The organism is Bradyrhizobium nanningense, from assembly GCF_004114535.1.
Lineage (GTDB): Bacteria > Pseudomonadota > Alphaproteobacteria > Rhizobiales > Xanthobacteraceae > Bradyrhizobium > Bradyrhizobium nanningense.
This window is the reverse complement of sequence record NZ_LBJC01000019.1, coordinates 107,052-162,108: the sequence shown is the minus strand read 5'-3', so window position 1 is coordinate 162,108 and position 55,057 is coordinate 107,052. Positions and strand designations below refer to the sequence as shown.

The window sequence follows — 55,057 nt, the reverse complement described above, 5'->3', positions numbered from 1 at the left end:
GCGGAGGCCTCGAAGGACGACGGCGTGACCCAAGGTTGCACCTCGGCCGTGCATCCTTCGAGGCTCGCAAGAGCTCGCACCTCAGGATGACGGGAAAGAACACCTACCCCTCTCCCGCGAGCCTAAATGTCCCCTCCATCATCTGCACGCATTGTCCGCCGACATGGGCGGAGACGATCTTGCCGTCCTGCTTGCGCACGCGCGTGAAGAGGATGCTCGGCCGGCCCATGTCAAAGCCCTGGCCGACGGTCAGCTTCAACTCGCCATCGCGCGCGGCATCAAGATCGGCGAACAGCGCGGCCGCGGCGACCGTGGCGCTGCCCGTGGCGGGATCCTCGACGAGACCGCTCGCGCCACGCATGAACATGCGCGCCTGCCGATCGCAGGGCGCTTCCGTCGCAGGCACATCGCGCGTATAGAACCACACCGAGCGGGCGCCGTCGCGCGGCAAGACCTCGCCGTAGGCTGCCGCATTCGGCCGCGCGCGCTTCAGCGCCCCGCGCGAATGCAGCTCCATCACCAGAAACGCGTTTCCGACGGTGACAATCTGCGGCTCGTGATTGTCCGTCTTGATGTCGTCTGCAACGAGCGAGATGCAGCTCGCGGCTTCGGCAGCCGACAGCCGTGAGAGCCGCTCCAGCGGCTGCGGCGCGGTGAGCTCGGTTCTGATCACCCGGCCCTGCTCTCTCACGATGTCGACCGGCACGAGCCCGGCCTTCTCCTCGAACAGCAGACGCAGCTTCGGCTCCTTCGCCATCGAGGCGAGCACAAAGGCAGTGCCGACATTGGGGTGGCCCGCAAAGGCAATCTCCTGCACCGGCGTGAAGATGCGCACCTCCGCATCATTGGCCTTGTCGCGCGGTGGCAGCACGAAGGTGGTCTCGGAATAGTTGAACTCGGTGGCGATCGCCTGCATCTGCGCCGTCGTGAGCCCTCCGGCGTCGAGCACCACGGCAAGCTGGTTGCCGCCGAAGGCGCGGTCGGTGAACACGTCGACGGTGATGTAGCGGCGCTGCATCGTCACTTCCCCATGCAAGTCGCGGCCGCAACCGGCCGCATCGCCTTCAGTCTACAGGCCGGCGACATCGCTCGTCATGCCCCAAAATTCGGAGCAATCGGAGCAATTGCAAAAGGGAGAGTCAGAAGCGGAAGAGCCGATACGGCGATGCCAGCACTTGCGCGCGCTCAGCTTGATCGACGATCAGCGTATCGAGAAACTGGCGGTTCTTCGCGTAGCTCTGCGTCGCCTCGAACTGCGTGTGCGGCCAGTCGCTGCCCCACAACAGGCGATCGAGGCCGTACGCGTCGCGCAGCAGCGGATAGGCCTGCTTCGCAAACTCCTCGCCGGCCGTACCGTTGCGATAAGGCGCCGATATCTTGACCCAGACGTTTCTCGTCGCCCCTAGCTTCAGCAGGGACTGGAAACCGGGATCGGCAACACCGAGCTTTGGATCGGGCAGCGCGTAGTGATCGAGCACGACGGTGACACCGCGATCGAGCAGCTGCGGCGCGAGCGTGGCAAGATCGGACGCGTTGCGCTGGACCTCGACCTGCCAGGCCATGTCTTTCACGCGTCCCAGAAGCGCCTTCCATTCGCCGGCAGCGAGATCGGGCAAGGGCTGACCCACGAGATTGAGGCGAATGCCTGTCACGCCGGCGCGATCGAGTGCGCGCAGATCGTCCGCGGCTACCCCCGGATCGACCACGGCGATGCCGCGCAGGCGGCCGCTCGCCTGTTTCAGGCACGCGACCAGATAGGAATTGTCGGTGCCGAGAAAGCTCGGCTGCACCAGTACGCCATTGGTCATGCCGTTGCGATCGAGCTGCTCTAGATAGAGCGCCGACGGCGCGTCGTAGTCGGGCGCGTAGCGTCGGCCCGGCGCGAGTTCGAGGCCGCGGTGGAAGACGTGAGCGTGAGTATCGATCGTCGGCAAGGCCGCCTCACTCCTGGCTGTGGTCGCGCCCGCCATCACCAGCGATGCGAGACCCACGGCAAATTGGCGGCGCGTCAGACCGTTCCGAGCGGATATCATGGTGATGACTCCCCATCCTGCGTCAGGCGCGCGTCGCGGCGGCTTGTTCGAACACCTTGCCGCGCGTTTCCGGCAGCAGCAGCACCGCGATCAGGACCAGCGAATAGGCAAAGGCCGCGTCGATGCCAATCGCGGGCCCGAGCCCGATACGGTCACTGAGAAAGCCGACAAGGAAGGGAAACGCGGCGGAGACGATGCGACCGAAATTGTAGCAGAAGCCGACGCCGGTGCCGCGCACGCCGGCAGGATAAAGCTCGCTGAACAGCGCCGCCATGCTGGCAGGGATGCCGGCGGAGAAGAAGCCGAGGGGGAAGCCGAGCACCAGCATCTGCCCGTTCGTCAGCGGCGCGAAGATATAGATCAGCACGGTGACGATGCAGGCGCTGGCGAACAACGCGACGTTGGCTCTCCGCCCGATGCGATCGCTGATGATGCCGCTGGTGACGCAGCCACAGAAGAACGCGATGATGATGACGGCGAGATAGCCGCTGGAGCCGAGCACCGACAAATGCCGCACCTCCCGCAAATAGGTCGGCAGGAAGGTCGTGAGCGCGGCATAACCGCCGTGAGCGCCGATGCCGAACAGACCGCCGATCAGGGTCGAGCGCAGCACGTCCCGATGGAAGATGCCGGAGAGCGTAGCAAAGAACGGCGTCTTCTCGGCGGCTAGCGCACGCGGTGGCTCCTTCAATCCGCGGCGGATGAAGATGATGAGGAGCGCGGGCAACAGCCCGAGCGCGAACAAGAGCCGCCAGCCGATGTCGGCCGGCGCATAGGTGAAGACCAGCGCCGAGAGCAGCACCGCGGCGCCCCAGCCGACGGCCCAGGCACTCTGCACCGAGCCCAGTGCCTTGCCGCGATGTTCGGGCCGGATGATCTCGGCCATCAGCACCGCACCGCAGGCCCATTCGGCACCGAAACCGAGGCCCTGGATCGCCTTCAGGACCAGGAGCTGGGTGTAGGTCATCGCGAACGCGCAGGCGAAGGTCGCGAGCGCAAAGGTGCCGACGGTGATCTGGAGTGCCTTGACGCGGCCGAAGCGATCGCCGAGCGCACCGCCGAACCAGCCGCCGAACGCGCCGAAGAACAGCGTGATCGAGCCAAGCAGGCCGGCATCGGCCTTGCTGATGCCGAAGGCCGCGATCAGCGCGGGGATGGCAAGGCCGAACATCTGAACGTCGAGCGCATCCAGCGCCCAGCCACCAAAACTTGCCCAGAACGTGCGCCGCTCCAGCGGCGAGCTCTCGCTGTACCAGTTCGACATGTTTCCTACCCCTGTACTCGTTATTGCTTGATGTCGTTGAAAGGCCGCGTCACCGGATTTCGGCGTGGTAGCGGAAGCGGTCGGCCGGTCCGCGCGATCTGCGCCATTCGATCGGCCGGCGCTCGAGATCGAGCGCGAGGCGTTCGATCACGATCAGCGGCGCGTGGGCCTCGAGCCTGAGCAGGCGCGCCTGCATCTCGTTGGCGGTCTCAACGGTGAGGATTTCCTCGGCCGTGACCACCACCTCGCCGCAACGCTCCTCGTAGAGCGGATACAGGAGATCGCCGAATTCGGCGGTGTCGAGCGTAAGGATCGGCGCGAAGCGCGATTGCTGGAGCCAGATCTCTTCGGCGAGCAGCGGCACATCGTCGATCAGGCGCAGGCGCGACAGGCTGATCACGGGCTCGCCCACGGGAATGCGCAACGCGGACGCGACGGCCGAATTGGCCGGCACGCTCTTGCGCCTGATGATGCGACTCTTGGGCACGCGCCGCTCGCCAGTTTCGGACTGGAAGCGGAAGAAACGGAACAGCGAGGAGTTGAAGCGCGCACGGCGCACGAAAGTACCGCGGCCCTGCTGCCGTTCCAGCACGGCATCCGCGACGAGCTGATCAATCGCCTTGCGCACCGTGCCAATGGCGACGCCGTAATGGGCGCTAAGCTCGGCTTCCGACGGGATCGGTTCACCCGGCCGCCATTCGCTGCGATTGATCCGCGCGGCGAGATCGTCGCGCAGGCGCTGGTAGCGCGGCAGGCGGTCGTCGAGAGGCGATGAATTCATATAGTCATATAGATGATTAGATGAAGAATGAGTCAAGCGCTACGTTGATACCGCCGGGCCCAATCCATCGACATCACGAACCGGGCTGGCGGATGTCGCCAGCCCGGCCTGGTCGCCTGCCGTCGTCAGTGCATCGTCATCGTGTTCGGCTGGCACGGCGGCTGCGTGTACGGCGCAGAGGCATACGCGCCTTCCGCCGGAGCCCTGACGCAGGAGTCGGTCGCCGCCTGAGTAAACGCAGCGCGCGGCGGGGCAGCGTGGCGCACCGTTGCGGCCTGGGTCTGGGCGGCAGCTGCGGCGATCAGTGCGGCCGCAACAAGGGTCAGTCGGGTCATTGGTTTTCTCCGGTGACAAGTGAAAGCCGAGACATTTCGGCTTCCACAGTGCAGGACCCGAAAGCTACCGGGGATATTTCATCACGCGTCTTCAAGCCAGCGCGACCCGCTTCAAGGAAGCGCGACTCACATGTGAAGGCGCGCTACCCCAGCTGAAACACCGGAACCTTCTGCTCGTAGCCGCGCACCTCGACCTCGCCGAGCGCGACCGCATCGCCGCCGTCGTCACCCAAAGCCTCGCGCACGGTCGCCGAAATCAGCAGCTGCGAGCCGAACTCCTTGTTCAACGCCTCCAGCCGCGAGGCCAGGTTCACGGTGTCGCCGATAACCGTATATTCCTTGCGCCGGGGCGAGCCGATATTGCCGGCGACGACCTCGCCGAAATGAATGCCGATACCGATGCGCAGCGGCCAGCTCGTCTGCGCGTTGATGCGGTCCATCGCGCTCAGCATCTCGCGGCCTGCGGCAACGGCACGCTGCGCCGCGTCGGAGGCCTCCAGCGGCGCGCCGAACAGGGCGAGAAAGCCATCGCCGAGGAACTTGTTCACAATGCCGCCGTGACGGTCGAGAATGTCCACCAGCACCGCAAAGGCGCCGTCGAGGCGGTCGACCACCTCCTGCGGGGTGCGCGACTGCGCACCGGCGGTGAAGCCGCGGAAATCGACGAACATCACCGCGACGCGGCGGACGTCACCGCCTCCGCTGGTGCCCGCCGCCATCAACTGCTCCACAACTTGCGGAGAGACGTGCTGACCGAACAGGTTCGTCACCCGGTCGCGCGCGGTCGCCGCCGCAATGCTCGCGGCAAACTGGCGGCGCAGCTGAGCGCCGACGGCACCCGCCAGCACGCCACAGATCAGGATGACGACGCTGCGCACGGCGTGGAAATAGATCAGCGGGTCGCCAGCCTCGTCGGCCGCGTTGTAGTGCAGCGCGACGGACAGAAGCCCGGCTGCGGCCACGAAACCCGTGAAGGCAGAGAGCCAGAAGTCGAGCCGCAGGGTCGAAAGGATGACGAAGATGAAGTACATCAGCGGCACCGCGAAGCCGAGGGCCTGGCTTGCGCCCATGGTCCGGGTCTGCAGGACCAGGATCACCGTGGGCAGCGAGGTCTCGATCAGCGTGCCGATATAGCGCCGGATCACCGGCAGGTCGCGATCGAGCCGGAGGTTCTTCCTGATCTGGGTGTGAACCCAGACCTCGAAGAGAATAAAGCCGCCGAGAAGGCCGTAGACTTCGACAAGCCCCTCCGTTCCGCGCCACACCCGGTTCACCACACTGGGGTCGACCAAATAGAGTGCGGTGAGCAGCAACATCATGACGCAGCCCGTCGCGATCAGCGCCCGCACCCGGAGCAGCTCGGTGCGCAGCACCTCCCGCGTCAGCTCGCGCTCGAAATCCTCCGATAGCACGGCATGCTGCCGTGTCCTCCTGCTCGCAAACCTGACCATGCCGCCCCTCGATTCCGGCGGCATTGTGCCTCAATCCAGCGTGCGGCGGAAGCGCGTCACGGCGATGGTCATGGCGAGCAGCATCAGGGCCGCCAGCGCCAACGTGTCGAAGCGCACATTCTGCATGGTCGCGCCCTTCAGCATGATGGCGCGGACGATGCGCAGATAATGGGTCAGCGGCAGGCATTCACCGACATATTGCGCCCAGGCCGGCATCCCTGCGAACGGGAACATGAAGCCGGACAGCAGGATGCTCGGCAGAAAGAACATGAACGACATCTGTATCGCCTGCAGCTGGTTCTGCGCAATGGTGGAGAACGTGTAACCAATCGCGAGATTTGCGGCGATAAAGAGGGTCGAGAGTGTCGCCAACAGGAGCAGATTGCCGAGCACGGGCACGCCGAACAGGAACACTCCGATATTGACGATCAGGAAGGCTTGAATGAAGCCCACCAGGATGTAGGGAATGATCTTGCCGAGCATGACCTCGACCGGCTTGATCGGCATCGACAACAGGCTTTCCATGGTGCCGCGTTCAATCTCGCGCGTCACCGATAGTGCCGTGAAGATCAACATGGTCATGGTAAGGATGGTGCCGACCAGTCCCGGCACGATGTTGAGGCGTGACTCCGCAGCCGGATTATAGCGGGCATGAGCCCGGATCTCGAACGGCAGCGCCGGCGCATCGCCGATATAGAGATCGTGCTGGAGAGCGGTCTGCACGAGCATCCCGAGCGAGCCGAGTGCGGAGCTTGCGGCGACCGGATCGGTGGCGTCGGCTGCGACCAGCAGCGCCGGCTTGTCGCCACGCCGCACCGCCCGTTCGAAGCCGCGCGGGATCTCGACGCCGAACAGCACCTTGCCGGACTTGAGCAGGTTGTCGAAATCGTCCACGTCGTGCACTTCGTAGACGAAGCGGAAATAGGCGGTATTCTCCAACGCTTTCAGGACCGAGCGGGCGAGATCAGATTCCTCCTGAATTAGCACCGCGCTCGGCAGATGGTGCGGCGTGGTGTTGATGGCATAGCCGAACAGCAGAAGCTGCATCACCGGGATCGCCACGATCATCGCGAACGAGACGCGGTCCCGCCGAAGCTGAATGAACTCCTTCGCCATCATGGCATAGGTGCGGCGCCAGAAGCCGAAGCGGTCGCGGATTTCCCGCTCGGGGCCGGTTGCTTGGATGGTGCTCATTGGAAATTGTCCCTGGAGCGGTTCATCAATTCGATGAATACATCTTCCAGCGATGGATGCGATTTCTGCCAGTGCAGGCCACTCGTCTCACGCCACGGCGCGATGCTGGCTTCGAGCGCCGCAACGTCGCGGCCAGAGACGTGCAGCGAGGTGCCGAACGGGGCCACCATGTCCACTCCGGGCTTGCCGTCGAGCTCGGCCGCGAGCCCGCCCAACTCGCCGGTGACGGTGTAGGTCGTCAGCGCGGACTTCGCGATCACCTCGTCCACGGTCCCGCGCGCCAGCAGGTGACCGTAGGCGATATAAGCGATCTCGTGGCACCGCTCGGCCTCGTCCATGTAATGGGTCGAGACCAGCACGGTGAGGCCCTCGGCGGCGAGTGCGTGGATCTCGTTCCAGAAATCGCGCCGCGCCTTGGGGTCGACGCCGGCGGTGGGCTCGTCGAGCAGCAACAGTTGTGGGTTGGGCAGCGTGCAGGCTCCGAGAGCCAGCCGCTGTTTCCAGCCGCCGGAGAGCTCGCCCGCAAGCTGCCCCTCGCGCCCTGAGAGCCCGAGCCGCTTGACCATGTCGCGCGCGGCGCCGCGCGCATCGGCCAAACCATAGAGCCGCGCGACGAATTCGAGGTTCTCGCGCACGGAGAGATCCTGATACAGGCTGAAGCGCTGGGTCATATAGCCGACCTGGCGCTTGATCTTCTCGGCATCGCGGCGGATGTCGTAGCCGAGGCAGGTGCCCTCGCCGCTATCCGGCGTGAGCAGCCCGCAGAGGATGCGGATGGTCGTGGTCTTGCCCGAGCCGTTGGGGCCGAGGAAGCCGTAAATCGAACCGCGCCTCACCTGCATCGACAGATCGTGCACGACCTCGCGGCCGCCGAACGATTTGCTCAGGCCCTTGACGTCGATCGCGATGCCGTTGCCGCCGTTCATCGCTTGTCCGCCACTGGAGTCTTGGGATTGAGATAGACGTTGATCGGCTGTCCGACCCGCAGCGCGTCGGGACGCGAGGGCCGCGCCTGGATCAAATAGACCAGCTTGTTGCGCTCATCGAGGCTGTAGATGACGGGCGGGGTGTATTCGGCCGAGGTCGCGATGAAATAGATCTTCGCGGTGAGATCGGCCGCGCAATTGTCGCAGGAGACGCGCACCGTATCGCCGATCGCAAGCTTCGGCAGCGCCGTTTCCGGCACGAAGAAGCGCACCTTCATGTTGCCGGGCGGCATGATCGACAGCACCGGCCGCTGCGCCGCCACCATCTCCCCCTCGCGGAAATAGATCTGCTGGATAGTGCCTGCCACGGGCGCAAAGCCCTTGCGCCGCGCCATCCGCGTTTCCGACGTCGCCACCCGCGCTTCCGCGACACGCAACGCAGAGACGGCGGAATCGAGATTGGCCTGCGTGCCCGAGCCGGTCTTGCTCAGTGAGGCCGCGCGATCATAGGTCTGCTGCGCGTTCGCCAGCGTCGCCTTTTGCTGGTTCAGATCGGCAAGCTGAAGGTCGTCGTCGACGGAATAGAGGGCCTCGCCGACCTTGACTTCATCGCCCTCGCGGACATTGAGCTTCGTCACCCGCCCCGCTTCGTCCGGACTGACGAAGATCATGTCGGCCTCGATCCAGCCCTGAAAGCCCGGATCGCGCTTCTCGTTGCACCCGGCAAGCGAGGTTGCGAGCAGGATAGCCAGTGCAATACCGAGAATTGCTTGCGACGACCTCATGTCGTCCTCCGTTCGCCAAAAATCAAATCGAGATGGACCCGCAGCATGTCCTGCGCGTCGAGCGGCGCGTGCCGCGCAAATAAGCTCTGCCAGATCACCGCGATCATCGCCGGCGCGACCAGTATCTGCGGATAGCGCGCGAGGTCCTTCTGGCGGATCTCGCCGCGGGCGATGCCGAGCTCGATCAGCCCGCGCATGGCGGCGATGCCGCGCGAGACGACCTCGCGGTAGTAGAAGTCGGCGACGGCCGGAAAGCGCGGCCCCTCAGCCACGATCAGCCGCACCAGGTCGCCGCGCCTGGTGCCGATGACCTCTTTGAGGAAGTTGCCGGCAAAGGCCTCGATGAGGTCGCGCACTGAGCCCGTCGGCGGCGGCAGCGCAGTCAGCCGCGCCACGACCGGCACGATCACGATGCGCACCAGCTCCTCGAACATCGATTCCTTGTCCTTGAAGTGCAGATAGATCGTGCCCTTGGCGACACCGGCGCGCTTGGCGATATCGTCGAGCCGCGTTGCGGCAAAGCCGCGGCCGATGAATTCCTCCATCGCCGCCTCCACGATCGCCGCGCGCCGCTCCAGCGCGCGCGTGGCGCGGTTCGAGGCGGGCATCTCTCCGCGGGCCGCGGACACATGGTCCCCGCTTCCTGCAGGCGGCCTGGAGAGTTTGGTGGACTTCCTCGGCATGAGGACATTTATGACTGACTAGTCAGTCATGGTCAAGTGATGAGTCAAGCTGGATTCAGCCACCAAATTAGTATTGACTAATGCATTAGCATCGACTAATTAGACGAGATGATTGAAGCCGCCCCAAACCCCGTCACCACCGTGATGCGCGCTCTGGCCGACCCGACGCGCCGGGCGGTGTTCGAGCGCGTGTTCGAGAGCAAGGAGATCAGCGTCGCCGAGCTGACGCGGGGCAGCGGCGTGACCCAGGGCGCGATCTCACAGCACCTGAAGTCCCTCAAGCAGGCCGGCCTTGTCGCCGAGCGCGCCGAGGGCCGCAACGTCTACTACCGCGCCGCGCCGCAAGGGCTCGAGCCCCTGGTCACCTGGATGGACCATTACGGCGTGTTCTGGCGCGAGCGTTTCCAGAACCTGCGTGACCTGTTGAAGGAGATCGATCCGTGAGTGCAGTTGCTTCCAAAGTCCAAACTCAAGACATCGTCATCGACGAGGTCTTCCCTCACGCCATCGCGACGATCTGGAAGGCGCTGACCAGCGCCCAATTGATTGCGCGCTGGCTGATGCCGCCGACCGGTTTCGAGGCCGTCGAGGGCAACACCTTCACGTTCAAGACCAATCCGGCCGGCGCCTGGGATGGCACGATCCATTGTCGCGTTCTGGAAGTCGTGCCGAACCAGCGTTTTGCTTATGCCTGGAAGGGCGGTGACGAGAGCAATACCGGTTACGGTTCAGCGCTTGATACGGTCGTCACCTGGTTCCTCACGCCGGTCGAGGCAGGCACGCGCGTGCGCGTGGTGCATTCGGGCTTCGTGACACCAAAGAACGATACTGCTTATCGCAACATGAGCGACGGCTGGGTCAAGGTGCTGCAGCGGCTCGATGCCATCTCGGGCGAAGAGAAGTAAGGACGCATCGCGATGGACAAGCCCCATACCGGCGGCTGCGCCTGCGGCGCGATCCGCTATTCGATTCTGGGTGAGCCGCTGTTCAGCAATCATTGTCAGTGCCGGGACTGTCAGCGGGAGAGCGGCAGCGGCCACGGCTCGTACGCGACGTTCGCGCGGGCCGGCGTTACGGTCACCGGCGAGGCGAAGCATTGGGACATGGTCGGTGACAGCGGCAACGTGAAGACGCGCGGATTCTGCACGCGATGCGGCGTGGCCGTGTATATGACCTTCGCGGCCATGCCCGACATCTTCACCATCCGCGCCGCAAGCCTCGACGAGCCCGCGCGCTACCAGCCGCAAGTTGTTACCTACGCCGCGCGCGGGCACGGCTGGGATCATCTCGATCCCAGCCTGCCAAAGTTCGCGGGCATGCCGCCTGGATGAGGCTTTAGCCGAAATCCAGCACCATGCGGCCGTCGATCTTGCCGGCCTTCATCCGGTCGAAGACGTCGTTGATCTGCGCAAGCGGCACCTTCGTCACTTCGGCCTTCACCTTGCCATCCGTGGCGAACGCGACGGCTTCGTCGAGGTCGCGCCGCGTGCCGACGATCGAGCCGCGCACCGTGATGCGCTTGAGGACGACGTCGAAGATCGGCGTCGGGAATTCACCCGGAGGCAGGCCGACGAGGCTGACGGTGCCCTTCCGGCGCACCATCTTCAGCGCCTGCGCAAAGGCGGCGGTCGAGACCGCCGTCACCAGCACGCCGTGAGCCCCGCCGCCGGTTGCCTTCAGCACCTTGTCCACCGCGCCATCCGCGAGCGCGTTGACCGCGAGATCCGCGCCCGTTTCACGCGCCAACGCGAGCTTGTCCTCGGCGATGTCGATGGCGGCGACCTTGAGTCCCATCGCCTTGGCGTACTGGATCGCGACATGACCAAGCCCGCCGACGCCTGAGATCACCACCCACTCGCCGGGCCTGGCTTCCGTCTCCTTCAATCCCTTGTAAGTGGTGACACCGGCGCACAGGATCGGCGCGATGGCGGCAAAATCGACCGTCGCCGGCAGCTTTGCGGCGAAGGCGGCCGAGGCGATGACATATTCGGCGAAGCCGCCGTTGACGCTGTAGCCGGTGTTGTGCTGGTGCTCGCACAGGGTCTCCCAGCCGGTCTCGCAATATTCGCAGGACATGCAGGCGTCATGCAGCCAGGCGACGCCGACGGCATCTCCGACTTTCAGATTTTTCACGCCGGACCCGAGCGCAGCAACAATGCCGGCAGCCTCGTGGCCGGGAATGAAGGGCGGCACCGGCTTCACCGGCCAGTCGCCGGACGCCGCATGCAGATCGGTGTGACAGACGCCGCAAGCCTTCACCTTGACCAGAACCTCGCCGGGACCGGGCTGCGGCACCGGCACGTCCTCGATCACCAGTGGCTTGCCGAATTGCTTGACGATTGCGGCTTTCATGGTCGGCATCTGTCTGCTCCTTTGCACTTTGTGAAGCAGAATAGCGGCGCCGCCCGGTGCACCTTTGACGGGGGTCAAACAGCACAAAGTTTGCGCAACACCAGCTCCATCATGACACCACGATGACGCCGCGTGGAATGTCGAGGTGTCAGCTATGGAACTTCAGGCCGTCGAGGATCTTGTCGATCACCTTGCGCTCGGCGCGCATGGCAATCCCGACGAGATTGAGATCCGCACGCGCCACTGCCCTCACCGCCTCGCGGTTGGCGGCATCGTGCGTGGTGCTGAACATGTCCTCGGTATAGACCGCCGGCTTGACGTTGCGCGCGAGCGCACGGTCCAGCGCGCGCGACAACGCCGGACCGTCGGCGCCATAGATCAGGATCGGCTGGCCGATCAGCGCATGATATTTCGTGCCTGAGGCGTCTTCATAGGCTTCGCCGATGCATTCGGGAAAGGCCGCGGCGATGCCGCTCGTGAGAAAGGACGCGACGTTGAGCTTCTGCCAGGCCTGAAGATCGGTGCGGATCACGACTGCGATCTTGGTATCGAACTGCATGCAATTCCTCGACTGTCATTCCTGGGCGCGCCACTTGGCGCGAGCTCTGATGCGCAATTGCGCATCGAGAATCCATACTCACGATGGTGGTTATGGATTCCGGGCTCGATGCTACGCATCGCCCCGGAATGACAGCAAGATAGATGGACGGAATCAACCCTTGGCGTCGCAGGCCCAGGCGCGGATCACGCATTCCTTGCCGCCGTATTTGTAGCATTCACGCGTGGCGGCGTTGAGCGAGGCGGAGATCTTCGGCTTGACGGCGTAGCCATAAGCACCGCAGGGGTTCGCCATATCGACCGACATTGCCGCGCAGGCGCGCTTCATCGTCACGGTCGTGCAATCGCCCTTGCACTGCTTCTGAGCCGCGGCGCGCGCCTCGTGCTCATGGCCATAATCATAGGCCTGGCCATACGCGCCGCATTTGCCGACCGCGAACGCGCCGGCGGCATGGGCTTCGGTGATGTAGCGGGCGCCGGTGACAGCAACTGACAAGACAAAGCAAAACATCGCGCAGCGGCGCGCGACGACGTTCGAAGCCATGGAAAAACCCCTCCCCCCAAGGCAGGTGGAGGAACTCTAAGCGGCGGTCGTTTCCACTTGGTGAACGGGTGGTTGAAAAGCCGTACGGGCGAAACGACCGTATACACCTTTTAGTTGTATTCTTTAATCGCTTTATTTAAAGTAGTTGAACTGTAGACTCCCGCAGAGGGCCGGAGGAAACGACCATGCGTCAAATCAACGGAATGCTCCTGGCAATGATTGCGTCGGCGTCCCTGATCGGACCCTTGCCGGCACATGCGCAATCGGTGAACTGGACCTGGACCAACCAGTACGGCTCGATCCTGGCCATCACCAGCTTCAACCAGAATACGGGCGCGATGACGGGGACCTACACCAACAACGCAGCAAACAGCTGCGATGAGGGCAAGCCGCTGCCTGTGACGGGCTGGCTGGCTTATGGCAACACGGGCACTGCGATCAGCTTCTCGGTGAATTTCCTCGGCTGTGGTTCGACCACGGTCTGGACCGGACAGCTCAACGCCTCAACCGGCTTTCAGGGACTGTGGTATCTATCCCTCGGCGAAGCCGTCGCATGGAACGGCATCAGTGCCGGCGCAGACACATTCACGTTCAGCAGCGGCGACAAGGCGCAGCTGACGAAGCAAGGCGTCGAGCTGAAAGCCGGCGGGGTCGAGAAGCTGTCGAATACCAAGAAGTAGGCGAGCGGCGGGGAGTAGCTTCGTGGAATGGGTTAGCCGAAGGCGTAACCCACCTCGCCCGCGGCATGGTGGGTTACGCCTTTCACTTGCGCTCGTTGCGCCACCTACGATGTGATCGGCTAACCCGCCCCACGGCACTACCCCCGCCGGGCCGCTTCAAGCGCCTGCGGCGTGTCGATGTCGAGGAAGGCGCTGTCGCCGTCGACGGGCACTTCGGCCACCGCCTCGGTGTGCTTGGCGATCAGGTGCCGCGCGCCGACGTCGCCGTCGAGCGTCATCAATTCCTTGAAGAATCGGCGCGACCACAGCACGGGATTGCCGCGTTGCCCCTCGCTGACGGGCACGACGATGAGATTGCCGCGGTCGGGCGCAAAACTGTCGATGAGACGGTCGATCAGGCCGGCATCGATCAGCGGCATGTCGCCGAGACACACCACGGCGCCATCACAGCTCTCCGGCACGGCCGCGATGCCTGATTTGACCGAGCTGGCGATGCCGCTTGCGAAGTCCGGATTGCGCACGAATTTCACCTTCAGGCCTTGCAGTGCCTGCTCGACCAGTTCGGCCTGATGCCCGGTGACGACGATCACCTCGGACGCCTTGGAGGCCAGCGCCTGCTCGGTCGCGAGGCGCACCAGCTTCTTGCCATCGAGTTCGGCGAGCAGCTTGTTCGGTCCGCCCATCCGGGTCGAACGGCCTGCCGCGAGCACGATGGCCGCGACCTGGCTGTTGCCCTCGGTCTCGGGTTTTGCGCGCGGCTGCGGGCGCGTGACGATCTCCATCAGGAGGCCGCCGACGCCCATGCCCATCAGCTCAGTGCGCGTCACCTTGATGCCGGCGAGAAGCCGCATCAAGACCCAGTCGAACCCGTTCTCGACCGGCGAGCGCGCGCAGCCCGGTGCGCCCAGCACCGGCACGCCGCTGGCGCGCGCGATCAGCAACAGATTGCCGGGATCGACCGGCATGCCGAAATGCTCGATCTCGCCGCCGATCCCGGTGACGGCCGCGGGGATCACGTCGCGGCGATCGGCGATCGCGGACGCCCCGAACACGATGACGAGTTCGGCCCCGAGCGCGAGCAATTCCTTGATCGCGGCCGACAGCTCGCGTTCATCGTGCTGGACACGCCGCTCGGCGATGATGCTGGCGCCCGCGGGCGCGAGCCGCTCGGCGGTGACGCGCAGGGTCTTGTCGATCACCTTGGAGGACAGCCCCGGCAGCAGGGTCGAGACCACGCCGACGCGCTGGATCACGTAAGGCGCGATCTTCAGCACGTCCTTGCCCGCCGCCTTCACGGCGGCATCGCGCAAGCTCCCTTCGATGCCGAACGGAATGATCTTGACGGTGCCGACCATCTCGCCCTCGACCACCGGCTTGTAGGCGGAGAGCGTCGCAAAGGTGATGGCCTCGTCGACATTGTTGATGCGGTCGACCGCGGCGCGGTCGATCACCAGCACGCCCGGACGCGCGGCGAACAGGTTGGCGCGGCCGGTGAAGGCGCGCTCGACATGGATGCCCTCGCCGCCGACGGCAAGCGCGATGCTCGCGGCCGCGACGTCCTCGGAGACGTCACCCGCCTCCATGCGCACCACGACGATGTCCTTGATGCCGGCGCGCGTCAGCTGCTCGACCTCGGCGGGGCCGATCGTCGTGCCTTTCTTCAGCACCAACGGTCCCTGCCGCAGGGTGTGGACGGTCACCCCGCCGATCGCATCCTTGGGGCTCGCCGGTCCGAATTTCATGCGGCTTCTTCTTTTTCTTTGGGAGGCAGGCGGAGCACCGCCGTGATCTCCGCCATGATCGCGACCGCGATCTCGGACGGAGAGACCGCGCCGATCGCGAGCCCGATCGGCGCGTGAATGCGCGCGATGTCGCTCTCCTTCGCACCCTGCGCCCGCAGCCGGTCGCCGCGCTTGGCGTGCGTTTTCCGTGAGCCGAGCGCGCCGATATAGAAGCAGCCGCGTTCGAAAGCGTGCAGCAGCGCGGGGTCGTCGATCTTGGGATCGTGCGTCACCGCGACGAACGCAGTGTAAGCATCGACATTGAGCGGCGGCAGCGCGGTATCAGGCCATTCGGCCACCAGCGGAATATCGGGGAAGCGCTCGGGGCTGGCAAACGCCGTGCGCGGATCGACCACGGTGACGTCGTAGCCGAGCGAGCGCGCCAGCGGCGCGAGGGCCTGGCTGATATGGACCGCGCCGACGATGACGAGCTTTGCGGTCGGGGCGTAGACGTTGAGGAACAGCTTCTTGCCGCCGGCTTCGACACTGGCGCTCTTGCCCATGCGAAGCTGTTTCTCCAGCTCCGCACGCAGCGGATCTCTGGCAAAATCCTTCGCCTTCACCAGGCGCTGCTCGCCGCTCTCGGTGTCCGTCACCAGGATCGCCGGCCGGCGGGCGGCCCGCTCGGCATTGAGTTCGTGCAGGATCTCGAGCTTCACGGCTAGCCGACCTTCTCGACGAAGACGCGGATGGTGCCGCCGCAGGACAGCCCGACATTCCAGGCGGCTTCGTCCGCGACGCCGAACTCCAGCATCCTGGGCTTGCCGCTCTGGATCACATCCATGGCCTCGGTGACCACGGCCCCCTCGACGCAGCCGCCGGAGACCGAGCCCAGGAAGGTGCCCTCGTCATTGATGACGAGGCTCGAGCCCGCCGGGCGCGGCGCCGAGCCCCAGGTCTCCACCACGGTAGCCAGCGCGACGCCATGGCCGGCCTTCTGCCAGTCCTCCGCCGCCTTCAGGATATCCTCGTCGCGATCGAGCATGGGTAGCCTCTCAAGCTGCGGAGCGGATCAGGCTGCGGTGATGCGGCGGCAGCGGCCGGGAGAGCGTCGTGATCAGCTCCTGGATCGAACTCAAATTATGCACGGGGCGGAATTCGTCAACGTGCGGGAGCATCATTTTGATGCCCTGCGCCTTGGCCTCGAAGCCGCCGAACCGCAAGAGCGGGTTGAGCCAGATCAGCCGGCGGCAGGAGCGGTGCAGCCGGTCCATCTCGAAGGCAAGCCTGGAATCGGCCTCCCGCTCCAGCCCGTCGGAGATCAAGAGCACGATGGCACCCTGGCTCAGAACGCGGCGCGCCCACAATTTGTTGAAGTTGTGCAGCGAGGCCGAGATCCGCGTACCGCCGGCCCAGTCCTCGACCGAGGCCGAGCAGCTCGCCAGCGCCTCGTCAGGATCGCGCTGGCGCAGCGCGCGGGTGACGTTGGTGAGACGGGTGCCGAACAGGAACACCGAGACGCGCTTGCGCGCATCTCCGATGGCATGGAGGAAATGCAGGAACAGGCGGGTGTACTCGCTCATCGAGCCCGAGATATCGAGCAGCGCCACGATCGGCGCCGGCTTCTCGATCCGCCCGAGGCGATGGATGTCGATGATGTCGCCCCCGGTGCGTAAGGATGCGCGCAGCGTGCGGCGCAGGTCGAGGCGAAGCCCGCGCGAATCGGGCAGGTAGCGGCGCGTCAAAAGCTCGGCCTGCGGCAACCTCATCCGCTCGACGGCACGCAGCGCCTCGGTGATCTCGGCTGCACTCATCTGCGCAAAATCCTTCTTCTGGAGGATTTCCCTGTCGGAAACCGACAGGCGCAGATCCTGCTCCTGGTGCTGCGGCGTCTCTGTCATGCGCGGCTGCGACATCGCCTCCTGGACGCGGCGGGAGCCTGCCTGCGGCTTCTTCTTGGCCTCGTCCGGCAGCGGTACCGAATCCAGCATGTGCTTCCACTCCTCGGAGGCGCGGAAGAACAAATTGAAGGCTTGCTTGAAAATCAGCGCATGCTCATGGCGCTTGACGAAGATCGCCTCCAGCGTGGTGAAGACGTCGGCGCGGTTGCCGATGTCGATCGCCTGGAGCGCGCTCATGGCATCGATGACCGCGCCCGGCCCGACCGGCATGCCCGCAGCGCGCAGCGCGCGGGCGAAGCCGACGATGTTGTCGGCGAACTGCTCGGTCTTGTCGGGCGCCAGGTGGTTGATGGCCATGGTGTGTGTCGCCCTGCCGTCATTCCGGGGCACGCGAAGCGTGAACTCGGAATCTCGAGGTTCCGGGTTCGATGCTGCGCATCGCCCCGGAACGACCCAACTAATTCTCGCTCGTCGCGTCCTTCAGCACCTTCTGCAAGGTGTCGCCCTGCATCCGGGTGATGTCGTCTTGATATTTGAGTAACGCGCCCAGCGTGTCGCCGACCACTTGCGGGGTCAGCGAGCGGGCATCGAGCTCGGACAAAGCGGTGGCCCAGTCGATGGTCTCGGCGACGCCTGGCGACTTGTAGAAGTCCTGGTCCCGTAGCGCCTGCACGAAGCGCACGACTTGCTGCGACAGCTTTGCGGAGATGCCGGGCACGCGCGACTTGACGATCGCAAGCTCGCGCTCGGCGGCGGGATAATCGACCCAGTGATAGAGGCAGCGCCGCTTCAGCGCGTCGTGAATCTCGCGGGTGCGGTTGGAGGTGATGATGACGATCGGCGGGTTTGGCGCCTTCACGGTGCCGAATTCGGGGATGGTCACCTGGAAGTCGCTGAGGATTTCGAGCAAGTACGCCTCGAATGCCTCGTCGGCCCGGTCGAGCTCGTCGATCAACAGCACCGGTGGCCCCGCGACGTCGGGCTCCAGTGCCTGGAGCAGCGGCCGCTTGATCATGTAGCGGTCGGCGAAGATGTCAGAGGAGAGCTGATCGCGATCGGTGTCGCCGGCGGCTTCCGCCATCCGGATCGCGATCATCTGCGCGGCGCTATTCCACTCGTAGACCGCCGAGGAGACGTCGAGGCCTTCGTAGCACTGCAGGCGGATCAGCTTCCGTCCCAGCGCCGCCGACAGCACCTTTGCGATCTCGGTCTTGCCGACGCCGGCTTCGCCTTCCAGGAACAGCGGCCGGCCCATCCGCAGCGACAGGTACGTCACCGTCGCCAGCGAGCGCTCGGCGAGATAGCCGCGCGAGGTCAAGAGTTCGAGCATCGCATCGACCGATGCCGGCATGGCACCGGAAGTATTGGCCACTGAAGTCATGAAAGGCCAGTCTCTGTTACGCCCTCACAGGGCAAGCATCGGGCCCGTCGGTGGCCCGCTCATTCCTTGGCGTTGGCCGCATCGACGGCGCGCCGTGTCAGCACGCCGATGAGATGCGCGCGGTATTCGGCACTGCCGTGGATGTCGCTGTTGAGGCCTTCCGCCGGCACGTTGATGCCATCAAGCGCCTTCGCCGAGAAGCGCTTCTTCAGCGCTTCCTCGAACGCGGTAACCCGGAACACGCCTTCGGAGCCGGCGCCGGTCACGGCCACCCGCACGTCCGACGGACGCCGCGCCACGAACACGCCGACCAGCGCATAACGGGAGGCCTGGTTGCGGAACTTGATGTAGGCCGCCTTCTTCGGCAGCGGGAACATCACCTTGGTGATGATCTCGTCGGCTTCGAGCGCCGTCGTGAACAGTCCCTGGAAATACTCTTCGGCCTTGAGGCGGCGCTTGTTGGTGACGATGGTCGCGCCCAGCGCCAGCACGGCAGCCGGATAGTCCGCGGTCGGATCGTTGTTGGCGAGCGAGCCGCCGATCGTACCCTTGTGACGCACGGCCGGATCGCCGATCTGGCTCGCGAGATTGGCCAACGCCGGGATCGCCTCGCCGACGATCGCAGAGCTGGCGACCTCGGCGTGCTTGGCGGTGGCGCCGATCACCAGCGAACGGCCCTTCATCTCGATCGTGTCGAGCCCCTCGATATGGGAGAGGTCGACCAGATGCGGGGGGCTCGCCAGACGCTGCTTCATGACGGGAATCAGCGTGTGGCCGCCGGCGATCACCTTGGCGTCTTCGTTCTTCACCAGGAGGTTGGCGGCCTGCCGAACGGTCCCGGGGCGATGATATTTGAATTCGTACATCTGAATGTCCTGATCGCGGGATGCGCGTTACGCGAGGTCGGATTTCGCCATCGCCTTGGCGCCGGCGGAGATCGAGGCGACGATGTTCTGGTAGCCGGTGCAGCGGCAGAGATTGCCTTCTAGTTCTTCCCGGATCGTATGGTCGTCGAGCTCGTGGCCCTTGCGGTGCACGATGTCGATCGCAGTCATGATCATGCCCGGCGTGCAGAAACCGCACTGCAGGCCATGGTGCTCGCGGAAGGCCTCCTGCATCGGATGCAGCGGCGCGCCGTCCGCGGCCAGTCCCTCGATCGTCTTCACTTCGTGGCCATCGGCCATCACCGCAAGCGTGGTGCAGGACTTCACGGCCTTGCCGTCGAGATGCACGACACAGGCGCCGCACTGCGAGGTATCACAGCCGACATGGGTGCCGGTCAGGCGCAGATTCTCGCGCAGGAACTGCACCAGCAGGGTGCGAGGATCGACGTTGGCCGTAACAGGATTGCCGTTCACGATGAGGGAGATTTTTGCCATAAGCACTCTCTATCAGCGCCCCGACGGGTCCCATCGAAGCGGTTCTTATAATTATTCCAACCCATCATATGGGCCATTATGCGCCGGGGCAACATCGCCTGGGACGCAAGGCGCCATGCCGAAGGCGATGACCTTCAGCTCTGTACAGCCTTGGCGAAGTTCGCGAAAAACTCGTCGGCGAGCTTCTTGGCGGCGCCATTGATGAGGCGCTGGCCGAGCTGCGCCAACTTGCCGCCGATCTGCGCCTCGACGTCGTAGGAGAGCAGCGTGCCGCCGTCCTTCTCCGCCAGCTTGACCGCCGCGCCGCCCTTGGCGAAGCCGGCGACCCCGCCCTCGCCCTCACCAGAAATCTTGTAGCCGTTCGGCGGATCGAGATCGCTGAGTGTGACCTTGCCCTTGAAGCGCGCCGACACCGGGCCGACCTTCATTTTCGCCGTTGCGCGAAAGCCGCCGTCGTCGGTCTTCTCCAGCTCTTCGCAGCCGGGAATGCAGGCCTTCAGCACCTCCGGATCGTTGAGCTTGGCCCACACGGCCTCACGCGGCGCCGCAAGCTGGACTTCGCCGTTCATTGTCATGGCCATGGGTGCCTCCCGGATCGCGTAACTATTGTGCTGATCAAGTAACGCAGGGACGCGGCAAAGGAAAGGCCGGAGCCCGGTCATGTGCAATGCATATTCGCAACTGCAAAAAGAAGTGTGCGGGCGGTTGGGGATTGGCACGGCCGGGCCATGATGATTAGGTCGCGCGCACAATGAGCACATCCCTCTCCCCCCTGCTCGCACCGATGCTGTCGAGCGCCGCCATGCGCGCGGTCTGCGACGACCGGTCGACCCTGCAGAACATGCTTGATTTCGAGGCAGCCCTGGCACGCGCCGAGGCCGCCGCGGATGTGATTCCGGCATCCGCCGTGGGCCCGATCGAGGCCGCGTGCAAGGCCGATTCCTTTGACATGGCCGCACTGGCGGAGGCCGCGACGCGATCGGGCAATCTCGCGATTCCCCTGGTCAAGACGCTGACCGCCGATGTCCGCAAGGCCGACAAGGAGGCCGCGCGCTACGTGCATTGGGGCGCCACCAGCCAGGATGTCATCGACACCGCAACCATGCTCACGCTTCGCGCCGGCATCGAAGCGCTGGACGCCGACCTCGGCCGCGCCATCAAGGGCTTTGCCGCACTGGCGCGCAGCCATCGCAATACTGCGATGGTGGCACGGACCTGGCTTCAGCACGCGCTGCCGATGCCCTTCGGCCTGAAGGCCGCCGAATATGCCTCGAGCCTTGCCCGCGCCCGCTGCCGGCTGCGGCGGCTCCGCCGCGAGGGCCTCGCGCTGCAATTCGGCGGCGCCGTCGGCACGCTCGCGGCCCTCGGCGACAAGGGGCTTGCCGTGGCGCAACGTCTCGCCCGGGAGCTCGATCTGCCGCTGCCCGAAGCGCCCTGGCACACCCATCGCGACCGGATCGCGGAGGCCGCTTCCTACCTCGCTATTCTCGCGGGAAGCTGCGGCAAGATCGCTCGCGACGTCTCGCTGTTGATGCAGACCGACGTCGCCGAAGCGTTCGAACCGGCCGGCGAAGGCCGCGGTGGCTCCTCGACCATGCCGCATAAGCGCAACCCGGTCGCTGCCGCAAGCGCGCTGGGCGCCGCCACCATGGCTCCGCAGCTTGCGGCGACGATCTTCGCGGCCCAGGTGCAGGACCACGAGCGCAGCGCCGGCCCGTGGCATGCCGAATGGCCGACGCTGCCGCAATTGATGCTGGTCACTTCGGGCACGCTCGCCGCCATCGTCGACATCGCGGAGGGCCTCGACGTCGACACCGCGCGCATGCGCAGCAATCTCGATGCGACGCACGGGCTGATCATGGCGGAGGCGGTCACCTTTGCGCTGGCCGAGACGATCGGCAAGAGCGATGCGCATCATCTCGTCGAGGCCGCCAGCAAGCGCGCGGTCGCCGAGAAGAAGCATCTGCGCGAGGTGCTGTCGGCCGATTCGCAGGTCATTGCGCAGCTTTCGCCGGAAAAAATTGCGGCATTGTTCGAGCCGATGGCCTATCAAGGGGCTTCCCAAGCCCTGATCGATCGGCTGCTCGACAGCCTCGACCGCGAATGAGAACCGCAAGATACGACGGAGACGCCGCATGCCCATGATCGATGCCGACGGTTGCCTGCTCAACGTCTCCGTCGAGGGCCGCGACGGCGGGCCGACCTTGATGCTGTCCAACTCGCTCGGCTGCACGCTGCAGATGTGGGAGCCGCAGATGAAGGCGCTGACGCAGGTATTCCGCGTCATCCGCTACGACCGCCGCGGCCACGGCAAGTCAACCGTAGCCCCCGGCCCCTACACGATGGAGCGGTTCGGCCGCGACGTGCTCGCGATCCTCGACGACCTCAACATCGAGAAGGTGCATTGGTGCGGCCTGTCGATGGGTGGCATGGTCGGGCAATGGCTGGGCGCCAACGCGCCGGAACGCTTCGGCAAGCTCATTCTCGCCAACACCTCCTGCTACTATGCCGAGCCGACCAAATGGCTGGAGCGCATCGACGCCGTGAAGAAGGGCGGCATCGCCGCGGTCGCCGACGCCGTGATCGCAGGCTGGCTGACGCAGGATTTTCGCGAGCGCGAGCCTGCGATCACCGCAAAGATGAAGTCGATGCTGCTCGCCTCGCCCGTCGAAGGTTATCTCGCCTGTTGCGAGGCGCTGTCGACGCTCGACCAGCGCGCGTTGCTGCCGAAGATCAAGAGCCCGACGCTGGTGATCGCCGGCCGCCACGACGTGGCGACGCCGATCTCGGCTGCCGAGCTGATCCGCTCCAACATTCCCGGCGCCAGCATGACCATCATCGACGCCGCGCACATTTCCAATGTCGAGCAGCCGCACGCGTTCACGGATGCCGTGGTGGGATTCTTGACGCAGCGCTAACAGCTATCGTCATTGCGAGCGCAGCGAAGCAATCCAGGAATCCCTCCGCGGAGAGACCCTGGATTGCTTCGTCGCTCGCTCCTCGCAATGACGAGAGGAGGAAAAAATGGACGACCAGAAGCGCCGCGATGCCGGCATGAACGTTCGCCGAAAGGTGCTGGGCAATGCGTGGGTCGACAAGTCGATCGCGAACCGCAACGCCTTCAACACCGACTTCCAGGACATGATCACGCGCTACGCCTGGGGCGAGATCTGGACGCGGCCGCATTTCGACGAGCGCACACGGCGGGTGCTGGTGATCGGCACCATGGTCGCGCTCGGGCAATGGGACGAATTCCGCCTGCACGTGCGTGCGGCGCTTGCCGAAGGCGGCTTCACGCCCGACGACATCAAGGAAATCCTGCTGCAGCAGGCGATCTATTGCGGCGTGCCGGCAGTGAACCACGCCGTCAAGGAAGCCTCAGCGATTGTGCAGGAGCTCGGCCTGCTCAAGCCCTAGGGGGGCTGCGATCTCGACGGTCTTCGGCGCGGCCTCGGGCCGTTCGATCACCACCACGATGGCGGCGCCGAGCAAGAGCAGCAGCTCGGTGGCGTGCAGCCGGAGCGCGGCCATCTCGCCGACCTTCGAAGCCATGACCATGCTGGCAAACGAGATCAGGCTGCCGATCGCCAGGGCAATGCCAAGCGCCTCGTCGCTGCCGCCATTCTTGCGGATGCGAGGAATGCAGAGCAGCACGAGATAGATCGCAAAGAACGCCACGACCGTCAGCCGGCCCAGCGCAAGCAGCCACGCGGCGCGCACCGTGTCCATGCCAGCCATCTGAAGATGGTCGCTCAGGTACAGGGCAACCGCAACGCTCGGCCGCTCGTAGAGGCCGTGCACCGGTGCGACAATGATATTGAAGGCGACAAGGGCCCAGGCCGGGATGAAATAAGCCGCGAGCAGCGCGCCGTTGACCGAACCGATCCGCCAATTCCTGAACATGCCGCTTCCCGCTTCGCCTGCCGTTCGCCCTCGATCGAAGGCTTTGCGGGGAGCTAACTCGCATCAGACCGGGCCGGCAATTTAAACCCTTTGTTTACCTTAACTGGCCCGCAAACGTCGTCATTCCGGGATGGTGCGCCAGCACCGGCCCGGAATGACTCCTCATTAAGAAAAAGGGCCCCGCCTTTCGGCGGGGCCCCTCACCCTCTTACTCCTCGGCTCCCAAACGCTCTATTCCTGGTCGCGCTGGCCGCCCTGCTGCTGGCCGGGGCGATCGCCCTGACGCATCGGGTCGTTCTGCTGCTGCTGTCCGGGTTTCTGACCACCGCCCTGCTGCTGCCCAGGGCGCTGCTGGCCGGGGTTCTGACTCTGCTGACCCGGAGTCTGGTTCTGCTGCTTCGTCATTCGGGGAACTCCCTTGTTGGACGTCAGAGACGAGACAACGGCCACCGCCCATTTTGGTTGCCGACGGAACCTGGTTCCTCGCAACTGCGGAACCCGAAAGCCAAATGACCTCTGTACAAGACCTCGTGCCGCCGCGTGAGCTGTTGCAGCCGTCAGTTCCCTCCTGTTACAAAACGGAAAGAACGCTTTGGCTGCCGGGGCCCAAGAAAACCACACTCCACCCCACTCTCCTAAGAGCTCCCTTGGAGCCCGCGTCAGGTTTGGTACGGCAGCCCATGGACTATTTCACCCAGCAGCTCATCAACGGTCTCGTCCTGGGCTCGATCTACGGCCTGATCGCGATCGGCTATACGATGGTCTACGGCATCGTCGGCATGATCAACTTCGCCCATGGCGACGTCTTCATGATCGGCGGCTTCATTGCCTTGATCACCTTCCTGATCCTGATCTCGCTCGGGCTGACCGCGATCCCGCTAATCCTGCTGGTGGTGCTGCTGGTCTCGATGGCGATCACCGCGCTCTATGGCTGGACCATCGAGCGCATCGCCTACCGGCCGCTGCGCCATTCCTTTCGCCTCGCGCCGATGCTGTCCGCGATCGGCATGTCCTTCGTGCTGACCAATTATTCGCAGGTTGCGCAAGGCGCGCGCGTCAAGCCGATCCCGCCCTTCATCACCGGTGGCTACACCCTGCATGAGAGCGCGGACGGCTTCGTGATTCAGCTCTCCAACATCCAGATCATGGTGGTCGTCACCACCATCGTGCTACTGGGCCTCTTCACCTGGCTGGTATCGCGCACCCGGCTCGGGCGCGACATGCGCGCCTGCGAGCAGGATCAGACCATGGCGGCGCTGCTCGGCGTCAACGTCGACCGCACCATCTCCATGACCTTCGTGATCGGTGCCGCGCTCGCCGCGGTCGCGGGCCTGATGTACCTGCTCTATTACGGCCTGGTCGATTTCTTCATGGGCTTCGTCGCCGGCATCAAGGCGTTCACAGCCGCCGTGCTCGGCGGCATCGGCTCGCTGCCCGGCGCCATGCTGGGGGGCCTTGCGATCGGCCTGATCGAGACGTTCTGGTCGGCCTATTTCTCGGTCGAATACAAGGACGTCGCGGCGTTCTCGATCCTGATCGTGGTGCTGATCTTCATGCCGACCGGCCTGCTCGGTCGTCCCGAAGTCGAAAAAGTCTGACGGTCGCGCGTGGCAGCTTCCTCACCTATGACCGCCAAACCTGCAATAGGCATCCCCGCCATCCTGAAGACGGCTTTCGTCAACGCGCTGGTCGCGCTGGTGCTGTTCTCGTTGATGGTCGGCATCCGCACCGAGGCGGGCGCCTCCGGCCAGCTCACCTATTGGACGCGCTTCGGCGACCTCGCTTCCCTCGTCGCTGCAGTGTTCGGCGGCTCGATCGTGATCGAGCTGCTGCGGCAATGGATCGGCCCGACCGGCGCCGAGAAACTGGTGCCGCCGGCGGTGCAGAGCGGCATATCGTTCATCGGCCGCTACCTCGCGCCGGCTCTGCTGATCTTCACGCTGCTGGTGCCGGTGATCTTCTATGACCAGCGCTACATCCTCGACCTTGCGATCCTCGTGCTCACCTACGTCATGCTGGGCTGGGGATTGAACGTCGTGGTCGGGCTCGCCGGCCTGCTCGATCTCGGCTACGTCGCCTTCTATGCGGTCGGCGCCTATTCCTACGGGCTGCTTGCGACCAATTTCGGCTGGTCGTTCTGGATCTGCCTGCCGCTCGCCGGCATCCTCGCGGCGTTCTGGGGCGTCCTGCTCGGCTTCCCCGTGCTACGCTTGCGCGGCGACTATCTCGCCATCGTGACGCTCGCCTTCGGCGAGATCATCCGCCTGGTCATCATCAACTGGCAGGATCTCACCGGCGGCCCCAACGGCGTCTCCGGCATTCCCCGCCCATCCTTCTTCGGCATCCCGCTCGACAACAGCGATGACGGCCTCGCCGCCAGGCTCGGCATCGAATATTCGCCGACGCACCGCATCGTCTTCCTGTTCTATCTGATCCTGGCGCTTGCGCTACTCACCAACTGGGCGACGATCCGCCTACGCCGCCTGCCGATCGGGCGGGCCTGGGAAGCCTTGCGCGAGGACGAGGTCGCCTGCCGCGCGCTCGGCATCAACACCACGACCACCAAGCTGACGGCGTTCGCGACGGGTGCAATGTTCGGCGGCTTCGCCGGCGCCTTCTTCGCCACCCGCCAGGGCTTCATCAGCCCGGAATCCTTCACCTTCCAGGAATCGGCGCTGGTGCTCGCCATCGTCGTCCTCGGCGGCATGGGCTCGCAGCTCGGCGTCGCGCTGTCGGCGCTCGCCATGATCGGCGGCTTCGAGCTGTTCCGGAGCCTCGAGACCTATCGCATGCTGGTGTTCGGCATGGCCATGGTGCTGATCATGATCTGGCGGCCGCGTGGCCTGATCGGCCATCGCGCCCCGACCGTCTATCTGACCAAGGCGCAGGCGATCTCCTCCGACCTCGTCAAGGAAGGGCATGGATGAGCGGCGACAAGATGAGCGAAAAGATTCTTGGCGTCGACCGGCTCACCATGCGCTTCGGCGGCATCGTCGCCGTGCAGGACCTGTCGTTCTCGGCGGCGCGGAAGAAGATCACCGCCCTGATCGGACCGAACGGCGCCGGCAAGACCACCGTGTTCAACTGCATCACCGGCTTCTACAAACCGAGCGGCGGCGCCATCCGCCTCACCCATGACGACGGCAGGACGGTCGCGCTCGAGCGACTGAACGATTTCCGCATTGCCAAGCAGGCCAAGGTCGCCCGCACCTTCCAGAACATAAGGCTGTTTCCCGGCATGACCGCGCTGGAAAACTTGATGGTGGCGCAGCACAACACACTGATGCGCGCCTCCGGATTCACTCTCCTCGGTCTGCTCGGCGTTCCTACCTACCGTGACGCCGAAAAACGCGCCATCGACCTCGCCACCGACTGGCTCAAGCGCGTCAACCTGCTCGACCGCGCCGACGATGCCGCCGGCAATTTCGCCTATGGCGATCAGCGCCGGCTCGAGATCGCGCGCGCAATGTGCACCGAGCCCGCGCTGTTGTGCCTGGACGAGCCCGCCGCCGGCCTCAACGCGAGAGAGAGCGCGGCCTTGAGCGAGCTCCTGCTCTCGATCCGCGACGAACTCGGCACCTCGATCCTCCTGATCGAGCACGATATGTCGGTGGTGATGGAGATCTCCGACCAGATCGTGGTGATGGACCATGGCGTCAAGATCGCGGAAGGCACGCCGCGCGAGATCCGCGACGATCCCAAGGTGATCGCCGCCTATCTCGGCGCCGACGAGGAAGAGGCGGCTGCCGTGATGGAGGGCGGCTCGTGACCCCGGCACCCTCTCCTCTGCTCGCGATCCGGGGCTTGCGCGCCGCCTACGGCAAGATCGAGGCGCTGAAGGGCGTCGACGTCGAGATCAATGCCGGCGAGATCGTAGCACTGATCGGGGCCAACGGCGCCGGCAAGTCGACGCTGATGATGACGATCTTCGGCAAGCCGCGCGCCCGGGCCGGCCAGATTCTGTATGAAGGCCGCGACATCACCGAAGTCCCCACCCACGAGATCGCCCATTTGCGCATCGCGCAATCGCCGGAGGGTCGTCGCGTCTTCCCGCGCATGAGCGTGGCGGAAAACCTCCAGATGGGGGCGGACGCCACCGGATGCACCGAGGCCGAACGCGAAGCGACGCTCCAGCGCGTCTTCACGCTGTTTCCGCGGCTGAAGGAACGCTATGCCCAGCGCGGCGGAACCCTGTCCGGCGGCGAGCAGCAGATGCTGGCGATCGGCCGTGCCTTGATGAGCCGTCCCCGCCTGCTCCTGCTCGACGAGCCTTCGCTGGGCTTGGCGCCGCTGATCGCGCGCCAGATCTTCGATGCGATCCGCACCCTGAACCGGCAGGACGGCCTGACCGTCCTGATCGTCGAGCAGAACGCCAACCATGCCCTCAAGCTCGCCCATCGCGGCTATGTCATGGTCAATGGCCTGATCACGCTGGCCGGCACCGGCGCCGAATTGCTGCAGCGCCCCGAGATTCGCGCCGCCTATCTGGAAGGCGGCCGGCACGGCTGACCGAGCCACAAGCCATCCCTGCGTGCGGTCGAATGTGGCGAGATATCTGCACCCATGCCCGTATTTTGCCGGTGACTTCTCGGCAATTTCATTCGAGAATGGCGCCGGTTTGGACCGGGCATGCCCGGCAACTTCCACAGGCGACCACCCGCGAGGTATCTCATGAAATCACTGAAGCTCATCGGTCTGGCATTCGGCGTATCGATCGCGCTGTCGAGCGCGGCGTTCGCGCAGGATGTCACCGTCGCAGTCGCAGGCCCGATGACCGGCGGCGAGTCCGCCTTCGGCCGCCAGATGAAGAACGGCGCCGACATGGCCGTGGCCGATATCAATGCCGCAGGCGGCGTCAACGGCAAGAAGCTCGCGCTTTCCGTCGAGGACGACGCTTGCGATCCGAAGCAGGCGCGCTCGATCGCCGAAAAGATCGCCGGCGCGAAGATCCCGTTCGTGGCTGGGCACTATTGCTCATCGTCGTCGATCCCGGCTTCGGAAGCCTATGCCGACGGCAACGTGCTCCAGATCACGCCGGCCTCGACCAACCCGCTGTTCACCGAGCGCAAGCTCTGGAACGTGGCGCGCGTCTGCGGCCGTGACGATCAGCAGGGCCTGATCGCGGCGCAGTACATCGCCAAGAACTTCAAGGGCAAGAACATCGCGATCCTCAACGACAAGACCACCTACGGCAAGGGTCTCGCCGACGAGACCAAGAAGGCGCTCAACAAGGCCGGCGTCACCGAGAAGATGTACGAGTCCTACAACAAAGGCGACAAGGACTTCAACGCGATCGTCTCGCGCTTGAAGCGCGACAACATCGACCTCGTCTATGTCGGCGGCTACCATCAGGAGAGCGGCCTGATCCTGCGTCAGATGCGCGACCAGGGCCTCAAGACCGTGCTGATGGCCGGCGACGCACTCGCCGACAAGGAGTACGCCTCGATCACCGGCCCCGCCGGCGAAGGCACGCTGTTCACCTTCGGTCCCGATCCGCGCAACAAGCCGACCGCGAAGAAGATCGTCGAGGCCTTCAAGGCCAAGAACATCGATCCGGAGGGCTACACCCTCTACACCTATGCGGCGATGCAGGTGTGGTCGCAGGCGGCCAAGAAGGCCGGCACCACCGACGCCAAGAAGGTCATGGCAGCGATGAAGGCCGGCAAGTGGGACACCGTGATCGGCCCGATCGAGTATGACGCCAAGGGCGACATCAAGCAGATCGACTACGTCGTCTACAAATGGGACGCCAAGGGCGGTTACGCCGAGATCAAGGGCAACGGCACCTGAGCGCGGCTTCGGGCCTCGTCCCCCGCCATGCGATCCTCACCAACGCCCCGGCTTACCCGGGGCGTTTTCTTTTGCGGCAGGATCAGACCGCTGCGGGCAACTCGCCAGCGATCGCGGCCTGGGCCTTGCGAAGCGCCTGCAGGAGATCGTTCGGCCGAAACGGCTTTTGCAGGCAAATCACGTTGGCGAGGTGGGGCGACTGCTCCATGAAATCCAGGGCCGTCATTCCGGATACCGCAACGATGGGAAGCCCCGGCGCACGCTCCCGCAGGGCCGCGATGACGTCGACACCGCTGACGTCGCCAAGAAAGATGTCGACGATCGCCGCGTCAAACGGGCTTTCCGCGAAGATTTTGAGCCCGACCGCGCCATTGTCGGCCTCGGCAACCTCGTAATGGTTGACCCGGAGCACGATCGCGACCATCGCGCGCACGTTCTTCTGGTCGTCGATGATGAGAACGCGACGCATGGGAACAACTCCCGCAGATCGATCAAATGATATGATTCGGACCTGGAACTCGGCACCGTGGCAGGGCATTATGACACCGCCTAGTAAAGCGCATCTTACCTGAACCCTATTCCGCGTTCCCACCCAAATTAAGTAAGTTGTAACCTTCGGTTGAGTCGTCGCGCAACAATTCACGACATGCGCCCCGAACGGGCTACCGTGGAGGTCAAGACTGCCAGATCTTGGAACTGCGGAGATGCTTAAGACGGGTCTGCACGAGATGAACGCGCCTGCGATCGACCGAAGCACATTTCTTTCTACTCTGCCGGCCACCTCGACCGACCGGACCGCGGCTTTGTGGATCATCGGGGTCTCCTCGATCCTGTTCGCATTGGCTGTTCCGTTCGCAGGTATCGCGCTGCCGCCGGTCCCGGCCTTCGTCGCGAGCTATCAATCAGCCCTGGCCGTGAGCGACATCATCACGGCAGTGCTGCTGCTGTCGCAGTTTTCGGTGCTGCGAACCCGCGCGCTGCTGTGGCTGTCGACCGGCTATCTCTTCACAGCCGCGGCGGCGCTGGTCCATGCCCTCACCTTCCCCGGCCTGTTCACCCCGACCGGGCTGTTTGGCGCGGGCAGCCAGACCACCGTCTGGCTCTATATGATCTGGCACGGCGTCTTCCCGCTGTTCGTGCTGGGCTATGCCTGGCTGAAGGAAAAGGACGGCGGCCCCCGGATCCGGGGCGCGACCAGCAAGGCGATCTACGCGATCGTGCTCGGCGTCGTCGCGGCCATGGCCGCCTTCACCTGGATCGTCACAGCCCAGCACGATCTGTTGCCGGTTCTGCTCCGCGACGGCCGTTACACACCGACCATGATCGGGGTCGTGTCCTTCGTGTGGTCGCTGAGCTTCGCCGCGCTCGTTTCGCTGTGGTTTCGCCGCCCGCATTCGGTGATCGACATCTGGCTCATGGTCGTGATGTGCGCATGGCTGTTCGACATCGCTCTTTCTGCGATCGTCAACGTCGCGCGCTTCGATCTCGGTTTCTACGCCGGCCGTCTCTACGGCCTCTGCGCGTCGAGCTTCGTGCTTGCGGTACTGCTGATCGAGAACGTGCGCCTTCAGGTGCACACCGTTGGCCTCGTCGGCAGGCTGCGCCAGCAATCGGCCTCGGAACGCGATTATTACGGCAAGCGCCTCGCCCTGTACGGCGCCGTCGTCGAATCCTCCAACGACGCCATCATCACGAAGACGCTCGACGGTATCATCACCAGCTGGAACAAGGCCGCCGAGCATCTGTTCGGCTATTCCGCCGCGGAGGCCGTCGGCAGATCGATCGACATCATCGTGCCGCCGGACCGAAAGCACGAAGTCAGGAGCATCCTCAACCGCGTTGCCAGCAACGAGACGATCGCCCAGCACGAGACGGTGCGGATTCGAAAGGACGGCCGCGCGCTCGACGTCGTCCTGAACGTTTCTCCGTTAAGATCGGACAACGGAGAGATCATCGGGGCCTCCAAGATCGCCCATGACATCACGGAGGAGAAACAGGCGCGCGAGAAGCTGCACCGCGAGACCGAGGAGCGCCGGCGCATCTTCGAGACCTCGCAGGACCTGATCCTGGTCACCGACGGTTTCGGCAATTTCGTCCAGGTCAGCCCGAGCGTGAAGGACATCCTCGGCTTCAGCCCGGACGACATGATCGGGCACAGCGCGACCGAGTTCATCCACCCTGACGACCTCGAGAAGACGCGGGACGAAATGCGGGCGGCGCGGCGCGGCGCGGTCAAGCGCAGCTTCGAGGCGCGCTATTATCACTACGACGGTCACGAGGTCACGCTGAACTGGATGGGCACCTGGTCCGAGCCCGTGAAGCGCCATTTCTTCATCGGCCGGGATCTCACGGAGAAGCAGGCCGCCGAAGCCCAGTTCCGGCATGTCCAGAAGATGGACTCCATCGGCCAGTTGACCGGCGGCGTCGCCCACGATTTCAACAACGTGCTGACCGTCATCACCGGCACGATCGGCATCTTGGCCGACGCGGTTGCCGACCGCCCTGAGCTGGCGGCCATCACCAAGCTGATCGACGATGCCGCCGAGCGCGGCGCGCAGCTGACCAAGCATCTGCTGGCCTTCGCCCGCAAGCAGCCGCTCCAGCCGCGCGAGATCGACGTCAACGCGCTGGCGCTCGAAGCCGCCAAGCTGTTGCACCCGACCTTGGGCGAGCAGATCACCATCGTGCCACAGCTCACCGAGGATGCCTGGCCGACGCTGGTCGACCCCGGCCAGCTGTCCACCGCGATCCTCAATCTGGCGCTGAACGCACGTGACGCCATGCCCGACGGCGGCACGCTGGTGTTGGAGACCCGCAACATATTCCTCGACGACGGCTATGCCAGCATGAATCCCGACGTCGTCGCCGGCAATTACGTGATGATCGCCGTCAGCGACACCGGCTCCGGAATCCCGCCGGAGCTGATGGACCGCGTGTTCGATCCCTTCTTCACCACCAAGGAGGTCGGCAAGGGCACCGGGCTGGGCTTGAGCATGGTCTTCGGCTTCGTCAAGCAATCCGGCGGTCACATCAAGATCTACAGCGAGCAAGGCCACGGCACGAGCGTGAAGATCTACCTGCCGCGCTCGAGCGGCGTGCAGGAGACCGAGTTCGAGGCGCTGCAGAATGCGCCCATCACCGGCGGCAACGAGAAGATCCTGATCGTCGAGGACGACGCGTTGGTGCGGCAATATGTGGTGACCCAGGTCAAGAGCCTCGGCTATACCGCGCTTGAGGCCGCCAACGGTGCGGAGGCCCTGACCATCATCGACAGCGACAAGACCATCGACCTGCTCTTCACCGACATCATCATGCCGGGCAACATGAACGGCCGCCAGCTTGCCGACGAGGCCGCTCGCCGCCGTCCCGACCTGAAGACATTGTTCACCTCGGGCTACACCGAGAATGCCATCGTCCATCACGGCCGACTCGATTCCGGCGTGCTGCTGCTGGCAAAGCCCTACCGCAAGTCCGAACTCGCCAAGATGCTCAGGACGGCACTGGCGAGTTGAGCCTGCGGCATCCTTGCGCTATCGCAAGGCGAGCTCCTTTCAGCGCGCGAGGCCATCTTGAAGAATCTGCTCACCGACATTGCCGGGGTCCGCGTCGGCCATGCCGAGGATGCCAAAGTCGCCACCGGCACGACCGCGATCATCTTCGATTCCCCCGCGGTCGCGGCGATCGACGTGCGCGGCGGCGGTCCCGGCACGCGCGAGGACGCGCTGCTCGATCTCGCCAACACCGTCGAGCGCGTCGACGCGATCGCGCTATCGGGCGGCTCCGCCTTCGGTCTCGATGCCGGCGGCGGCGTCCAGGCCTGGCTCGCCGAGCAGGGGCGCGGCTTCAGGGTTCGCGAGGCCCTGATCCCGATCGTGCCGGGGGCGATCCTGTTCGATCTGCTCAACGGCGGCGACAAGGCCTGGGGACGCTTCTCGCCCTATCGCGACCTCGGCTACGCCGCGGCGGCTGCCGCCGGCACCGACTTCGCAATCGGCAGCGTCGGCGCCGGCTTAGGGGCCACCACCGCGACGTTCAAGGGCGGGCTCGGCTCGGCCTCGGCGGTGACACCTGACGGCGTAAAGGTCGCGGCGATCGTCGCCGTCAACGCGGTGGGCAGCGTGACCGTCGGCAACGGGCCGTGGTTCTGGGCGGCGCCGTTCGAGGTCGGCGGCGAGTTCGGCGGGCGCGGCCTGCCTGACAAGTTCACCGACGACATGCTCCGCATGCGCATCAAGGGCGGTCCCGCGGCGAGCGCGCGCGAAAATACGACCATCGGCGCGGTCGTCACCGACGCGGTGCTGACCAAACCCCAGGCCAAGCGTCTGGCGATGATCGCACACACCGGCTTCGCCCGCGCCATCTATCCGGTGCACGCACCGACCGATGGCGACGTGCTGTTTGCGGCAACGACCGGCGAGAAGCAGATCGAGCCGCTGGTCGGCCTCACCGAGCTCGGCACGGTCGCCGCCAACGTGGTCGCGCGCGCGATCGGCCGCGCCATCTACAGCGCGACCGCGCTGCCGTTCCCGGAGGCACAGCCGGCGTGGAAGGACAGATTCGGTTAGAAACGAAACGGCTGATACGGCGTTACCTTGGCGGCCTCGGGTGTACTGCCATGCCGTCTTCCGTGATCCGGTTCTTCCGCTATGCGCCCGACACGCGGGAGCTGAAGGTGACTTTCGTCAGCGGACGCCTCTATGTCTACGAGGATGTTCCATCCGAGGTCGCCACAGCGTTCAGGGAAGCGCGCTCAAAGGGAGCGTTCTTCAACCACGAAATCCGTGACCGCTACGTCTATCGTGACATCACGCACGAATATGCCGGCTAATCTCGGATGTCGCTCACACGCTCATCGACATCGAGGAACCGGCAGCCGCCGAAGCGCCCTGCCCCTGACCGCCTTGCTGCTGCATCAATTGCGCGAACAGATCATAAGCCGAATTGCGTGAGGAGCTGGAGGCGCCCGGCACGGTCGTCGACATCTTGAAGCCGTCGGCATAGGTGACGGTGGTGGTGGTCGAGCCGTCGGCGGCGGTCGTCGTGGTCGAGGTCGATCCGCCACTCGACGAGGACGAAGAATCCGATCCATCACCCGAGCCGCCGGCACCTTGCGCGTGATGGTGGCCATGGTGACCGCTCTTCAGCGCCTTCGACATCTCGTCAAGGCTGACGCTGCCGTCCGAATTCGAATCCAGCTTGGAGAACACGTCGTCGGCCTGCGCGAGGTTGGTCCCGCCTGCGCCCAGCGCGTCCTCGAACTCGGACTTGGTGATGTTGCCGTCGCCGTCCGCATCGATCTGCGAGAACAGATCCTTGAGTGCAGCATTTCGGCTAGTCGACGTCGAGGACGTGGAGTTCGACGAGGTCGAGTTGGCCGTGCTGGTGTCGGAGGACTGGCTTTGCGCGGCGAACAACGCGTTCATCGTCTCCGGCGCGATCTGCGGATATTTGCCCGAGTTGACCGACGAGGTCGCGCCGCTGGTCGTGCTGCTGCTAGCGCTGTCGATCGCGAATGGATTGGCCGCGCCCTGCGCAGACCCTGTCTTGTGCGTCGAGGAGGACGATTTCGAGTTCGTCAGCGACTGAATAGCGTCGAGTGCGCTCGACACGGCACCAAGGGCAAACAACATTGCACAACTCCAACCGATGCGGCATGCCGCGGCCAATGTCCTGCAGGTGATGTCAGCAAGCGTCGTGCCAGCGCAAAAAGTTCAATGAAATCCGCCACCGCCGCGCCTTGGACGGCCCGGGAACACCGGCAATTCGTGCCGGTCGCGGCAGAATCTTCCGCCCACAGGAAGCACGGCTGCCCTGCATTGCCCGCCACGGAGGCCCATGTTAGGCGAGGCCCATCTTTCACGGCCGCCACGGGAAACTGCGTCATGACCCAAGCCTTCGCCCCCCGCCCTTTGGCCATCGCCCCCTCGATCCTGGCCTCGGATTTCTCCAGGCTCGGCGAGGAGGTGCGCGCCGTGGACGCGGCTGGAGCCGACTGGATCCATCTCGACGTGATGGACGGTCACTTCGTTCCCAACATTTCCTACGGCCCCGACATCATCAAGGCGATGCGCCCGCACACGAAGAAGGTGTTCGACGCGCATCTGATGATCTCGCCCTGTGACCCCTATCTCGAGGCCTTTGCGAAAGCCGGCTGCGACCACATCACGGTACATGCTGAGGCCGGTCCGCATCTGCACCGCTCGCTGCAGGCGATCCGCGCGCTCGGCAAGAAGGCCGGCGTCTCGCTCAATCCAGGCACGCCGGTCAGCGCGCTCGAATACGTCCTCGACCTCGTCGATCTCGTGCTGGTGATGTCGGTCAATCCCGGCTTCGGCGGCCAGGCCTTCATTCCCTCCGCGATCGGAAAGATCCGCGACATCCGTGCAATGACGGCGGGACGCCCGATCGACATCGAGGTCGACGGCGGCGTCGGCCCAGACGTCGCCGGCGCGCTCGCCGCGGCCGGCGCCAACGCCTTCGTCGCCGGCACGTCCGTATTCCGGGGCGGCACGCAGGAGGCCTACAAGACCAACATCGCCGCGATCCGCAACGCGGCGCTAGGGGCTCGCGGCGAAGCGATTTGAGCCGGAGCAAGCGCGCACGCGGACGAGGCGAAATCCCGCGGCTTTTGCGGCTGCTGCAACGCGCAATGCCTTAAATTGCAGTCTTGATCCGTACTCATCCGGACTTCACTGATTCGCGCAAATCACCGCAAGTGATTCCTGCCTGTTTTTGACGGGAGGACATCATGACGACGACCCTGGTTTGGACTGGCGTAGCGTTGTGGTTAGCGTTCAATGCGGCGATTGCGGCTCGCAGCCTCTACGTGGCGCGACCGGTGAAGGCCGAGGCTTCCGCCCGCATCATCCACCTTCACCGTCGGCGGGGCTGAGCGCCATGCAGATCGCACTCACCAAGCGTCGGCCGAAGCGCAGGTGCCGGATCCCGCGCCGCCCGCACCCGGGCCTCGATTATTTCTTCGGCCGCCTCGAGCGCACCGATGGCACGATGGACGACAATGCCGGGCTCGACAACTCGGACCTCGACCATTCGTTTGCTTCGCAACGCCGACACTGAGACTTCTGACCGGACCGCTCCATGAAACCGCACTGCCCGAACTGCCTGAAGGAAATGATCAAGGCATCCGCGTCGCGTAACCTGTTCAATTGCGAGCCCTGCCGCGAGATCATCCAGTATTTCGGCGGCAGCGCGGATCACGGCGAGCCCGGCCCGCAATTCTCCTGGCCGATCCGCCGCAAGCGCGCCGCCCACTCCGCCCACGCGGCCTGATCGCCCCTTCAAGTCGGCAGGCGGCCTATCCCGGTCCTTCGCCGGCATCGGGCTCGCCGACATCACCGTCCATCCGCGGCGGCCTTACCACCGTGACGGTGCAGCCTGCCTCCGAGGCCACCTTGGCCGAGACGCTGCCGAGCAGCGTGCGGCGGAACGAGCCCTGCCGCGCGCCGATGATGACGTGGTCGACCTGGTTGACCTCGGCGAACTCCAGGATCGCGGCGGCGGGATCAACCGCCTCCAGCACATGAGCCGACAGCCGGCTCTCATCCAATTTGAGCGGCGTCGCCCAATGCCGCAGCGCGACCAGGCGGTCGATATGCTTGTTGGACCCCTGCTCGTCCAGGGTACGGTCGATCGCGATCCTGTTCAGCTTGAGCACGTTGACGCAGGCAAGCCGCGCCGAGGGCAGCGTGGCGAGGATGCGCTGGGTGGTCACGCGTAGCGCCTCGTTGAGCTCCGGTGCGCCTTCCACCGTGTCGAGCGCGACAGCGAGGATCGGGCTCGATGCGATTTGCGCCGCGACATCCGATTTCGCGCGTGGGGCCATGACGCCCAGATTGAACCGGCGACGCCAGGCGACGCTGAGCGGGTCGCGTTTGACCCGCTCCGAGCGCGTGGAGAGCTTGACCTGGTCGGGATGGGCGAGATCGAAGGCGAGCTGGGACGCCGTCGGATAGCGCCACACCGGCTCGATCTCGAGACACCGCAGCACCACCTCCTGCAGCCAGGGCGGATAGTCGGCGCGCAAGCTTCGCGGCGGATGCGGATCGCGCCACAGACGGCGCCGCATCGCGCGCAGCGTCTCGCCCTCGCCGAACGGCCGCTCGCCGGTGGTGAAGAAATACAGTAGCACGCCGAGCGAAAACAGATCGCTGCGCGGATCGTCGCGCACCCCTGACAACCGCTCGGGTGCCATGTAGGGCGCGGTGCCGTAAGGCAGGCGGAACTCCTCCTGCAAGAGATCCGGCAGGTGGTTGTGATGTGACAGGCCGTAATCGATCAGCACCGCCTCGCCGCTCTCGCGGAACATGATGCTGCTCGGCTTGATGTCGTGATGGATCACGTTCTGCCGGTGCAGATCGGCCAGCGCGGTTGCAATCCTGGCAACGAGCAGCCGCGCTTCGTCATAAGGCAGCGGCAGGTCAGGCAGTCGCTTGTAGAGCGTGGTGCCGGAGATCTGCTCGATCACGACATAGGCCTGGTGCGCGAAATCGCCGGTGCCGAAACAGGTCGGGACGTGCGGGCCCGCGAGCCGCGGCAGGATCATCATCTCCATCTCGAAGGAGACGATCGCGGCGGGGTCCTCGCCCTCGGAGACCCGCGGTATCTTCATCAGCAGCGGCACGTCGATGCCGGGATGGGTGACCGTCCACAGCGTCGCCATGCCGCCGGCATGAACGCATTCACCGATGGTGTAGCCATCGATCACCGCGCCGGACTTGACCAGAGGCTTCGGCATTGCCTTCAGCGCCCCTGCGAGAGCCGATCGGCGAGCCAATGCGGCAGACCGTTGTCGCGAATTCTGCCCGCCGCCGTCGCGATGTCATAGGGCGCGCGGCAATAGGTGATCTGGCACGACTCGGTGTCGAACAAGACGAAGGCTGCCGACGGATCGCCGTCGCGAGGCTGGCCGACCGAGCCGAGCACGGCGAGCCATTGCCGTCCACGCAGAAGCTGCACCGGGACGTCAGTCTTCGGCACGAAGCTCGTCATCTTCGCCGTCACCGACATCGAATAGAGCGCGGGGCGATGGATATGACCGCAGAACGTAACATGGGCCGGCGTCGCAATCAGGCTCTTGGCGGCGTCCACAGTGGAGCGAACATAGTGCCAGCGCTGGGGGTGAGAGGCTTCCGAATGCACGAAGAGCCGATCGCTGTCCTGGACCAGCATCGGCAATTCGCTCAGGAATCGCCGCTGCGCCGCGTCAAGCCGGCCGCGGGTCCATTCGATCGCGACCTGCGCCTCGGCGTTCATGGTCTCTGCCGAGGAATTGACCGCCTGGTCGTGATTGCCGCGCACGGCGATGGCACCTTGGGCCACGAACTCCATCGCGGTATCCACCACCCATTCGGGATCGGCGCCATAACCGACGAAATCGCCGAGCAGGACGAACCGCTCCGCGCCCTTCGCACGGGCGACCTTCAGACAGGCTTCGAAGGCCTGCCGGTTGCCGTGAATATCCGAAAAGACAGCGAGAAGCACGCACCCTCCACCCTTCAATTCTTATTGAAGCCCGATACGGCCAAATTGAGGGAGGTCAAGACCATGCGCCAGCGCCGCCCCGATTACCAGCGCCCCGCGGACGATGGCGGAGAGCCTATTGCTCGTCTTTCGGGGGCATCCGGGGCGGCGGCAGCGGGGTGAACACCGCGCCTTGCGCGCCGGCCGGCGGCGCGATGAACTCGCCCGTCGAGGAATCGCCGCCGCTCGTCTCCATGATCGTCTTGGGCGTCACATATTCGCGGACCATGTCGATGAGGCTCCCATCGCCGCCGCCGAAATCGGCGGCACGTCCGCCTTGCGGATGTCCCAGAGCGATCTCGTTTTCCGCGGCATGGGTCTTGTCGGCGAGCCCATCGTTGTAGGGCACACGGAAGGCCCGCGGGATACCGCTCGGACGATTGTCCTCGTCCAGCTGCTCGACCCAGAGATAGATCGAGCCGGGATCGCCCTCAAGCGAATGCGGCTCGACGATGCGAGCCTTCAGCAGCTTGAAGGTCGCCGGCAGCCGGTCGGAACTGGCCCAGCCAAGCAGCCCGCGCATTTCGGTGAAGCTGACGACATAGAAGGCGCTGGTCACGACCACCGCGACCGCCTTCAGCGACCAGTGCAGCCGCGCATAGACCAGCACGACCAGCAGCAGCGCGCCGATCACGGCGTAGGCGACCGACAGCGTCAGGATGACCGTCTGCAGGTTACTCACGGCGTATCCTCGTAGCGTTCTTGCTCACACCGGTCCTCGGGTCGAGATCGGCGCCGTTGCGCCAGCCGCTGCGGAACGTCTCGAGCAGTGATTTCGGCCGCTGGTCCACGTTGACGACCTTGCCTTCGGCATCGAGCCGGAATCGCACCGCGGTCTTCTCGTCGCCGGTGTGATCGAGCGTGAACTTGTTGTCGAACACCACCTGCGCCGTCGGATTGAGTTTTTGCACCTTCACATTGGCCGTCACGGGCTCACCGGTCGTCGCCACGAAATGCGAGACGTTGACGGTGTATTCTCCGGCCAGGATGCCGCGGAGGGTGACGATCTCCTCGCGGATGGGCGAGGCGATCTTCTTGCCGGCGACCATGATGAAGTCGTTGGCTCCGCCGCGATCGTCGCGGTCGAGGGTGAGGAAGCCGGCCTCGCGGTGGCGATACCAGGCGATGTTGCCGGCGGGATCCTGCACGAACAGGTCGAGATCGTCGGGGTGATTGTCCGGCCAGTCCAGCGTGATCATGAACTCCGCCTTGGAGTCGATCTTGCCGTCCTTGGCGTCCGGAGAGACCGCGAGCAGCGCCAGGAAGAACAGGAACGCGATCACCTGGAGCGCCTTGAACAGCATCACGCCCAGCGGGTCGAACGGCTCCTCGCGCGGATAGAGACCGAAATCATCCATCATGACGGGGTTCCGGCACCCTTGATTCCAGAACCCTTGATTCCAGAACCCTTGCGCTCCAGCACCGGCGTCACATAGGTCTCGGTCAGCACCACCGCATCCGAAAACACCCGCTGGGTCGCGGCATCCAGCATGTAATACTGGATGCGGACCAGGATCGAGCCGACGAGGCCGGCAAGCGTCGTGTACATCGCGACCGCCATGCCGTCGCTCATCAGCCCCATCGAAGAACGCATCGCGACCTTGTCGGCGGCATCCAACCCCGCGATCGGCGCCAGCATGATAATGAAACCGATGATGGTGCCGAGCAGGCCGAGCTTCATCAGCGTGTCCGAGACGAAGGCGCCGAATCCGTTGGAGCCGCGCAGGCGATCGGCGAGCGTTCGCAGCAACAGCGTCTGATCCACCGGGCGGTAGTCCTGCGCGGCGGCCTTGGTCACCAGGCTTTCGATATGATCCCGCACCAGCCCGCGCGGCAGCGCCGTCGCACGCGCATCGAGGACCTTGCCGCCGTCGGGCGCCGCGAGTGCCGCCCGGCAGCGCCGAGCGGCCGCCCCCTCCCGTGCGATCGCCCGCGTGCGCAGGAAGCAATGGCCGCAGGTGACAACATAGAGCACCGCGATGACGCTCGAAATGTAGGTGCGGTCCGAGGTCAGCATCAGATGGATCAGGCCGAACCGCCACAGCAGCACGACGGCGAAGATCGAGAGCCCGGTGAAGATCATCCAGAACAGCAGCGCGCTGCGCTCGGATGGGTCGGCAGCAGATCCTGCGATCGGTCCAATCGTCATCGAACTCATGCCGCACCGCTCCTCGGGCCGCAACGATCGGCCCATAAAGATTTCCACCCGATTAGATCAAAGCCGCCGTATCAGGTCCAAAGACCCATGCCCAATCCGGCTTGGGAAATTTGCCCGAGCTGCAATCTTGCCACACCCGGCAATTGGCAAGGCGCGACGGCGTTGTTAGGCTGACCTTATCAAACGTCGGGGGTGATCGCATGCGCCTCGTGCTTCAGCTTGTCGCCCGTCTGCTGCTCATCGTGGCACTTTGCCTTGGCGCGGCAACCATATGGGCCACGTTCGACGCCTATCGCAACGTCGATAGGGCGACTGCGGCGTCCGCACAGCGGGTCGCGCAGGCGCTTCAGGCGTTGTACTGGCATGAGTTCTTGTTGCGCAGCAGCAGAACGCGCGAGCAGCTTTTGCCGGTTCCGGACTGGCGCACGCTGGAGACGATGAAGCTGATCTCGCCCGGCGTCTGCGTCGAGTTCCAGCCGGCCATCGCGTTTGAAAAGCCGCTTTGCGGCCAGAGCGAGGGGCTGGGCAAGACGCCGCCGCGCTGGTTCGCATCGATCGTCCCAATCTTCCTTGGCAGCCACGCCGAGGTGGTACGACCGGTCAGTCCCCGCGCCGCTTCTGCCGGCACGGTGGTCGCGACGCCGGATGCCGCGGCCGCGATCTCGCTCGCCTGGGAGTACATCCTCAACGTGATCGATGTCGCGCTGTTGATGGCGGCGGCGATCGCGCTGTTGGCATCGCTGGCGATCGCGCATGCGCTGGCCCCAGCGCGCGCGATCGTGACCGCCTTGCAGCGCATGGCGCGCGGCCAGTATCGCACCAAACTGCCGCGCTTCCGCTCGATGGAGCTGGCGATGATCGGCAGCGCCGTCGGCGAGCTTGGCGGACGCCTGGAGGAAGCCACCGAGCAGCGCGCTGCGCTGACGCGGCGCCTGATCGAAATCCGCGACGATGAGCGCCGCGCGCTCGCCCGCGAGCTGCATGACGAGTTCGGGCAGAATCTCTCCGCCATTCTCGCCTTCGCCAACACGATCGAGACAGCGAGTGCGAAGCAGAACAAGGATAACGGGATCGCGCAGGATGCGCGGATGATCTCGCAGGCCACGCATCAGTTGATGGCCTCGCTCCGCGATGCGCTGAAGCGGCTGCGCAATCCCCTGCCCGAGGAGCTTGGGCTGGAGGCGAGCCTCGTCAATCTGGTTGATAGCTGGCGCTCGCAGAGCGCGGCGCGGCCGACAATCCAGCTCGACCTCAGGGGTGACCTGACGGACGTGCGGGGCCCGGCCGCCACCACGGCCTATCGCGTGGCACAGGAATGCTTGACTAACGCGCTGCGTCACAGTGCGGCGCGCGAGATCTCTTTGCGCATCGAACGCCGTGCCGGCGACGACAACGCCTTGCTGATCCGCGTCGAGGACGACGGCGGCGGCGATGCGGAGCGCGTCGCGCAATCGACCGGCTTCGGCCTGACCGGGATTCGCGAGCGCGTCACGGCGGCCGGCGGAACACTGTCGATCCTGCCTGCCCGCGGCGGCCTCAGTGTCGCCGCCACCATCCCGCTCGCCGCGTGAGGCCGACATGAGCGAGGTGGCAGCAACAGGCATCTCCGTGCTGCTCGTCGACGACCATCCGATCGTCCGGCAGGGCTACCGGCGCGTGCTGGAAAGCCAGGGCGATCTGCATGTCGTCGCGGAAGCCGACAATGCCGCGGACGCCTATGGCGCGTTCAAGGCGCACGACCCCGATGTCGTCGTGCTCGACATCTCGATGCCCGGCGCGAGCGGGCTGGAGGCGATCCGCAACATCCGCGCGCGCAGCCCGCGGGCGCGGATCCTGGTTTTTACCATGCACAACGAGGCCGTGCTGGTGAAAGCCGCCTTCAGCGCTGGCGCCAGCGGCTTCGTCACCAAGAGCAGCGAGCCTTCTGCCGTCGTCTCCGCGATCCGCAGCGTCGCTCGTGGCGAGCGCGCCATGAGCGACGACATCGCGCATATTCTGGCCGAGGACAGTTTGTCGGCGGGCTCAGCTCTGGATCAACTAGGCGAACGCGAGATCGAGATCCTGCGCCAATTCGCCGGTGGCGCCACAACCGAGCAGATCGCGGCGCATCTCAACCTCAGTGTGAAGACGGTGCAGAACTATCACTATTTGATCAAGACCAAGACCGGCGCACGTACCGATGCGCAGCTGGTGCGGCTGGCCGCAACGTGCGGGCTGACCAGGATCTAGCAGCAGAGCTGCCGCACTGCCCTCCTCGAAGTTACTCAATCTGCCGAACGAAATTGGAACGGAGCTCGTCCGCTGCCGGTTAGTACGGCAGTGAAGGAGTCAAGGGTCATGAGTAAGGGTCATCACAAGTCAGTCGACCATCCCCCCATCATCACTGTCGGCGAGCTCATCGACGAACTTTGCCGCCTGCCGGACACAGCCGTCGTCCACTTCCGCTGTCCAATGCTCGATCAGGAGCTAACCTTCTACCATCTTCGCAAGCGGTCAAAGGACGCTGTCGAAATCGCCGTCAATGTCTATCCGGAGAGTCCGCCGGTCGTGCCGTCGTCTGATCCTGCGTTTCACGCGCGAAGACACTCGGCTTCCTCGCCCTCGCTTCGCGACGGTGCCCTTCTTCACAAGGCGAGAGGTTGATTGGCCGCCGGCGAATAGATTGAGCCCTGCGGCTTCAGGCCGCCTTCAACCCGCGCAGCAGCAGCGCCAGCGTCGCGTCGACGCGAGCGGAGAGATCGGCATCCTTCCACTCGTCGGCATGGGCTGGATGGTGGAAACGGACGGTCGCATCGAAGATCGCGCGCGCCGTGACCTTGGCGTCGGCGACATCAAACACGCCCTGCTTCACGCCGTCGGCCAGGATCGCCGCGATCTGGTCGATCATGGTGTCCTTGTGGCACTTGACGGCCGCACAGGCCTCGCGCGCCAGGGTTAGATAGGTCTCGAACATTTCGGGGTCGTCGAGCACGCGCGAACGCTTGGCGGCGAACAGGGTGCGCAGCCAGCGGTCGAGCCTGTCGGCCGCCGGTCCCTGCTCCCTGGCGATCGCCAGGAGCGGCGCATCGATGCGGTCCAGCCAGCGCTTGGCGACGGCCTCGCGCAGCGAGGCCTTGCTCGGGAAATGGCGATAGACGCTGCCGTGGCTCACATCGAGCGCACGGGCGACGTCCACCACGGTGGCCTTGGCAAGTCCGAAGCGCCTGAGAACGTCCTCGGTCACTTCGAGGATCCGCTCCGGCGTCAAGACAACAGCTTCATTCATGCCAGCACCATTCCCGTTCAGGGCTCAGTCTCCCGGCAGTAGGGCTGCTTCCGAAGCGCCCTGGCCGGTCGTCTCGGAAAGCCTATGCCTTAATGAGGCAGTTTTGCAGCCTGCGCCGCGATCTGGCGCGCCACCAGCAAATTGAGCCAATGCCCAATCGCGCCGGTAAAATTGAGGATTTCGGTCGTCATCGTCTTAAGTCTCCATTCGTCCGCGCTCCCCGCTCTTGAATCCGCCCTCCAATCCGCTTCGGATGTCGGGCTCGCCGGGGCTTGTCGCGGGACGCCCAATCGGAGCGTCCGACAACGGATATACACGTCTCGCTGACAGATTTCAATATCTGTCAGTCAATGATCCGTGATTGACAGCCAATTTTTCGCCATCCGCCGGCCGGTCGGCCCCCACCGGTGGATTAGCCGTCCCCGGACCCCGCTCCGTGGGTCGGATCGTTTGTTTCGCTCTCCCTGCTCTGTTAAATCACGGCGTAAAAAACATTCTGGCCGGAGCCGCCCCTTGGACCATTCCTTGGGTTGCCCGCCCACCTTCCTGGAGCCGCCCGATGATCCCCCGCTATACCCGTCCCGAAATGGCCTCGATCTGGGAGCCGCAGACCCGGTTCAAGATCTGGTTCGAGATCGAGGCGCACGCGGCGGACGCCCTCGCCGAGCTCGGAACCATCCCCAAGGAGGCCGCCAAGACGGTCTGGGCCAAGGCCAAGAATGCCACCTTCGACGTCGCCCGTATCGACGAGATCGAGCGCGAGACCAAGCACGACGTCATTGCCTTCCTCACCCACCTCGCCGAGATCGTCGGCCCCGAGGCGCGCTTCGTCCACCAGGGCATGACCTCCTCTGACGTGCTCGACACCTGCCTCAACGTCCAGCTCACCCGTGCCGCTGACCTCTTGCTCGCCGACCTCGACAAGGTGCTGGCCGCGCTCAGGAAGCGCGCCTTCGAGCACAAGATGACGCCGACCATCGGCCGCAGCCACGGCATCCATGCCGAGCCGGTGACCTTCGGCCTCAAGCTCGCTTACGCCTATGCCGAGTTCACGCGCGCCAAGGAGCGCCTGATCGCAGCGCGCAAGGAAGTCGCGACCTGCGCCATCTCCGGCGCCGTCGGCACCTTCGCGCAGATTGATCCCCGGGTCGAAGAGCACGTTGCGAAAGCCATGGGCCTCGTCCCCGAGCCGATCTCGACCCAGGTGATCCCGCGCGACCGCCACGCGATGTACTTCTCGACCCTCGGCGTCATCGCCTCCTCGATCGAGCGTATCGCGGTCGAGATCCGTCACATGCAGCGCACCGAGGTGCTGGAGGCCGAGGAGTTCTTCTCGGAGGGACAGAAGGGCTCCTCTGCCATGCCGCACAAGCGCAACCCGGTGCTGTCGGAAAACCTCACCGGCCTCTCCCGCATGGTGCGCGCCTATGTGACGCCGGCGCTGGAGAACGTCGTGCTCTGGCACGAGCGCGACATCTCGCACTCCTCGGCCGAGCGCATGATGGGCCCCGATGCCACCGTGACGCTCGACTTCGCGCTGGTGCGCCTCGCCGGCCTGATCGACAAGCTCTTGGTGTATCCCGCCAACATGCAGAAGAACCTCGACCGCCTCGGCGGCCTCGTGCATTCGCAGCGCGTACTGCTGGCGCTGACGCAGAAGGGCGCAAGCCGCGAGGATTCCTACAAGCTCGTGCAGCGCAACGCCATGCCGGTCTGGCGCGGCGAAGGCGACTTCCTCCAGCTGCTGAAGAAGGACACCGAGGTGAAGAAATATCTCAGCGACGCCGAGCTCGAGGAGCTGTTCGACCTCGGCTACCACCTCAAGCATGTCGACACGATCTTCAAGCGCGTGTTCGGGGAATCTTAGGATCGTACGGTGGGTTAGCCTTGCGGCTGCGCGAAGCGCAGTCCGCTGGGCGTAACCCACCTCTTTCGAGTCCACGGAGACAAACAGCGGTGGGTTACGCCGAGCAGATGCGCGTTGCGCATCTGCAGGGCTAACCCACCCTACGAGCAACAACAAAAACGGACCCCACCCGCATGCCCATCGTCAACCGCGTTGCCGCCCTCTCCGACGAAATGGCCGCCTGGCGCCATGACTTCCACGAGAACCCGGAGCTGCTCTACGAGGTCCACCGCACTGCCGGCATCGTCGCCGATCGCTTGCGCGAGTTCGGCTGCGACGAGGTGGTGACCGGCATCGGCCGCACCGGCGTGGTCGGGGTGATCCGCGGCCGCAAATCCGCCTCCGGGAAGACCATTGGCCTGCGCGCCGACATGGACGCGCTGCCGATCATGGAAACCTCGGGCGTGCCCTATGCCTCGAAGGTCCCCGGCAAGATGCACGCCTGCGGCCATGACGGCCACACCGCGATGCTGCTCGGCGCGGCAAAGTACTTGGCCGAGACGCGCAATTTCGACGGCACGGCGATCATGATCTTCCAGCCCGCTGAGGAAGGCGGCGGCGGCGGCAAGGCCATGGTCGAGGACGGGCTGATGTCGCGCTGGAACATCCAGGAGGTCTACGGCATGCACAACATGCCGGGTCTGCCGGAAGGCCATTTCGCCACCACGCCCGGCGCGATGCTCGCCTCCTCCGACAACATCCAGATCACGGTCCACGGCAAGGGCGGTCACGCCGGCGCGGGTCCGCACAAGTCCGTCGACAGCGTGTTGATCGGCTCGCAGATCGTGGGTGCGCTGCAATCGATCGTGGCCCGCAACGTCGATCCGCTGAAGTCAGCCGTCATCTCGATCACGCAATTCCACTCCGGCACGGCCTTCAACATCATTCCGGAGGTCGCCGAGCTCGGCGGCACCGTGCGCACGCTCGACCCTGAAGTGCGCGATCTCGTCGAGCGCCGCATCGGCGAAGTCGCCGACAGCGTCGCCCGCGCCTATGGCGGCTCGGCCGAGACGAAATACACGCGGATGTATCCGGTGACGATGAACCATGCGCGCGAGGCCGGCCTTGCCGCCGACGTCGCCCGCGACATCGTCGGCGCTGATCGCGTCAACGACAAGTTCATCCCCATGATGGGCGCCGAGGACTTCTCGTTCATGCTGGAAGCGCGTCCCGGCGCGATGGTGCTGGTCGGCATGGGCGACGGCAACGAGTGCCACCACCCGGCCTACGTCTTCAACGACAACATCCTTGGCCACGGCGCGTCGTTCTGGGTGCGTCTGGTTGAGACGCGGATGCCGGCAGGTTAGCGTCGTCCGGTGTGTCAGCTTCGTGAGGTGGTTAGCGTCAGCATATCCCCTCTACTCTCCGCGGTTATACAAGTAGTGGGTTGCGCTACGCTCACTAATCCTACGGGCCCAGCGCCCGGGTGGTCAGTTGCAGATCTCTACACCGGAGATCCGCATTTCCGCCGAAGTGGCAAGGGAAGTGCCGGCCTGCAGACGACAGCCCGGTCGAACGGGACGACAGCCAGCGCTGTTGCAGTAGATTTGTCCCGATGACTTGGCTTGAGACGATGGCGGCGAGGACTCGCCCTGCTTACGCTCAGCATCCCGCTTCTTCGCGTCATCGCGCGCCGCAACCGGCTTCTTCTCCGGCACCTTCTCGCATTCGTTGTCGTCGCCGACGCGATAGCCGGCACGGCAGGTGATCTTGACGCATTGGTCTCCATCGGCCTTGAAGCCGAAATTGCAGACGAGCGGACAGACCCTGCCGGGCTTTGCCTTCAGTGCATCGAGCGCATCGACGCTGGCGGTCTTGGCCTCGAATTGCGTGCCGGCATATTTGTTGAACAGTGTCAGCGAGCGTTGCGCGGCCGAGGTCCACTCGCTCTCCGCCGCCGAGGCAAGGCAGCCGACGCGGCGCAATTCGCTCTGGACGGACTTGGAGAGGTCAGCTGCGGATAATGTCGAGGTCGGGCCAGGCGAGAGCGCGGCCACTTTCTGGGTCTCGGCTTCGGGCATTTGCCGATCGGTCGAAGGCTTTGCCCCCTGCTCGGCTTTCTCGGCCGCCTGCTTTGCAGCAAGCTCGGCCTTTGCTTTCTCCGCCGCCTGCTTCTCGGCCAATGCTTTCGCCGCGGCCGCCTCGGCCAGCTTGCGCTGGTGCTCGGCCGCCTCAGCCCTCGCCTGCTCGATCTGCTTCTGTTTCTCCGCCGCGATCCGCATCTCCTCGGCGGCCTTAGCAGCCGCAGCGGCCTTCTCCTGCTCTGCCTTCTGGGCGCGCTCGGCGATCAACCTCGCCTTTTGCTGTTCGGCCGCCTTTGCCTTTTGCTCAGCCGCAGCGCGCGCCTCTTCGGCAGCGATCTTGTTCAACTGGCCCTTGGCGAGATTGGCGTAAAATCCGTCCGGATACGCTCCTAAGAACGCCTCCCAGCCGTCGCGCGTGGCCAACTGCAGCGCGAGTTCGTAGTCCCTGCGCACGGCCTCCTGCGGATTGGCCTGCGGGCCGGTCGCGGCCGGCTTGACTGGGACCAGGGGCACGTCGTCGCCGCCAAGCGAGCCGTAGACATAAGGCTCCTGCTTGTAGCTGGTGGCCTTGAGCACGTCGTCGCGCACGAAGCCGAAGGCCTTGCGTAGATCCAGGCCCGGCTTCGGCAGGTGCTCGACCAAAGCGGCAGCGAACGGGCTGTTTCGGGAATCGCCGTCGGATGCGGTCGATCCCGCCTTGGCCGCGAAAGCGATCATCGTGTTGGGACTGGTCGGCTCGACCTTGGCGAGGCCGCGTCCGATCGCGCGCGAGGCCAGCGTGCGCTTCATCGTCTTCGAGAATGGATTGTCGCGGCACGCATCCAGGATGATCAGGCGCAGCTGCTTGGCCGGCTCGACCGCGAACAAGGCACGCTCGACCGGAATGGTCTCGTCGAGAACGTCGCCGTCAGTCTCGAGCGTCGCGTCGGTCGGAATGAGATAATTGGCTCCGTCGAGCTCGATGCCGTGTCCGGCGTAGTAGATGACCGCCATCTCCGCATCGCGCGTCCTGCCGGCGAACTCACGCAACGTGCGCCGCATCTCGCTGGCATTGAGATCCAGCCGGACGTCGACGGAATCGAAGCCGGCCTTCTTGAACATGCCCCCCACCAGGGTGGCATCGTTCGCAGGGTTGCCGAGCTTCGGGGCACTCTTGTAGGCGGAATTGCCGATCACGAGCGCCACCCGCCGGTCGGCATGCGCCGGTCCACAGGCAAAGCCCATCGCCAACATCAACAAAGCAAATAGCCGAAGCGGAATCACTTGCGTCCCCCCGGATGCAATCCCATGAGACTATTCGCCAGCGTCGCCGATTTCCAATCCTTCCTATGTGATGTCTATCACATAGAGGCTGTCGATGACGATATGGATAACGTGCGAAGCGTCGCCCTCCTGTCCAACTCAGCGAGGCCAGATTCTGGCGGGGCTACACTTGCACCACCTCGTGGCGCATCACAAACGGTGCAAGCAGCGTGTGCACCTCGCCCGCGACCACTTCGCGCTGATCCTCCGCCAGCCCCGTCAGCGTCACGATCGCGATCGAGCCGTGACTGCCGTGCGCGCCGACCTTGACCTTGCAGTCGATGCCGCGCTCGACCAGCGGCGCCAGCACCTTGGTGAAAACGCGCTCCGCGGCGTCCCAGCGCAGCTGCGGCTTGAACACCTTGCCGACGCCCGTCACCGGCATGGGATCGATCGGAATGACCTGCACCGGAACGGCGGCGCGCTCCGGGGTACGCTCGCGCACCCACGTCTCCAACTCGCCCGGTTCGACCTTGGCGCCGGGCTTCAACTGCACATATCCCACCGGCAATTCGCCGGCATAGGCGTCGGGCTGGCCGACCACGGCGGCGAAACCGACCGCGGGATGGCGGAACATGATCTCCTCGATCGGTGCCGGGTCGATGTTATGGCCGCCGCGGATCACGAGATCCTTGGCGCGGCCGGTGATCCAGAGATAGCCCTCGGCATCGAGACGGCCGAGATCGCCGGAATTGACCCAGACCTCGTCGACGAAGGCGCCTTTGTTGTGCTCGTCATTGAGATAGCCGCTGAACACGCCGGGTCCCGCCATGATGACGACGCCGATTTCGTCCGGCTTGCAGTCGCGGATCAGGCGGCCGTCGGCATCGAGCTGCACGATGCGCACGCGTGCATAGGGCATCGGCAGCCCGACCGAGCCGAGCCGGATCGGCCGGCCGGGATAAGCGAGCGTGTGCACGCTCGATGTCTCGGTCATGCCGTAGACCTCGATCACGCGCAGCTTCAGCTTGTCCTGGATCGCCGAGCCCACGGCGACCGGGATCGCCGAGCCGCCGCCGGCGGCATATTTCAGGCTGGAGATATCCGCATTGCCCGGCGGCACCGCGAGCGCCGCGGCCAGCACCGTCGGCACGCTCGACAGCGCCTCGGGCTTGAAGCGCTCGACCAGTCCCCAGATATTCTTCACCGCATTCGGATTGCGCCAGCCGCTCGGCGACAGCACGACCAGCGAGCCGCCGCTCGACAGCATCAGCAGCGCTTGCGTCAGCGAGCCGCCGACATGAAACAGCGGCATGCCGAACAGCAAATTGGCGCCGGGCTTCGCCTTCAGCAGCAGATTGAGCGCCCAGGCCTGGTAGACCTGGTTGGCGTGGGTGTGCCGTACCAGCTTCGGTGTGCCGGTGGTGCCGCCGGTGTGGAAATAGGCGGCGATGTCACTGCCGAGAATCTTGCGCCCGCTGACAAGCCGGTCCGACGGCTGCTGCTTGATCAGGTCGCCAAAGGCAAAGATGCCCTTGTCCGGATCGCCGCCGCCGAACACCTGAACGATCGCCTTGAGGTGCTTGAGCTGCGGGCGGATCTGCTCGACCTTCTGCCAGATGTCGCTGCCCGGCATTGGGCCAAGCGTCACCAGGATCTTGGTGTTGGCAGCTTCCAGAATTTCCGCGATCTGGTGCGCCTCGAGCAGCGGATTGACGGGATTGGCGATGCCGGCGGCCTCCGCACCGAACAGCGTCACGAAGGCATCGGGCACCAGCGGCAGCATGAAGCTGATGACGTCGCCCTTCTCTGCGCCGAGCGCATGAAACATGTTGGCGGCCTGCGTGACGCGCGCGATGAAGTCGCGGTACGGGACCACGACCGGCGTGTCGGCGGGATCGGCATTCTGCAGAAACTGGATCGCCGCGCCGTCGGGGTTGCGCTCAGCACCCAGCTTGATGGCGTCATAGGTGCTCTCGGCCGCAACGCGCTCTGCATAAGGGACCTGCTCGAAAGCGCGGACGTCCGCGTCCGTCAAAAGTTCCGGATAGTCGTTGCCGATAAGCCGATCGAGCGCGTGGATACCCGCCATTGGAATTCCGTCCTCCCTCAGATGCATGTCCCCGCCCGCTGTCTTTTGACATTTTGTTTGGCGAGGCCTCGACCGATCGCCGGTCGAGCGAGCGCAGAATGAGGGATGATTTGCCGTTCGTCCATGGCCTACCCGCCGCGGCGGCCGGCCTCGATCGACACCAGAATTGAACCTCCACACCCGATTCCGGGACCAAGAACTGGCGCCGGATTCGCCGGCCAGCGTCCTGCCGCAAGACTTGAGGTGATCATGCCTGCGCATCGGAGCAACTTCATCACCCGGCTGAGCGTAGCGCTCGCCGTGGCAGCGACGGTCGCCATGCCGGGCGCGGCGTCGGCCGACGCTCAGCTCGACAAGATGCGCGCCAAGATCGCGGCTTTCATCGCCGACAAGATGGAGAAGCTGGGCGGATCGCGCATCGTCTACAAGGTGGACAGCGATGGTTTGCGCGAGGCGGTCGTCGCGAACCTGCGCGACGACGCCTACAAGATCCTGCGCGAAGGCCGGATCGCCTTCTCCGGACTTGCGATCCGCGACGGCGGCGTCGAGGTGAATATCCCTGACGCGAAGGGCCGCGAGCAGCTCACGCGCAAGCTCGCCTCGGCGGCGGAGGGGTTGCCCACCCACGCGCTCACCGTCACCGGCAGTGGCGACGGGCCGATCAGGCTGGCGCCGACCGAGGCCGCATCCGCCGCACGGCTGCACGAGCTGGTCGACGATTCCATCGCCATGATCGAGCAGCGCCTCAAGGATGCCGGCATCACGCTCGCCAGCGTCCAGCCCGAGGGGGCAGATCGCATCCGCATCTTCCTGCCGGGCGCCACGGAGCCCGAGCGCATCACCGCGATCTTCGCGAGGAAGGTCAAGGTCGGCTTCCGCCTGGTCGATCTCTCGATGCCGGCGGAGCAGGCGCAATCCGGCACGCCGCCCGCAGGCACGGAAGTCCTGCTCGGCTTCAAGGACGACAGGCCCTATCTCGTCGCCAAGGACAGCGCGCTCGAGGGCGACGACATCAGCTATGCAGGCCCCGGATTTGCGAGCGGCACGAAGGAGCCGATCGCCTCGTTCCGCTTCAACGGCCGCGGCACGCGGCGCTTCGCCCATATCACCGCGGAGAACGTCGGAAGGCCGTTCGCCATCGTGCTCGACGACAAGGTGATCTCCGCCCCCGTGATCCGCGAGCCCATCACCGCCGGCTCGGGCCAGATCTCCGGCAACTTCACGCTGGAGGAAGCGAGCAGCGTCGCCATGCTGCTGCGCGCCGGCTCGCTGCCCGGACATCTTGGCCTCGTCGAGCAGCAGGTCGTGCAGCCCGCCGCCAAGCCGTAAGGCGAAGATCGTCCGTTGCCCCCGCCTGGGCATGCAGCCCCCTCCGCGACGCCGCCCCCGGGGCCGAATCACGGCCGCGCCGCGGCCAGATGGGCAGCCAACGGGCAATTGCCGAAACGCCCGATCGGGCTAAATTTGCCTCTTGCGACATGGCGGCCGAAGGCTTCATTTCAGGCGGACGTCATGCGATTACGGCTATATGTGCCAGCATACCGACAGGACTGAAGGCCTTACGCGGGGTTAGTACCATGCCGTCCGGCAGCGCAGACATTTCCTCGATCCTCGACCGCATTCTCGACGCGGCCACGGACAATCTCAGGATCGCGAAGATCCTGGTCCAGATGGGCCTCGACCCCAACAACGTCACCTACGACGCGATCTTCAACCGGCTGCTGGAGATCTTCGTCAGCAACATCACGCTGGCCAATATGTTCGCCGTGGTCGGGGCGGTCTTCTTCGTCGCCACGCTCTTGATGCGGACGATGGTGCCGCTGCGCGTCGCCAACATGATCGGCTGCGCGTTCTTTGCCATCTTCGGCGCGCTCTCCGCCAACGTCTCAACGTTCCTGCTCTATCTGCTGATGCTTCCGATCAACGCCTTGCGCCTGCGGCAGATGCTCAAGCTGGTCAAGAAGGCACGCCATGCCGCCGAAGGCGACATGTCGATCGAATGGCTGAAGCCGTTCATGACCGAGCGCAGATATCGCCGCGGCGACACGCTGTTCAAGCTGGGCGATCCCGCGAAGGAAATGCTCCTCACGGTCACCGGCAAGTTCCTGGTCAAGGAGATCAACGTCGAGATCGGGCCGGGCGCACTGATGGGTGAGCTCGGCTTCCTGACGCCGGACAACCGCCGCACCGGGACGATCGAATGCATCGAGGACGGACAGGTGCTGACGATCACCTATGACCGGCTGCTCGAGATCTACTTCCAGGATCCGCAGTTCGGCTATTATTTCCTGGTGCTGACCAGCCAGCGCCTCCTGCAGAACATCGATCGCTTGCAGAACCAACTGGCCGCCGAGCGGGCAGCCACGACGAACAGGATCGCGTGAACGCCGGGGGACCACGTAACGCCCATATGACGAGGCGATGTGAATCGGCGCCCATTTCTCGCGCCCCGGACGCAGCGCAGCGCTTCTTGCGGTGCGCTGCAGAGCCGGGGCCCATGCCTCCAAGAGCGACCTCACGGCGTGGATCCCGGCTCTGCGCAGCAACGCCAAGAGGCGTTGCAACGCGTCCGGGACACGAGACCGTCAGCTCTCCGGGTCTTTGCGGGTGCCCCCGCCGCAAAACCGCCCCAAAAACCGAATGGTAACCATGGCGCTCTAAGGTGACCATGTGACCCATTCCCCGACCATCCTGGTGTTCGATTCCGGCCTTGGCGGGCTCACGGTGCTCCGTGAGGTCGTGGCCGCGCGCTCCGACGCGCACTTTGTCTACGTCGCCGACGACGCCTTCTTCCCCTACGGCCACCACAGCGAGGACGAGATCATCGCCCGCGTCGTGCCGCTGATGGGGGAGCTGATCGGCACGCATGACCCCGACCTCATCGTCATCGCCTGCAACACCGCGTCCACCCTGGTCCTGTCTCAGTTGCGCGCCGCTCATTCCGTGCCCTTCGTCGGCACCGTGCCGGCGATCAAGCCGGCCTGCGCACAATCGAGGACCCGCCGCGTCTCGGTACTCGGCACCAAGGGCACGGTGAAGCGCGAATACACCAAAGCCCTGATCCGCGATTTCGCGCAAGGCTGCGAGGTGACGCTGGTCGGCTCGCCCGAGCTCGCCTCGCTCGCCGAGGCTGCGCTTGGCGGCCATCCAATCAGCGACGGCGAGATCC

The 55,057-nt window shown here is 64.9% G+C and carries 59 protein-coding genes (1 of these 59 running past the window's edge); 26 read left to right on the top strand and 33 right to left on the bottom strand.

Annotated features, from left to right (window positions below):
• Positions 1-103: 103 nt before the first annotated feature.
• The 10 genes from XH84_RS12415 to XH84_RS12370 all read right to left on the bottom strand — a co-directional run bounded on the left by XH84_RS12415 (position 104) and on the right by XH84_RS12370 (position 9,452).
• Positions 104-1,018 (bottom strand): PhzF family phenazine biosynthesis protein, encoded by a 915-nt coding sequence (locus tag XH84_RS12415; protein ID WP_128920891.1) that lies wholly within the window; start codon positions 1,016-1,018, stop codon positions 104-106.
• 121 nt (positions 1,019-1,139) lie between these two features.
• Complete coding sequence (locus tag XH84_RS12410; RefSeq protein WP_128920890.1) at positions 1,140-2,033, bottom strand: amidohydrolase family protein; 894 nt, start codon at positions 2,031-2,033, stop codon at positions 1,140-1,142.
• A gap of 22 nt (positions 2,034-2,055) precedes the next feature.
• A complete protein-coding gene (locus XH84_RS12405) occupies positions 2,056-3,297 on the bottom strand; it encodes an MFS transporter (protein ID WP_128920889.1) in 1,242 nt (413 codons plus the stop codon).
• A gap of 49 nt (positions 3,298-3,346) precedes the next feature.
• Positions 3,347-4,078, bottom strand: a complete 732-nt coding sequence (locus tag XH84_RS12400) for a GntR family transcriptional regulator (RefSeq protein WP_128920888.1) — start codon at positions 4,076-4,078, stop codon at positions 3,347-3,349.
• A 125-nt stretch (positions 4,079-4,203) separates the two neighbouring features.
• Positions 4,204-4,413 (bottom strand): hypothetical protein, encoded by a 210-nt coding sequence (locus XH84_RS12395; protein ID WP_128920887.1) that lies wholly within the window; start codon positions 4,411-4,413, stop codon positions 4,204-4,206.
• Between the two features lie 143 nt (positions 4,414-4,556).
• Entirely contained in the window at positions 4,557-5,864 is a 1,308-nt protein-coding gene (locus XH84_RS12390) for an adenylate/guanylate cyclase domain-containing protein (protein ID WP_128920886.1), read from the bottom strand.
• Between the two features lie 30 nt (positions 5,865-5,894).
• Positions 5,895-7,058 (bottom strand): ABC transporter permease, encoded by a 1,164-nt coding sequence (locus XH84_RS12385; protein ID WP_128920885.1) that lies wholly within the window; start codon positions 7,056-7,058, stop codon positions 5,895-5,897.
• Positions 7,055-7,984 carry an ABC transporter ATP-binding protein gene (locus tag XH84_RS12380; RefSeq protein WP_128920884.1) on the bottom strand — a complete coding sequence of 310 codons (930 nt, stop codon included), beginning with the start codon at positions 7,982-7,984 and terminating at the stop codon, positions 7,055-7,057. The genes XH84_RS12385 and XH84_RS12380 overlap by 4 nt, the downstream gene beginning before the upstream one ends.
• A complete protein-coding gene (locus XH84_RS12375) occupies positions 7,981-8,769 on the bottom strand; it encodes an HlyD family secretion protein (protein WP_128948307.1) in 789 nt (262 codons plus the stop codon). The genes XH84_RS12380 and XH84_RS12375 overlap by 4 nt, the downstream gene beginning before the upstream one ends.
• Positions 8,766-9,452, bottom strand: coding sequence for a TetR/AcrR family transcriptional regulator (locus XH84_RS12370; protein ID WP_430641894.1), 687 nt, complete (start codon positions 9,450-9,452; stop codon positions 8,766-8,768). The genes XH84_RS12375 and XH84_RS12370 overlap by 4 nt, the downstream gene beginning before the upstream one ends.
• A gap of 108 nt (positions 9,453-9,560) precedes the next feature.
• Here XH84_RS12370 and XH84_RS12365 point away from each other — a divergent pair, with 108 nt between their 5' ends.
• Genes XH84_RS12365 through XH84_RS12355 form a run of 3 tightly spaced genes read left to right on the top strand, consistent with a single transcriptional unit; the run spans position 9,561 to position 10,783 of the window.
• Positions 9,561-9,896 carry an ArsR/SmtB family transcription factor gene (locus tag XH84_RS12365; protein ID WP_011088398.1) on the top strand — a complete coding sequence of 112 codons (336 nt, stop codon included), beginning with the start codon at positions 9,561-9,563 and terminating at the stop codon, positions 9,894-9,896.
• Positions 9,893-10,357 (top strand): SRPBCC family protein, encoded by a 465-nt coding sequence (locus XH84_RS12360; protein WP_128920882.1) that lies wholly within the window; start codon positions 9,893-9,895, stop codon positions 10,355-10,357. Before XH84_RS12365 ends, XH84_RS12360 begins: the two co-directional genes overlap by 4 nt.
• Before the next feature lie 12 nt (positions 10,358-10,369).
• The gene (locus tag XH84_RS12355; RefSeq protein ID WP_128920881.1) at positions 10,370-10,783 is read left to right on the top strand and encodes a GFA family protein; all 414 of its coding nucleotides are present in this window, start codon (positions 10,370-10,372) and stop codon (positions 10,781-10,783) included.
• A gap of 4 nt (positions 10,784-10,787) precedes the next feature.
• Here XH84_RS12355 and adhP read toward each other — a convergent pair whose 3' ends face one another.
• The 3 genes from adhP to XH84_RS12340 all read right to left on the bottom strand — a co-directional run bounded on the left by adhP (position 10,788) and on the right by XH84_RS12340 (position 12,906).
• Positions 10,788-11,813 carry an alcohol dehydrogenase AdhP gene (gene adhP, locus XH84_RS12350; RefSeq protein WP_128920880.1) on the bottom strand — a complete coding sequence of 342 codons (1,026 nt, stop codon included), beginning with the start codon at positions 11,811-11,813 and terminating at the stop codon, positions 10,788-10,790.
• 139 nt (positions 11,814-11,952) lie between these two features.
• A complete protein-coding gene (locus tag XH84_RS12345; RefSeq protein WP_128920879.1) occupies positions 11,953-12,363 on the bottom strand; it encodes a DUF2000 family protein in 411 nt (136 codons plus the stop codon).
• A gap of 153 nt (positions 12,364-12,516) precedes the next feature.
• Positions 12,517-12,906 carry a DUF4189 domain-containing protein gene (locus tag XH84_RS12340; protein WP_128920878.1) on the bottom strand — a complete coding sequence of 130 codons (390 nt, stop codon included), beginning with the start codon at positions 12,904-12,906 and terminating at the stop codon, positions 12,517-12,519.
• Positions 12,907-13,091: 185 nt separating this feature from the next.
• Between XH84_RS12340 and XH84_RS12335 the strand changes: the two genes are divergently transcribed.
• Positions 13,092-13,586 carry an avidin/streptavidin family protein gene (locus XH84_RS12335; RefSeq protein WP_128920877.1) on the top strand — a complete coding sequence of 165 codons (495 nt, stop codon included), beginning with the start codon at positions 13,092-13,094 and terminating at the stop codon, positions 13,584-13,586.
• Between the two features lie 137 nt (positions 13,587-13,723).
• Here XH84_RS12335 and XH84_RS12330 read toward each other — a convergent pair whose 3' ends face one another.
• The 8 genes from XH84_RS12330 to XH84_RS12295 form a co-directional block, all read right to left on the bottom strand.
• Complete coding sequence (locus XH84_RS12330) at positions 13,724-15,328, bottom strand: NTP transferase domain-containing protein (protein ID WP_128920876.1); 1,605 nt, start codon at positions 15,326-15,328, stop codon at positions 13,724-13,726.
• Positions 15,325-16,026, bottom strand: coding sequence for an XdhC family protein (locus XH84_RS12325; RefSeq protein WP_128920875.1), 702 nt, complete (start codon positions 16,024-16,026; stop codon positions 15,325-15,327). Before XH84_RS12325 ends, XH84_RS12330 begins: the two co-directional genes overlap by 4 nt.
• A gap of 2 nt (positions 16,027-16,028) precedes the next feature.
• A complete protein-coding gene (locus XH84_RS12320) occupies positions 16,029-16,352 on the bottom strand; it encodes an XdhC family protein (RefSeq protein ID WP_128920874.1) in 324 nt (107 codons plus the stop codon).
• Positions 16,353-16,362: 10 nt separating this feature from the next.
• Complete coding sequence (locus tag XH84_RS12315; protein ID WP_128920873.1) at positions 16,363-17,565, bottom strand: vWA domain-containing protein; 1,203 nt, start codon at positions 17,563-17,565, stop codon at positions 16,363-16,365.
• A 100-nt stretch (positions 17,566-17,665) separates the two neighbouring features.
• On the bottom strand, positions 17,666-18,589 hold the full coding sequence (locus tag XH84_RS12310; RefSeq protein ID WP_128920872.1) for an AAA family ATPase: 924 nt from the start codon (positions 18,587-18,589) through the stop codon (positions 17,666-17,668).
• Between the two features lie 59 nt (positions 18,590-18,648).
• The gene (locus XH84_RS12305) at positions 18,649-19,455 is read right to left on the bottom strand and encodes an FAD binding domain-containing protein (protein ID WP_128920871.1); all 807 of its coding nucleotides are present in this window, start codon (positions 19,453-19,455) and stop codon (positions 18,649-18,651) included.
• A gap of 27 nt (positions 19,456-19,482) precedes the next feature.
• The gene (locus XH84_RS12300; protein ID WP_014494194.1) at positions 19,483-19,968 is read right to left on the bottom strand and encodes a (2Fe-2S)-binding protein; all 486 of its coding nucleotides are present in this window, start codon (positions 19,966-19,968) and stop codon (positions 19,483-19,485) included.
• A 134-nt stretch (positions 19,969-20,102) separates the two neighbouring features.
• Complete coding sequence (locus XH84_RS12295; RefSeq protein ID WP_126260910.1) at positions 20,103-20,549, bottom strand: SRPBCC family protein; 447 nt, start codon at positions 20,547-20,549, stop codon at positions 20,103-20,105.
• 170 nt (positions 20,550-20,719) lie between these two features.
• Here XH84_RS12295 and XH84_RS12290 point away from each other — a divergent pair, with 170 nt between their 5' ends.
• From XH84_RS12290 to XH84_RS12280, 3 genes are all read left to right on the top strand, one after another.
• Positions 20,720-22,075, top strand: coding sequence for a 3-carboxy-cis,cis-muconate cycloisomerase (locus XH84_RS12290; RefSeq protein ID WP_128920870.1), 1,356 nt, complete (start codon positions 20,720-20,722; stop codon positions 22,073-22,075).
• Positions 22,076-22,103: 28 nt separating this feature from the next.
• A complete protein-coding gene (gene pcaD / locus XH84_RS12285) occupies positions 22,104-22,886 on the top strand; it encodes a 3-oxoadipate enol-lactonase (RefSeq protein ID WP_128920869.1) in 783 nt (260 codons plus the stop codon).
• A 106-nt stretch (positions 22,887-22,992) separates the two neighbouring features.
• Entirely contained in the window at positions 22,993-23,385 is a 393-nt protein-coding gene (locus XH84_RS12280; protein ID WP_128920868.1) for a carboxymuconolactone decarboxylase family protein, read from the top strand.
• Here XH84_RS12280 and XH84_RS12275 read toward each other — a convergent pair.
• Both XH84_RS12275 and XH84_RS39690 read right to left on the bottom strand, forming a co-directional pair.
• Positions 23,347-23,871: a hypothetical protein gene (locus XH84_RS12275; protein WP_128920867.1), complete on the bottom strand. Its 525-nt coding sequence runs from the start codon at positions 23,869-23,871 to the stop codon at positions 23,347-23,349. The two genes, XH84_RS12280 and XH84_RS12275, sit on opposite strands and share 39 nt — an antisense overlap.
• A 231-nt stretch (positions 23,872-24,102) precedes the next feature.
• Complete coding sequence (locus XH84_RS39690; RefSeq protein WP_164936440.1) at positions 24,103-24,276, bottom strand: hypothetical protein; 174 nt, start codon at positions 24,274-24,276, stop codon at positions 24,103-24,105.
• 275 nt (positions 24,277-24,551) lie between these two features.
• Between XH84_RS39690 and XH84_RS12265 the strand changes: the two genes are divergently transcribed.
• The 5 genes from XH84_RS12265 (at position 24,552) to XH84_RS12245 (ending at position 29,661) form a co-directional block, all read left to right on the top strand.
• Positions 24,552-25,469, top strand: a complete 918-nt coding sequence (locus XH84_RS12265) for an ABC transporter permease subunit (protein ID WP_128920977.1) — start codon at positions 24,552-24,554, stop codon at positions 25,467-25,469.
• A 27-nt stretch (positions 25,470-25,496) separates the two neighbouring features.
• The gene (gene livM / locus XH84_RS12260; protein WP_128920866.1) at positions 25,497-26,798 is read left to right on the top strand and encodes a high-affinity branched-chain amino acid ABC transporter permease LivM; all 1,302 of its coding nucleotides are present in this window, start codon (positions 25,497-25,499) and stop codon (positions 26,796-26,798) included.
• Positions 26,795-27,640, top strand: coding sequence for an ABC transporter ATP-binding protein (locus XH84_RS12255; protein ID WP_128920865.1), 846 nt, complete (start codon positions 26,795-26,797; stop codon positions 27,638-27,640). Before livM ends, XH84_RS12255 begins: the two co-directional genes overlap by 4 nt.
• Positions 27,637-28,380 (top strand): ABC transporter ATP-binding protein, encoded by a 744-nt coding sequence (locus tag XH84_RS12250; protein ID WP_128920864.1) that lies wholly within the window; start codon positions 27,637-27,639, stop codon positions 28,378-28,380. The genes XH84_RS12255 and XH84_RS12250 overlap by 4 nt, the downstream gene beginning before the upstream one ends.
• Before the next feature lie 162 nt (positions 28,381-28,542).
• Positions 28,543-29,661 carry a branched-chain amino acid ABC transporter substrate-binding protein gene (locus XH84_RS12245; RefSeq protein WP_128920863.1) on the top strand — a complete coding sequence of 373 codons (1,119 nt, stop codon included), beginning with the start codon at positions 28,543-28,545 and terminating at the stop codon, positions 29,659-29,661.
• An 82-nt stretch (positions 29,662-29,743) separates the two neighbouring features.
• Here the strand turns inward: XH84_RS12245 and XH84_RS12240 are convergent, their stop codons facing one another.
• Entirely contained in the window at positions 29,744-30,130 is a 387-nt protein-coding gene (locus tag XH84_RS12240; RefSeq protein ID WP_164936439.1) for a response regulator, read from the bottom strand.
• Positions 30,131-30,365: 235 nt separating this feature from the next.
• On the opposite strand from XH84_RS12240, the gene XH84_RS12235 reads away from it, so the two are divergent.
• The 3 genes from XH84_RS12235 to XH84_RS12225 are packed head-to-tail and all read left to right on the top strand — an operon-like array spanning position 30,366 to position 34,489.
• On the top strand, positions 30,366-33,173 hold the full coding sequence (locus XH84_RS12235) for a PAS domain S-box protein (RefSeq protein WP_128920862.1): 2,808 nt from the start codon (positions 30,366-30,368) through the stop codon (positions 33,171-33,173).
• A gap of 57 nt (positions 33,174-33,230) precedes the next feature.
• Entirely contained in the window at positions 33,231-34,226 is a 996-nt protein-coding gene (locus tag XH84_RS12230; protein ID WP_128920861.1) for a P1 family peptidase, read from the top strand.
• Positions 34,227-34,276: 50 nt separating this feature from the next.
• Positions 34,277-34,489, top strand: a complete 213-nt coding sequence (locus tag XH84_RS12225; protein ID WP_128920860.1) for a KTSC domain-containing protein — start codon at positions 34,277-34,279, stop codon at positions 34,487-34,489.
• 13 nt (positions 34,490-34,502) lie between these two features.
• Here XH84_RS12225 and XH84_RS12220 read toward each other — a convergent pair whose 3' ends face one another.
• Positions 34,503-35,291 carry an EF-hand domain-containing protein gene (locus tag XH84_RS12220; RefSeq protein ID WP_128920859.1) on the bottom strand — a complete coding sequence of 263 codons (789 nt, stop codon included), beginning with the start codon at positions 35,289-35,291 and terminating at the stop codon, positions 34,503-34,505.
• 252 nt (positions 35,292-35,543) lie between these two features.
• Between XH84_RS12220 and rpe the strand changes: the two genes are divergently transcribed.
• From rpe to XH84_RS39675, 4 genes are all read left to right on the top strand, one after another.
• Positions 35,544-36,245, top strand: a complete 702-nt coding sequence (gene rpe, locus XH84_RS12215; protein WP_128920858.1) for a ribulose-phosphate 3-epimerase — start codon at positions 35,544-35,546, stop codon at positions 36,243-36,245.
• Positions 36,246-36,409: 164 nt separating this feature from the next.
• On the top strand, positions 36,410-36,553 hold the full coding sequence (locus XH84_RS39685) for a hypothetical protein (protein ID WP_164936438.1): 144 nt from the start codon (positions 36,410-36,412) through the stop codon (positions 36,551-36,553).
• 5 nt (positions 36,554-36,558) lie between these two features.
• Positions 36,559-36,738 carry a hypothetical protein gene (locus tag XH84_RS39680; protein WP_164936437.1) on the top strand — a complete coding sequence of 60 codons (180 nt, stop codon included), beginning with the start codon at positions 36,559-36,561 and terminating at the stop codon, positions 36,736-36,738.
• Positions 36,739-36,759: 21 nt separating this feature from the next.
• Positions 36,760-36,951 (top strand): hypothetical protein, encoded by a 192-nt coding sequence (locus XH84_RS39675; RefSeq protein ID WP_164936436.1) that lies wholly within the window; start codon positions 36,760-36,762, stop codon positions 36,949-36,951.
• 25 nt (positions 36,952-36,976) lie between these two features.
• Here XH84_RS39675 and XH84_RS12205 read toward each other — a convergent pair whose 3' ends face one another.
• From XH84_RS12205 to XH84_RS12185, 5 genes are all read right to left on the bottom strand, one after another.
• The gene (locus XH84_RS12205; protein WP_128920857.1) at positions 36,977-38,416 is read right to left on the bottom strand and encodes a serine/threonine protein kinase; all 1,440 of its coding nucleotides are present in this window, start codon (positions 38,414-38,416) and stop codon (positions 36,977-36,979) included.
• A gap of 5 nt (positions 38,417-38,421) precedes the next feature.
• On the bottom strand, positions 38,422-39,162 hold the full coding sequence (locus XH84_RS12200; protein WP_128920856.1) for a metallophosphoesterase family protein: 741 nt from the start codon (positions 39,160-39,162) through the stop codon (positions 38,422-38,424).
• Between the two features lie 115 nt (positions 39,163-39,277).
• The gene (locus tag XH84_RS12195) at positions 39,278-39,883 is read right to left on the bottom strand and encodes a hypothetical protein (protein WP_128920855.1); all 606 of its coding nucleotides are present in this window, start codon (positions 39,881-39,883) and stop codon (positions 39,278-39,280) included.
• A complete protein-coding gene (locus XH84_RS12190) occupies positions 39,876-40,562 on the bottom strand; it encodes a DUF2135 domain-containing protein (protein ID WP_128920854.1) in 687 nt (228 codons plus the stop codon). The genes XH84_RS12195 and XH84_RS12190 overlap by 8 nt, the downstream gene beginning before the upstream one ends.
• Positions 40,559-41,359: a MotA/TolQ/ExbB proton channel family protein gene (locus XH84_RS12185; protein ID WP_128920853.1), complete on the bottom strand. Its 801-nt coding sequence runs from the start codon at positions 41,357-41,359 to the stop codon at positions 40,559-40,561. Before XH84_RS12185 ends, XH84_RS12190 begins: the two co-directional genes overlap by 4 nt.
• Positions 41,360-41,559: 200 nt before the next feature.
• Here XH84_RS12185 and XH84_RS12180 point away from each other — a divergent pair, with 200 nt between their 5' ends.
• Positions 41,560-42,930 carry a sensor histidine kinase gene (locus tag XH84_RS12180; RefSeq protein WP_128920852.1) on the top strand — a complete coding sequence of 457 codons (1,371 nt, stop codon included), beginning with the start codon at positions 41,560-41,562 and terminating at the stop codon, positions 42,928-42,930.
• Positions 42,931-42,937: 7 nt separating this feature from the next.
• Positions 42,938-43,588, top strand: coding sequence for a response regulator (locus XH84_RS12175; RefSeq protein WP_128920851.1), 651 nt, complete (start codon positions 42,938-42,940; stop codon positions 43,586-43,588).
• Between the two features lie 448 nt (positions 43,589-44,036).
• Here the strand turns inward: XH84_RS12175 and XH84_RS12165 are convergent, their stop codons facing one another.
• Positions 44,037-44,624, bottom strand: a complete 588-nt coding sequence (locus XH84_RS12165) for a TetR/AcrR family transcriptional regulator (protein ID WP_128920849.1) — start codon at positions 44,622-44,624, stop codon at positions 44,037-44,039.
• A gap of 559 nt (positions 44,625-45,183) precedes the next feature.
• Between XH84_RS12165 and purB the strand changes: the two genes are divergently transcribed.
• Complete coding sequence (purB, locus tag XH84_RS12160; RefSeq protein WP_128920848.1) at positions 45,184-46,491, top strand: adenylosuccinate lyase; 1,308 nt, start codon at positions 45,184-45,186, stop codon at positions 46,489-46,491.
• Positions 46,492-46,664: 173 nt separating this feature from the next.
• The gene (locus XH84_RS12155) at positions 46,665-47,837 is read left to right on the top strand and encodes a M20 aminoacylase family protein (RefSeq protein WP_128920847.1); all 1,173 of its coding nucleotides are present in this window, start codon (positions 46,665-46,667) and stop codon (positions 47,835-47,837) included.
• A gap of 123 nt (positions 47,838-47,960) precedes the next feature.
• Here the strand turns inward: XH84_RS12155 and XH84_RS12150 are convergent, their stop codons facing one another.
• Positions 47,961-49,778 carry a caspase family protein gene (locus XH84_RS12150; RefSeq protein ID WP_128920846.1) on the bottom strand — a complete coding sequence of 606 codons (1,818 nt, stop codon included), beginning with the start codon at positions 49,776-49,778 and terminating at the stop codon, positions 47,961-47,963.
• Between the two features lie 202 nt (positions 49,779-49,980).
• Entirely contained in the window at positions 49,981-51,888 is a 1,908-nt protein-coding gene (locus XH84_RS12145; protein ID WP_128920845.1) for an acyl-CoA synthetase, read from the bottom strand.
• 249 nt (positions 51,889-52,137) lie between these two features.
• Here XH84_RS12145 and XH84_RS12140 point away from each other — a divergent pair, with 249 nt between their 5' ends.
• The 3 genes from XH84_RS12140 to murI all read left to right on the top strand — a co-directional run.
• Positions 52,138-53,217: a SecDF P1 head subdomain-containing protein gene (locus XH84_RS12140; RefSeq protein WP_128920844.1), complete on the top strand. Its 1,080-nt coding sequence runs from the start codon at positions 52,138-52,140 to the stop codon at positions 53,215-53,217.
• 248 nt (positions 53,218-53,465) lie between these two features.
• Positions 53,466-54,272: a Crp/Fnr family transcriptional regulator gene (locus XH84_RS12135; protein WP_128920843.1), complete on the top strand. Its 807-nt coding sequence runs from the start codon at positions 53,466-53,468 to the stop codon at positions 54,270-54,272.
• A gap of 286 nt (positions 54,273-54,558) precedes the next feature.
• Positions 54,559-55,057: the 5' portion of a glutamate racemase gene (murI, locus tag XH84_RS12130; RefSeq protein ID WP_128920842.1), read on the top strand. It continues 299 nt past the right edge of the window; 499 of the gene's 798 nt are visible here — the first part of the coding sequence; it begins with the start codon at positions 54,559-54,561; its stop codon lies beyond the right edge, outside the window.

Coding starts and splice junctions, on each gene's coding strand:
- XH84_RS12415 (WP_128920891.1), bottom strand. CDS start 1,018: ATGCAGCGCCGCTACATCACCGTCGACGTGTTCACCGACCGCGCCTTC.
- XH84_RS12410 (WP_128920890.1), bottom strand. CDS start 2,033: ATGATATCCGCTCGGAACGGTCTGACGCGCCGCCAATTTGCCGTGGGT.
- XH84_RS12405 (WP_128920889.1), bottom strand. CDS start 3,297: ATGTCGAACTGGTACAGCGAGAGCTCGCCGCTGGAGCGGCGCACGTTC.
- XH84_RS12400 (WP_128920888.1), bottom strand. CDS start 4,078: ATGAATTCATCGCCTCTCGACGACCGCCTGCCGCGCTACCAGCGCCTG.
- XH84_RS12395 (WP_128920887.1), bottom strand. CDS start 4,413: ATGACCCGACTGACCCTTGTTGCGGCCGCACTGATCGCCGCAGCTGCC.
- XH84_RS12390 (WP_128920886.1), bottom strand. CDS start 5,864: ATGGTCAGGTTTGCGAGCAGGAGGACACGGCAGCATGCCGTGCTATCG.
- XH84_RS12385 (WP_128920885.1), bottom strand. CDS start 7,058: ATGAGCACCATCCAAGCAACCGGCCCCGAGCGGGAAATCCGCGACCGC.
- XH84_RS12380 (WP_128920884.1), bottom strand. CDS start 7,984: ATGAACGGCGGCAACGGCATCGCGATCGACGTCAAGGGCCTGAGCAAA.
- XH84_RS12375 (WP_128948307.1), bottom strand. CDS start 8,769: ATGAGGTCGTCGCAAGCAATTCTCGGTATTGCACTGGCTATCCTGCTC.
- XH84_RS12370 (WP_430641894.1), bottom strand. CDS start 9,452: ATGCCGAGGAAGTCCACCAAACTCTCCAGGCCGCCTGCAGGAAGCGGG.
- XH84_RS12365 (WP_011088398.1), top strand. CDS start 9,561: ATGATTGAAGCCGCCCCAAACCCCGTCACCACCGTGATGCGCGCTCTG.
- XH84_RS12355 (WP_128920881.1), top strand. CDS start 10,370: ATGGACAAGCCCCATACCGGCGGCTGCGCCTGCGGCGCGATCCGCTAT.
- adhP (WP_128920880.1), bottom strand. CDS start 11,813: ATGCCGACCATGAAAGCCGCAATCGTCAAGCAATTCGGCAAGCCACTG.
- XH84_RS12345 (WP_128920879.1), bottom strand. CDS start 12,363: ATGCAGTTCGATACCAAGATCGCAGTCGTGATCCGCACCGATCTTCAG.
- XH84_RS12340 (WP_128920878.1), bottom strand. CDS start 12,906: ATGGCTTCGAACGTCGTCGCGCGCCGCTGCGCGATGTTTTGCTTTGTC.
- XH84_RS12335 (WP_128920877.1), top strand. CDS start 13,092: ATGCGTCAAATCAACGGAATGCTCCTGGCAATGATTGCGTCGGCGTCC.
- XH84_RS12330 (WP_128920876.1), bottom strand. CDS start 15,328: ATGAAATTCGGACCGGCGAGCCCCAAGGATGCGATCGGCGGGGTGACC.
- XH84_RS12320 (WP_128920874.1), bottom strand. CDS start 16,352: ATGCTCGATCGCGACGAGGATATCCTGAAGGCGGCGGAGGACTGGCAG.
- XH84_RS12315 (WP_128920873.1), bottom strand. CDS start 17,565: ATGGCCATCAACCACCTGGCGCCCGACAAGACCGAGCAGTTCGCCGAC.
- XH84_RS12310 (WP_128920872.1), bottom strand. CDS start 18,589: ATGACTTCAGTGGCCAATACTTCCGGTGCCATGCCGGCATCGGTCGAT.
- XH84_RS12305 (WP_128920871.1), bottom strand. CDS start 19,455: ATGTACGAATTCAAATATCATCGCCCCGGGACCGTTCGGCAGGCCGCC.
- XH84_RS12300 (WP_014494194.1), bottom strand. CDS start 19,968: ATGGCAAAAATCTCCCTCATCGTGAACGGCAATCCTGTTACGGCCAAC.
- XH84_RS12295 (WP_126260910.1), bottom strand. CDS start 20,549: ATGGCCATGACAATGAACGGCGAAGTCCAGCTTGCGGCGCCGCGTGAG.
- XH84_RS12290 (WP_128920870.1), top strand. CDS start 20,720: ATGAGCACATCCCTCTCCCCCCTGCTCGCACCGATGCTGTCGAGCGCC.
- pcaD (WP_128920869.1), top strand. CDS start 22,104: ATGCCCATGATCGATGCCGACGGTTGCCTGCTCAACGTCTCCGTCGAG.
- XH84_RS12280 (WP_128920868.1), top strand. CDS start 22,993: ATGGACGACCAGAAGCGCCGCGATGCCGGCATGAACGTTCGCCGAAAG.
- XH84_RS12275 (WP_128920867.1), bottom strand. CDS start 23,871: ATGTTCAGGAATTGGCGGATCGGTTCGGTCAACGGCGCGCTGCTCGCG.
- XH84_RS39690 (WP_164936440.1), bottom strand. CDS start 24,276: ATGACGAAGCAGCAGAACCAGACTCCGGGTCAGCAGAGTCAGAACCCC.
- XH84_RS12265 (WP_128920977.1), top strand. CDS start 24,552: ATGGACTATTTCACCCAGCAGCTCATCAACGGTCTCGTCCTGGGCTCG.
- livM (WP_128920866.1), top strand. CDS start 25,497: ATGACCGCCAAACCTGCAATAGGCATCCCCGCCATCCTGAAGACGGCT.
- XH84_RS12255 (WP_128920865.1), top strand. CDS start 26,795: ATGAGCGGCGACAAGATGAGCGAAAAGATTCTTGGCGTCGACCGGCTC.
- XH84_RS12245 (WP_128920863.1), top strand. CDS start 28,543: ATGAAATCACTGAAGCTCATCGGTCTGGCATTCGGCGTATCGATCGCG.
- XH84_RS12240 (WP_164936439.1), bottom strand. CDS start 30,130: ATGCGTCGCGTTCTCATCATCGACGACCAGAAGAACGTGCGCGCGATG.
- XH84_RS12235 (WP_128920862.1), top strand. CDS start 30,366: ATGCTTAAGACGGGTCTGCACGAGATGAACGCGCCTGCGATCGACCGA.
- XH84_RS12225 (WP_128920860.1), top strand. CDS start 34,277: ATGCCGTCTTCCGTGATCCGGTTCTTCCGCTATGCGCCCGACACGCGG.
- XH84_RS12220 (WP_128920859.1), bottom strand. CDS start 35,291: ATGTTGTTTGCCCTTGGTGCCGTGTCGAGCGCACTCGACGCTATTCAG.
- rpe (WP_128920858.1), top strand. CDS start 35,544: ATGACCCAAGCCTTCGCCCCCCGCCCTTTGGCCATCGCCCCCTCGATC.
- XH84_RS39685 (WP_164936438.1), top strand. CDS start 36,410: ATGACGACGACCCTGGTTTGGACTGGCGTAGCGTTGTGGTTAGCGTTC.
- XH84_RS39680 (WP_164936437.1), top strand. CDS start 36,559: ATGCAGATCGCACTCACCAAGCGTCGGCCGAAGCGCAGGTGCCGGATC.
- XH84_RS39675 (WP_164936436.1), top strand. CDS start 36,760: ATGAAACCGCACTGCCCGAACTGCCTGAAGGAAATGATCAAGGCATCC.
- XH84_RS12205 (WP_128920857.1), bottom strand. CDS start 38,416: ATGCCGAAGCCTCTGGTCAAGTCCGGCGCGGTGATCGATGGCTACACC.
- XH84_RS12190 (WP_128920854.1), bottom strand. CDS start 40,562: ATGATGGATGATTTCGGTCTCTATCCGCGCGAGGAGCCGTTCGACCCG.
- XH84_RS12185 (WP_128920853.1), bottom strand. CDS start 41,359: ATGAGTTCGATGACGATTGGACCGATCGCAGGATCTGCTGCCGACCCA.
- XH84_RS12180 (WP_128920852.1), top strand. CDS start 41,560: ATGCGCCTCGTGCTTCAGCTTGTCGCCCGTCTGCTGCTCATCGTGGCA.
- XH84_RS12175 (WP_128920851.1), top strand. CDS start 42,938: ATGAGCGAGGTGGCAGCAACAGGCATCTCCGTGCTGCTCGTCGACGAC.
- XH84_RS12165 (WP_128920849.1), bottom strand. CDS start 44,624: ATGAATGAAGCTGTTGTCTTGACGCCGGAGCGGATCCTCGAAGTGACC.
- purB (WP_128920848.1), top strand. CDS start 45,184: ATGATCCCCCGCTATACCCGTCCCGAAATGGCCTCGATCTGGGAGCCG.
- XH84_RS12155 (WP_128920847.1), top strand. CDS start 46,665: ATGCCCATCGTCAACCGCGTTGCCGCCCTCTCCGACGAAATGGCCGCC.
- XH84_RS12150 (WP_128920846.1), bottom strand. CDS start 49,778: ATGGGCTTTGCCTGTGGACCGGCGCATGCCGACCGGCGGGTGGCGCTC.
- XH84_RS12145 (WP_128920845.1), bottom strand. CDS start 51,888: ATGGCGGGTATCCACGCGCTCGATCGGCTTATCGGCAACGACTATCCG.
- XH84_RS12140 (WP_128920844.1), top strand. CDS start 52,138: ATGCCTGCGCATCGGAGCAACTTCATCACCCGGCTGAGCGTAGCGCTC.
- XH84_RS12135 (WP_128920843.1), top strand. CDS start 53,466: ATGCCGTCCGGCAGCGCAGACATTTCCTCGATCCTCGACCGCATTCTC.